The sequence below is a fragment of the Robertmurraya dakarensis genome (genome assembly GCF_900156875.1).
In the GTDB taxonomy this organism is placed as follows: domain Bacteria; phylum Bacillota; class Bacilli; order Bacillales; family Cytobacillaceae; genus Robertmurraya; species Robertmurraya dakarensis.
On the sequence record NZ_LT707409.1, the window covers coordinates 10,923 to 68,593 of the forward strand.

Annotated in this window: 62 protein-coding genes and 1 pseudogene (1 of these 63 only partly in view); 45 read left to right on the forward strand and 18 right to left on the reverse strand. The window is 39.8% G+C overall.

The genetic code is table 11. The features are described 5' to 3' along the window. Positions 1-1,036: IS110 family RNA-guided transposase (locus CZ487_RS09285; RefSeq protein WP_077211923.1), on the forward strand; the 1,036-nt coding region annotated here is incomplete at its 5' end. 387 nt (positions 1,037-1,423) lie between these two features. Then, positions 1,424-2,209: an arylamine N-acetyltransferase family protein gene (locus tag CZ487_RS09290; RefSeq protein WP_077211924.1), complete on the forward strand. Its 786-nt coding sequence runs from the start codon at positions 1,424-1,426 to the stop codon at positions 2,207-2,209. 69 nt (positions 2,210-2,278) lie between these two features. Here the strand turns inward: CZ487_RS09290 and CZ487_RS09295 are convergent, their stop codons facing one another. After that, positions 2,279-3,151 (reverse strand): YitT family protein, encoded by an 873-nt coding sequence (locus tag CZ487_RS09295; protein ID WP_077211925.1) that lies wholly within the window; start codon positions 3,149-3,151, stop codon positions 2,279-2,281. Between the two features lie 242 nt (positions 3,152-3,393). Between CZ487_RS09295 and CZ487_RS09300 the strand changes: the two genes are divergently transcribed. After that, entirely contained in the window at positions 3,394-4,392 is a 999-nt protein-coding gene (locus CZ487_RS09300; RefSeq protein ID WP_077211926.1) for an LLM class flavin-dependent oxidoreductase, read from the forward strand. Positions 4,393-4,473: 81 nt separating this feature from the next. Next, positions 4,474-4,779, forward strand: a complete 306-nt coding sequence (locus tag CZ487_RS09305; protein WP_077211927.1) for a YciI family protein — start codon at positions 4,474-4,476, stop codon at positions 4,777-4,779. A gap of 375 nt (positions 4,780-5,154) precedes the next feature. On the opposite strand, the gene CZ487_RS09315 is transcribed toward CZ487_RS09305, so the two are convergent. After that, the gene (locus CZ487_RS09315) at positions 5,155-6,135 is read right to left on the reverse strand and encodes a 3'-5' exoribonuclease YhaM family protein (RefSeq protein ID WP_077211929.1); all 981 of its coding nucleotides are present in this window, start codon (positions 6,133-6,135) and stop codon (positions 5,155-5,157) included. Between the two features lie 166 nt (positions 6,136-6,301). Continuing rightward, positions 6,302-6,802 carry a hypothetical protein gene (locus CZ487_RS09320; protein WP_077211930.1) on the reverse strand — a complete coding sequence of 167 codons (501 nt, stop codon included), beginning with the start codon at positions 6,800-6,802 and terminating at the stop codon, positions 6,302-6,304. Positions 6,803-7,008: 206 nt separating this feature from the next. Between CZ487_RS09320 and CZ487_RS09325 the strand changes: the two genes are divergently transcribed. From CZ487_RS09325 to CZ487_RS09390, 14 genes are all read left to right on the forward strand, one after another. Further along, a complete protein-coding gene (locus tag CZ487_RS09325) occupies positions 7,009-8,064 on the forward strand; it encodes a hypothetical protein (protein WP_077211931.1) in 1,056 nt (351 codons plus the stop codon). A gap of 241 nt (positions 8,065-8,305) precedes the next feature. Beyond that, positions 8,306-9,496: a M24 family metallopeptidase gene (locus CZ487_RS09330; protein WP_077211932.1), complete on the forward strand. Its 1,191-nt coding sequence runs from the start codon at positions 8,306-8,308 to the stop codon at positions 9,494-9,496. A gap of 16 nt (positions 9,497-9,512) precedes the next feature. Then, complete coding sequence (locus CZ487_RS09335) at positions 9,513-10,496, forward strand: cyclodeaminase (protein WP_077211933.1); 984 nt, start codon at positions 9,513-9,515, stop codon at positions 10,494-10,496. 18 nt (positions 10,497-10,514) lie between these two features. Further along, positions 10,515-11,717, forward strand: coding sequence for a cystathionine gamma-synthase family protein (locus CZ487_RS09340; protein WP_077211934.1), 1,203 nt, complete (start codon positions 10,515-10,517; stop codon positions 11,715-11,717). Positions 11,718-11,823: 106 nt separating this feature from the next. Further along, on the forward strand, positions 11,824-13,032 hold the full coding sequence (locus CZ487_RS09345; RefSeq protein WP_077211935.1) for a M20 metallopeptidase family protein: 1,209 nt from the start codon (positions 11,824-11,826) through the stop codon (positions 13,030-13,032). 27 nt (positions 13,033-13,059) lie between these two features. After that, the gene (locus CZ487_RS09350; RefSeq protein WP_077211936.1) at positions 13,060-14,115 is read left to right on the forward strand and encodes a homoserine dehydrogenase; all 1,056 of its coding nucleotides are present in this window, start codon (positions 13,060-13,062) and stop codon (positions 14,113-14,115) included. A gap of 22 nt (positions 14,116-14,137) precedes the next feature. After that, positions 14,138-15,574 carry an aldehyde dehydrogenase family protein gene (locus tag CZ487_RS09355; protein ID WP_077211937.1) on the forward strand — a complete coding sequence of 479 codons (1,437 nt, stop codon included), beginning with the start codon at positions 14,138-14,140 and terminating at the stop codon, positions 15,572-15,574. Between the two features lie 197 nt (positions 15,575-15,771). Next, positions 15,772-17,310, forward strand: a complete 1,539-nt coding sequence (gene hutH / locus CZ487_RS09360) for a histidine ammonia-lyase (protein WP_077211938.1) — start codon at positions 15,772-15,774, stop codon at positions 17,308-17,310. Next, positions 17,311-18,978 carry a urocanate hydratase gene (hutU, locus tag CZ487_RS09365; RefSeq protein WP_077211939.1) on the forward strand — a complete coding sequence of 556 codons (1,668 nt, stop codon included), beginning with the start codon at positions 17,311-17,313 and terminating at the stop codon, positions 18,976-18,978. After that, on the forward strand, positions 18,979-20,274 hold the full coding sequence (gene hutI, locus CZ487_RS09370; RefSeq protein ID WP_077211940.1) for an imidazolonepropionase: 1,296 nt from the start codon (positions 18,979-18,981) through the stop codon (positions 20,272-20,274). Continuing rightward, entirely contained in the window at positions 20,246-21,508 is a 1,263-nt protein-coding gene (locus CZ487_RS09375) for a Zn-dependent hydrolase (protein ID WP_077211941.1), read from the forward strand. Before hutI ends, CZ487_RS09375 begins: the two co-directional genes overlap by 29 nt. Beyond that, positions 21,509-22,837, forward strand: a complete 1,329-nt coding sequence (locus CZ487_RS09380) for an amidohydrolase family protein (RefSeq protein ID WP_077211942.1) — start codon at positions 21,509-21,511, stop codon at positions 22,835-22,837. It abuts the gene before it with no gap. A 244-nt stretch (positions 22,838-23,081) separates the two neighbouring features. Then, positions 23,082-23,753, forward strand: a complete 672-nt coding sequence (locus CZ487_RS09385; RefSeq protein ID WP_077211943.1) for an oxidoreductase — start codon at positions 23,082-23,084, stop codon at positions 23,751-23,753. 84 nt (positions 23,754-23,837) lie between these two features. After that, complete coding sequence (locus CZ487_RS09390) at positions 23,838-24,224, forward strand: hypothetical protein (RefSeq protein WP_084783183.1); 387 nt, start codon at positions 23,838-23,840, stop codon at positions 24,222-24,224. A gap of 70 nt (positions 24,225-24,294) precedes the next feature. Here CZ487_RS09390 and CZ487_RS09395 read toward each other — a convergent pair whose 3' ends face one another. The 3 genes from CZ487_RS09395 to CZ487_RS09405 all read right to left on the reverse strand — a co-directional run bounded on the left by CZ487_RS09395 (position 24,295) and on the right by CZ487_RS09405 (position 26,589). After that, positions 24,295-24,645 (reverse strand): GIY-YIG nuclease family protein, encoded by a 351-nt coding sequence (locus CZ487_RS09395; RefSeq protein WP_077211945.1) that lies wholly within the window; start codon positions 24,643-24,645, stop codon positions 24,295-24,297. Between the two features lie 22 nt (positions 24,646-24,667). Beyond that, entirely contained in the window at positions 24,668-25,414 is a 747-nt protein-coding gene (locus CZ487_RS09400) for a DUF2087 domain-containing protein (protein ID WP_077211946.1), read from the reverse strand. 161 nt (positions 25,415-25,575) lie between these two features. Continuing rightward, a complete protein-coding gene (locus CZ487_RS09405; RefSeq protein WP_077211947.1) occupies positions 25,576-26,589 on the reverse strand; it encodes a DUF3231 family protein in 1,014 nt (337 codons plus the stop codon). A gap of 318 nt (positions 26,590-26,907) precedes the next feature. On the opposite strand from CZ487_RS09405, the gene CZ487_RS09410 reads away from it, so the two are divergent. Then, positions 26,908-27,639 (forward strand): metallophosphoesterase, encoded by a 732-nt coding sequence (locus CZ487_RS09410; RefSeq protein ID WP_077211948.1) that lies wholly within the window; start codon positions 26,908-26,910, stop codon positions 27,637-27,639. A gap of 90 nt (positions 27,640-27,729) precedes the next feature. Continuing rightward, a complete protein-coding gene (locus CZ487_RS09415) occupies positions 27,730-28,062 on the forward strand; it encodes an MGMT family protein (RefSeq protein ID WP_077211949.1) in 333 nt (110 codons plus the stop codon). A gap of 7 nt (positions 28,063-28,069) precedes the next feature. Here CZ487_RS09415 and CZ487_RS09420 read toward each other — a convergent pair whose 3' ends face one another. Further along, complete coding sequence (locus CZ487_RS09420; RefSeq protein WP_077211950.1) at positions 28,070-28,699, reverse strand: TetR/AcrR family transcriptional regulator; 630 nt, start codon at positions 28,697-28,699, stop codon at positions 28,070-28,072. 237 nt (positions 28,700-28,936) lie between these two features. On the opposite strand from CZ487_RS09420, the gene CZ487_RS09425 reads away from it, so the two are divergent. From CZ487_RS09425 to CZ487_RS09450, 6 genes are all read left to right on the forward strand, one after another. Then, complete coding sequence (locus CZ487_RS09425) at positions 28,937-30,274, forward strand: short-chain fatty acid transporter (RefSeq protein ID WP_077211951.1); 1,338 nt, start codon at positions 28,937-28,939, stop codon at positions 30,272-30,274. A 17-nt stretch (positions 30,275-30,291) separates the two neighbouring features. Beyond that, positions 30,292-30,708 (forward strand): hypothetical protein, encoded by a 417-nt coding sequence (locus CZ487_RS09430; protein ID WP_077211952.1) that lies wholly within the window; start codon positions 30,292-30,294, stop codon positions 30,706-30,708. Between the two features lie 31 nt (positions 30,709-30,739). Then, complete coding sequence (locus CZ487_RS09435) at positions 30,740-31,114, forward strand: hypothetical protein (protein ID WP_077211953.1); 375 nt, start codon at positions 30,740-30,742, stop codon at positions 31,112-31,114. A 21-nt stretch (positions 31,115-31,135) separates the two neighbouring features. Further along, positions 31,136-31,939, forward strand: coding sequence for an alpha/beta fold hydrolase (locus tag CZ487_RS09440; RefSeq protein WP_077211954.1), 804 nt, complete (start codon positions 31,136-31,138; stop codon positions 31,937-31,939). A 257-nt stretch (positions 31,940-32,196) separates the two neighbouring features. Then, positions 32,197-32,748 carry an HXXEE domain-containing protein gene (locus CZ487_RS09445; protein WP_077211955.1) on the forward strand — a complete coding sequence of 184 codons (552 nt, stop codon included), beginning with the start codon at positions 32,197-32,199 and terminating at the stop codon, positions 32,746-32,748. Further along, positions 32,749-33,153 (forward strand): thiol-disulfide oxidoreductase DCC family protein, encoded by a 405-nt coding sequence (locus CZ487_RS09450; protein WP_077211956.1) that lies wholly within the window; start codon positions 32,749-32,751, stop codon positions 33,151-33,153. Positions 33,154-33,197: 44 nt separating this feature from the next. Here the strand turns inward: CZ487_RS09450 and CZ487_RS09455 are convergent, their stop codons facing one another. Both CZ487_RS09455 and CZ487_RS09460 read right to left on the reverse strand, forming a co-directional pair. Continuing rightward, positions 33,198-34,289 (reverse strand): DUF1648 domain-containing protein, encoded by a 1,092-nt coding sequence (locus tag CZ487_RS09455; RefSeq protein WP_077211957.1) that lies wholly within the window; start codon positions 34,287-34,289, stop codon positions 33,198-33,200. Between the two features lie 25 nt (positions 34,290-34,314). Next, positions 34,315-34,695: a GntR family transcriptional regulator gene (locus CZ487_RS09460; RefSeq protein WP_077211958.1), complete on the reverse strand. Its 381-nt coding sequence runs from the start codon at positions 34,693-34,695 to the stop codon at positions 34,315-34,317. A gap of 165 nt (positions 34,696-34,860) precedes the next feature. Here CZ487_RS09460 and CZ487_RS09465 point away from each other — a divergent pair, with 165 nt between their 5' ends. Further along, positions 34,861-35,625 (forward strand): MerR family transcriptional regulator, encoded by a 765-nt coding sequence (locus tag CZ487_RS09465; RefSeq protein WP_077211959.1) that lies wholly within the window; start codon positions 34,861-34,863, stop codon positions 35,623-35,625. A 47-nt stretch (positions 35,626-35,672) separates the two neighbouring features. On the opposite strand, the gene CZ487_RS09470 is transcribed toward CZ487_RS09465, so the two are convergent. Both CZ487_RS09470 and CZ487_RS27090 read right to left on the reverse strand, forming a co-directional pair. Beyond that, positions 35,673-36,182, reverse strand: coding sequence for a hypothetical protein (locus CZ487_RS09470; protein WP_077211960.1), 510 nt, complete (start codon positions 36,180-36,182; stop codon positions 35,673-35,675). A gap of 13 nt (positions 36,183-36,195) precedes the next feature. Then, positions 36,196-36,366 carry a hypothetical protein gene (locus CZ487_RS27090; protein ID WP_154676018.1) on the reverse strand — a complete coding sequence of 57 codons (171 nt, stop codon included), beginning with the start codon at positions 36,364-36,366 and terminating at the stop codon, positions 36,196-36,198. A gap of 289 nt (positions 36,367-36,655) precedes the next feature. On the opposite strand from CZ487_RS27090, the gene CZ487_RS09475 reads away from it, so the two are divergent. Together CZ487_RS09475 and CZ487_RS26300 are read left to right on the forward strand one after the other, a co-directional pair. Next, positions 36,656-37,234: a CBO0543 family protein gene (locus CZ487_RS09475; RefSeq protein WP_077211961.1), complete on the forward strand. Its 579-nt coding sequence runs from the start codon at positions 36,656-36,658 to the stop codon at positions 37,232-37,234. Continuing rightward, positions 37,231-37,443, forward strand: a complete 213-nt coding sequence (locus CZ487_RS26300; protein ID WP_139339549.1) for a hypothetical protein — start codon at positions 37,231-37,233, stop codon at positions 37,441-37,443. The genes CZ487_RS09475 and CZ487_RS26300 overlap by 4 nt, the downstream gene beginning before the upstream one ends. Positions 37,444-37,705: 262 nt before the next feature. On the opposite strand, the gene CZ487_RS27685 is transcribed toward CZ487_RS26300, so the two are convergent. The 3 genes from CZ487_RS27685 to CZ487_RS09490 are packed head-to-tail and all read right to left on the reverse strand — an operon-like array spanning position 37,706 to position 39,424. Continuing rightward, positions 37,706-37,831, reverse strand: a complete 126-nt coding sequence (locus tag CZ487_RS27685) for a hypothetical protein (RefSeq protein ID WP_272914196.1) — start codon at positions 37,829-37,831, stop codon at positions 37,706-37,708. Position 37,832: 1 nt separating this feature from the next. Then, entirely contained in the window at positions 37,833-38,774 is a 942-nt protein-coding gene (locus CZ487_RS09485; RefSeq protein WP_077211962.1) for a hypothetical protein, read from the reverse strand. Positions 38,775-38,794: 20 nt separating this feature from the next. Continuing rightward, positions 38,795-39,424 (reverse strand): LysE family translocator, encoded by a 630-nt coding sequence (locus CZ487_RS09490; RefSeq protein ID WP_077211963.1) that lies wholly within the window; start codon positions 39,422-39,424, stop codon positions 38,795-38,797. Between the two features lie 165 nt (positions 39,425-39,589). Here CZ487_RS09490 and CZ487_RS09495 point away from each other — a divergent pair, with 165 nt between their 5' ends. Both CZ487_RS09495 and CZ487_RS09500 read left to right on the forward strand, forming a co-directional pair. Beyond that, the gene (locus CZ487_RS09495; RefSeq protein ID WP_077211964.1) at positions 39,590-41,323 is read left to right on the forward strand and encodes an ABC transporter ATP-binding protein; all 1,734 of its coding nucleotides are present in this window, start codon (positions 39,590-39,592) and stop codon (positions 41,321-41,323) included. Positions 41,324-42,135: 812 nt separating this feature from the next. Beyond that, positions 42,136-42,777: a DUF421 domain-containing protein gene (locus CZ487_RS09500; RefSeq protein ID WP_077211965.1), complete on the forward strand. Its 642-nt coding sequence runs from the start codon at positions 42,136-42,138 to the stop codon at positions 42,775-42,777. A 175-nt stretch (positions 42,778-42,952) separates the two neighbouring features. Here the strand turns inward: CZ487_RS09500 and CZ487_RS09505 are convergent. Further along, positions 42,953-43,240, reverse strand: a pseudogene (locus CZ487_RS09505) (YhcN/YlaJ family sporulation lipoprotein); the annotation flags it as partial. Positions 43,241-43,380: 140 nt separating this feature from the next. Between CZ487_RS09505 and CZ487_RS09510 the strand changes: the two are divergent. The 3 genes from CZ487_RS09510 (at position 43,381) to CZ487_RS09520 (ending at position 44,508) form a co-directional block, all read left to right on the forward strand. Beyond that, on the forward strand, positions 43,381-43,812 hold the full coding sequence (locus CZ487_RS09510) for a flavodoxin (RefSeq protein ID WP_077211967.1): 432 nt from the start codon (positions 43,381-43,383) through the stop codon (positions 43,810-43,812). Between the two features lie 269 nt (positions 43,813-44,081). Beyond that, positions 44,082-44,249 carry an aspartyl-phosphate phosphatase Spo0E family protein gene (locus tag CZ487_RS09515; protein ID WP_077211968.1) on the forward strand — a complete coding sequence of 56 codons (168 nt, stop codon included), beginning with the start codon at positions 44,082-44,084 and terminating at the stop codon, positions 44,247-44,249. Between the two features lie 13 nt (positions 44,250-44,262). Beyond that, positions 44,263-44,508 carry a heavy-metal-associated domain-containing protein gene (locus tag CZ487_RS09520; RefSeq protein WP_077211969.1) on the forward strand — a complete coding sequence of 82 codons (246 nt, stop codon included), beginning with the start codon at positions 44,263-44,265 and terminating at the stop codon, positions 44,506-44,508. A gap of 243 nt (positions 44,509-44,751) precedes the next feature. Here CZ487_RS09520 and CZ487_RS26565 read toward each other — a convergent pair whose 3' ends face one another. Beyond that, positions 44,752-44,901 carry a hypothetical protein gene (locus CZ487_RS26565; protein WP_154676019.1) on the reverse strand — a complete coding sequence of 50 codons (150 nt, stop codon included), beginning with the start codon at positions 44,899-44,901 and terminating at the stop codon, positions 44,752-44,754. 175 nt (positions 44,902-45,076) lie between these two features. Here CZ487_RS26565 and CZ487_RS27690 point away from each other — a divergent pair, with 175 nt between their 5' ends. The 4 genes from CZ487_RS27690 (at position 45,077) to CZ487_RS09545 (ending at position 48,137) form a co-directional block, all read left to right on the forward strand. Next, on the forward strand, positions 45,077-45,613 hold the full coding sequence (locus CZ487_RS27690) for a CueP family metal-binding protein (protein WP_202617820.1): 537 nt from the start codon (positions 45,077-45,079) through the stop codon (positions 45,611-45,613). A 286-nt stretch (positions 45,614-45,899) separates the two neighbouring features. Further along, positions 45,900-46,976 (forward strand): TRAP transporter substrate-binding protein DctP, encoded by a 1,077-nt coding sequence (gene dctP, locus CZ487_RS09535; RefSeq protein WP_161949615.1) that lies wholly within the window; start codon positions 45,900-45,902, stop codon positions 46,974-46,976. 157 nt (positions 46,977-47,133) lie between these two features. Beyond that, the gene (locus CZ487_RS09540; protein ID WP_077211973.1) at positions 47,134-47,769 is read left to right on the forward strand and encodes a hypothetical protein; all 636 of its coding nucleotides are present in this window, start codon (positions 47,134-47,136) and stop codon (positions 47,767-47,769) included. Positions 47,770-47,891: 122 nt separating this feature from the next. Continuing rightward, on the forward strand, positions 47,892-48,137 hold the full coding sequence (locus CZ487_RS09545; RefSeq protein WP_077211974.1) for a DUF2164 domain-containing protein: 246 nt from the start codon (positions 47,892-47,894) through the stop codon (positions 48,135-48,137). 72 nt (positions 48,138-48,209) lie between these two features. Here the strand turns inward: CZ487_RS09545 and CZ487_RS09550 are convergent, their stop codons facing one another. Next, complete coding sequence (locus CZ487_RS09550; protein WP_077211975.1) at positions 48,210-49,484, reverse strand: vWA domain-containing protein; 1,275 nt, start codon at positions 49,482-49,484, stop codon at positions 48,210-48,212. A 195-nt stretch (positions 49,485-49,679) separates the two neighbouring features. On the opposite strand from CZ487_RS09550, the gene CZ487_RS09555 reads away from it, so the two are divergent. From CZ487_RS09555 to CZ487_RS09565, 3 genes are all read left to right on the forward strand, one after another. Next, the gene (locus CZ487_RS09555) at positions 49,680-50,153 is read left to right on the forward strand and encodes a hypothetical protein (protein ID WP_077211976.1); all 474 of its coding nucleotides are present in this window, start codon (positions 49,680-49,682) and stop codon (positions 50,151-50,153) included. Positions 50,154-50,312: 159 nt separating this feature from the next. After that, positions 50,313-51,005 carry an AIM24 family protein gene (locus tag CZ487_RS09560; protein ID WP_077211977.1) on the forward strand — a complete coding sequence of 231 codons (693 nt, stop codon included), beginning with the start codon at positions 50,313-50,315 and terminating at the stop codon, positions 51,003-51,005. 38 nt (positions 51,006-51,043) lie between these two features. Continuing rightward, on the forward strand, positions 51,044-52,846 hold the full coding sequence (locus CZ487_RS09565) for a M3 family oligoendopeptidase (protein WP_077211978.1): 1,803 nt from the start codon (positions 51,044-51,046) through the stop codon (positions 52,844-52,846). 84 nt (positions 52,847-52,930) lie between these two features. On the opposite strand, the gene CZ487_RS09570 is transcribed toward CZ487_RS09565, so the two are convergent. After that, positions 52,931-53,491, reverse strand: a complete 561-nt coding sequence (locus CZ487_RS09570; protein ID WP_077211979.1) for a CBO0543 family protein — start codon at positions 53,489-53,491, stop codon at positions 52,931-52,933. Positions 53,492-53,716: 225 nt separating this feature from the next. Here CZ487_RS09570 and CZ487_RS09575 point away from each other — a divergent pair, with 225 nt between their 5' ends. From CZ487_RS09575 to CZ487_RS09585, 4 genes are all read left to right on the forward strand, one after another. Continuing rightward, entirely contained in the window at positions 53,717-54,667 is a 951-nt protein-coding gene (locus CZ487_RS09575) for a C40 family peptidase (protein WP_077211980.1), read from the forward strand. 216 nt (positions 54,668-54,883) lie between these two features. Next, positions 54,884-57,109 (forward strand): YcdB/YcdC domain-containing protein, encoded by a 2,226-nt coding sequence (locus CZ487_RS09580; RefSeq protein WP_084783186.1) that lies wholly within the window; start codon positions 54,884-54,886, stop codon positions 57,107-57,109. Positions 57,110-57,287: 178 nt separating this feature from the next. Continuing rightward, entirely contained in the window at positions 57,288-57,455 is a 168-nt protein-coding gene (locus CZ487_RS27100; protein WP_154676020.1) for a hypothetical protein, read from the forward strand. Positions 57,456-57,572: 117 nt separating this feature from the next. Continuing rightward, positions 57,573-57,671 carry the beginning of a TetR/AcrR family transcriptional regulator gene (locus tag CZ487_RS09585; RefSeq protein ID WP_077211981.1) on the forward strand. It continues 474 nt past the right edge of the window, so only the first 99 of its 573 coding nucleotides appear in the window; it begins with the start codon at positions 57,573-57,575; the stop codon falls past the right edge of the window.

The window sequence follows — 57,671 nt, forward strand, 5'->3', positions numbered from 1 at the left end:
TTACTGGCTTAATTTAGCCTATTTCCTGGAGGATCGGGGGATTCCCTTGGCTATGACCAACCCTATGCACGTCAAACGGTCAAAGGAATTGGATGACAATCTACCAACCAAACATGACCGTAAAGATGCTTTAGTAATTGCTCGTCTTATTAAAGACGGACGCTTCAGTTATCCAAGAATCTTGAAAGACGTGGAGGCTGAACTTCGTGTTGGGTCAACGTTTAGAAGTAAGTTGACAGAGGAACTTGGAGCTGTCAAAAACATGATGATTAGGTGGTTAGATCGCTATTTTCCTGAGTTTCCCCAGGTCTTTCCGTCATTCGGAAAGTTGGCAATGGCAGTACTTGAATGTACCCCATTTCCTAGTGATCTTCACCAGAAACAACCCGATGAATTATTATCACTTTACCGCCAGGTTGAGGGGCTCAAATCTCCCCAACGACCGAAAGCAATGCTTCTTATTGAAGTCGCTGCTAATTCGATCGGAGTAACAGAGGGACGTGAGATGGCCCGTATCGAAATCGCCACACTCGTTCGTCGTTACAACCAATTAGAACAAGATATCGAAAGTATTACTCAACACTTAGTTGAGCTCGTTAAAACATCTGTAGAATACGAATGGCTATCAACGGTTCAAGGACTTGGAGATACCACCATTGTCGAACTATTAGCTGAGATCGGAAGCTTCTCACATTACGAAGATCCACGCCAACTAATCAAACTCGCGGGATTAACGTTACGTGAAAATTCGTCCGGTCAGCACAAAGGACAAAAACGCATCTCCAAACGGGGCAGAAGAAAGCTGCGCGCCATCCTTTTCCGAGTGATGATGCCAATGGTTCGCCATAATGAAGCCTTTCAAAAGCTACATGAGTATTACACAAACCGTAAGGTTAATCCATTACGTAAGAAGCAATCTATCGTGGTTCTATGCGGAAAACTATTAAAAGTGTTACATGGAATCAGTACCAAGCACAAGGCATTTGACGCACAGCGAATGATGAAGGATATTCCTAGTCTCGCAGAGGCTATGTAAAGTTCTACATCCCTTTACAGACCTAGACAACAGGATGACACGGAGAAGTTGGCATTATTTTATCCATTCGACTTCGAGTCCCTAAAGGAGCTTCGCTAACCTCTGCCTTATGACTAGACCGAACGAAGGAATGTAGGCACACAGATGCCCAGAGACATGGGAGGGTACGTCATCATAAGCTACGCAGAGATCCATTGTGCATCACATAATTCCTTATAACAACTTTCCATCATTATCCAGTAGTGACCGCGTAGCGACCAATGTAATGGAATTTATTCACATAATACCAAAAGATTGTTAGGAATCGTGTCGAAAAATATTTTTTAAACACCCCATCAACGGGTCAAACCGTTGATAAATCAACATTTATAGAGGGAGGCATGTTAATTGAGTAACATCAATTCGTTATTTCGAGAAAGAGTGGGAATTCCACAAAATGAAATGATCACGTTGGAAAACTTAGATGCTGTTCTCGAAAAGACAGCAAAAGAGATTCCATTTGAAAATCTATGTATTTTGGATGATAGGACAGCAGATATTACGGAAGAGAATTTAGTAAACAAAATTATGAAGCGAAATGAAGGCGGACTTTGCTATGAACTCAATTCGGTTCTCTACTTATTCTTGGTTGAAAATGGTTTCGACACATCCTTAATACGAGGTGTGACATATGACCAAAAAAATCAAAATTGGAATTCTATTGGAAAAACTCATGTGGCGAATGTGGTAAACCATAATGAAAAACTATTTATTGTAGATACAGGTTTTGGAGGGAACCTTCCTTTAAAACCTGTGCCATTAACAGGGGAGGTTGTCACGTCTGCTAATGGGGAATTTCGGGTGGTACATACAGATAGTAAACATGGAGATTACATCTTTTATATGAAGCTGAAACATAAAGATGAGAATTGGAAAAAGGGCTATGCTTTTCATTCTAAAGAAATTGTTGGAGATATTAAGGAGTTAAATGAAGTCCAAAAGATCATTGTGGAACATCCAGAATCTCCTTTTAATAAAAAACCGTTGGTGACGAAATTGACGGATCGTGGAAATATGATACTCACCGAAGATTCTTTCATACAATGGGTGGATGGAAAAATGGAGAGAAAAGCACTTCATGGAGATCAATTTAAAAAATTAGCGGGGAAATATTTTCGTATTCCGTTGGACTGAGGCTATAGGAATTGCTTGGTTATTTCAGAAAATGAACAAAATGCTTGGAGTTTTTTCCAAGCATTTTGTCTAGTGTATATCATGCTTTTTGAAGCTGCCGCCCCTTACTTCTGCCACGTCGTATACAGTAACAAAGGCATTTTCATCGATTTCCCGGATGATTTCTTTTATTTTGCTTTCTTCAAGACGATTGATTACACAGGTAATCTCTTTAAATTGTTCGTTAGAATATCCGCCTTGAACGAGTTTATAGGTTGCTCCGCGGCCCAAACGGTCACGAATGGTTTCTACCATTACTTCTGGCTGATTTGTGATGATTTTAAAGGTTTTCGACCCACTTAAACCTTCTTCTACGATGTGGATGACCTTAGAAGCGATAAAATAGGCAATTGCTGAAAGAATGGCTCCTTGAAGTCCAAAGACGGTTGAAACAACAATAAACACGAACATGTTTAAGAATAGAATAAGATCGCTTGTTCCAAAAGGTAATTTCCGAGATAGGAGTACTGCCAACATATCAATTCCGTCTAATGCACCGCCATTTCTAAGTGCCAGCCCCATTCCGAAACCGATGATAATACCACCTACAACTGTTACTAACAAGGTATCCGCTTTAATTATGGTTGGGATATGGTGCATGATGGTCGTCCCGAAAGATAGGGAAGCAATACCGATGACTGAAAATATGGCAAAGGATCTTCCGATTTGTTTATATCCTAAAAACACGAAAGGGATATTTAGGATAGCGATTAGAATCCCTAAAGGGAGCCCGAATAATTGTGAACCAACGATACTTAATCCTGTCACGCCTCCATCAGATACATTATTTGGGATTAACACTGCTTCAAGTCCATATGCCGTAATAAAACCCCCGATGATAACTAATAGGGCTCGTCCTGCCTGTTTAAGTTTATTGGATTTTTGATGTATTTTGACACTCATAATAATTTCCTCGTTTCAGAATAATTTCTTTATATAGAGTTGTATAAGAAGTCTAGGTAAATTTTAACTGCGCTGGCACTTTATTATATTATGTTCTTTTTCACTAGCCAACCCAAAAGTATCTATTAAATGGAAAAAATGATTATTGTACTATTGATATCCCTCACCCTTTTTTAATAACACTGTTAATATAATGCATTTTAAGCAGTGTGATATACTACATAGAAAAAAGGAGTACAAAAATGATATCACTGAGCATACTGGACTATTCTCCTATTGATGAGGGGGTTTCCGGACATGAAGCACTTTGGCAGACAACGGAGTTGGCACAATTCGCAGAATCCCTAGGATACAAACGGTTTTGGGTATCTGAACATCACTTCGTTGATTCAGTTGCAAATAGTAGTCCGGAGTTGCTCATGATGCATTTAGCAACATCAACAAAAAGAATTAGAATTGGTTCTGGCGGTGTTATGCTGCCGCATTATAGCAGCTATAAAGTTGCTGAAAACTTTCGGATGATGGAGGCGCTCCATCCAGATCGAATTGATATTGGAATTGGCAGGTCTCCAAGTTATCGTATAGTCAATCAAGCTTTAAATGAGGGAATAAGTAAGAAGCAATCTTATGAACAGCAAGTGAGTGATTTACAAAAGTATTTTACTGACGATACTTTGAACCCTCATCGCTTTCAATCATTAATTGCTACCCCAAGAATACCGACTAAACCAGAGATGTGGATGCTCGGTACGGGGGAAAGAGGGGCAGGAGTTGCAGCAGATTTAGGGATAGGCTATGTATTTGCTCATTTCGCCAAGCCAGGAATGGCAGGGGTAGATGTTATAAATAATTATAGAAAAAATTTTGAGCCATCTGCTTTCCTTCGATATCCTAAAGAGATTATTGCTGTATTTGCAATTACTGCGGAAACGGAGGAGGAAGCTGAGGATTTAGCTAAGGCATTTGATTTGTGGCTCTACTTTGTTGAATCCGATAACCAGCCGCCCTATTATCCGTCGGTTTCAACAGCAAAAAGCCGCGGATTCAGTTCAATAGAAATGCAAAAGGTTAGGGAAAACCGTAAGCGGATGATCATTGGAACACCTGATAAAGTAAAAAAGGAAATTGAGCAAATTGCTGAACTTTTTGAAACGGACGAAATCATGATTATACCTAATGTGTCTGGAGTTCAGAATCGTAAGAATGTTATCAGGTTAATTGCGGAAGAATTCGGGTTATAGCAATAATTAGATTTAAGAGAGAGAATGTATACCAGATGGTATACAGAGAGAGCAATTACAAACGGAAGGAGCAATGATTAAATGCAGTACATAGTGACAGCCTATGATGGCACCGATGAAAAAGCTCTTGATAGGAGACTAGCGGCAAGAGAAGAACATTTAGAATCTGTTAAAAAAAGATATAAAGATGGTCAGCATTTATATGGTGCCGCAATTCTTGATGATGATGGAAAAATGATCGGTTCCATGATGGTGGTGGATTATCCATCAAGAGAAGAACTCGATGAATGGTTGAAAGTTGAACCATATATAGTTGGTAATGTATGGAAGGAAATAGAGATTCAGCCTTGCAGTGTGGCGCCAATTTTTATGAAACCTTCTCAATAATGGAGGCCGGTTAACGCAGGAAAGATCGAATAGGAGGGGAGTGTTTTTTTGTACATTGCGATTATATTATTTTCATTCTTTGTGTCTTTGTTTGCTTCGGTAAGAGTAATGGACAAGGGAATTAACAAATGGTTAGCTATGTTGTTTGCTCTTTGTATGAATGCACTTATCCTAATAACAGCCACTTGGATACTTTATATAAACAATGAGGAAGCCAGGTTGTTTGGCTTTGGTCATACAAATCTTTATCTATTGATATTCGCAATTCCTTTTATAACGTGGCTCAACTTTCTATTCCTTGAAGTAATACGAAAAGTTAAAATATCATCTTAAAACAAGGATAGTTAAGAAGTACTTAGCTATCCTTGTTTTATACTAGTTACTAGGCTTATAGATTTTTCCGAGACCCCAGACTTTTTGTACGTCGCCTTCTTTCATGTCTGCTGTTGCTTTTGAGATCATGTTAATCTTTGCATCGATGTTGTCTATCATATGGCAAAGATGGGCTTCAAGTGTAATCGGTTCTGCAGTGCTTCCCCAGCCGTTGCTAAGCGGGCCATGGTGACTGGAGATAATATTCATAAGCTCATAAACAACCGTCACTTCTTCTAAGGAAACGGACCGTTCATTGCGTATTGCTACGAGCTTTCGGTCAATCATTTGGTTGACAATTTGAATATGCCCTAAAAACTGGCCAAAGAGTGTATATTCTGGTGCGGTAAAATCCTTTGTCATTTCTACAATTTTCCCCATATCATGCAAAGTGAGAGCAGCGTACATTTTACTTCGATTAACTGCTTCTCCGTATTGATCACAAATATTTTTTGCGATTCTTAAAAGTGATAAGGTATGATAAGCGAGGCCGCTTTTAAAATTATGATGCATTTTTACCGCTGCTACATGGTTCATAAAATATTTCTTGTTTTCTTCAAATAACTCTGAGGTGATTTGATGCAGGATGGGGATTTGGATCTCATCAATGAATGAACGTATTTCCGCTTCCATGCTTTCAATGGATTCTGGAGCCATTTCAATATATTCACTAAAATCGACCTCTCCACTTTGAGCTAAACGGAAATCGCTGATCGTCATCTGAACTTGTCCATTAAACTCAGATGCATCTCCTGCAAGATATAGCATAGCTCCATTTGTGAAAATGGTTAATAATTCTTCAACACTTCTGCCTCCGAATCCATTATTCCATAGCTTGCAAGAAACCATTTTATGTTTTTTTGCTACCGTAATGTTTAAGTAGGGATCCCCTTTTTTCGTTTTCTCCTGTTTCACTTCTTTGACAAGGCAATAGCCTTCAAAGGAGCTGCCTGGTTCTAGTTCCAATAAACAACTTACCGCCATGGTTTAAACCTCCAAGTGTCCTGAAAGAACGTATGTTCCTTTTATTATATCATGAAAATAAGAAGAAACAACTCGGAAATTTGGAAAAAGCCCGGTAGTGGCTTATTGGAGAAGTCGAGAAAAGGAGCCGTCGAATTGACGGCTTCTGTTAACTTATTGATAATCCCTAAGCTTGCTGCTCGAAGTAACTAGTGAGGAGCTTTATATTTTCTATATTCTTTCCGTAATCAACAACCGTTGTGGGGTAAGCGGGCTTACTTTGTAAGTGAATCTTGCATACTTCATCGCTAATTTCTTGAACACTCAGTATGATTTGTTCGCCTAATGTACGGAAGTTAGCTGCTGTTCTAACGTGAATGATTCCTTCTCTATAGTCAATATTCATGATTTTTGCATTCCTAAGAGCAGAAATGGAGCTTTTACATACTTCAAATGCGTGATTGTAGTTCAAGTGCACTTCTATTTCCTTTTCTCTGTTGACACTGCTGTCCAAACCTTCCCCCGCTGATTTAGTAAAAAGGTAATTAATTGTCACTAATCCTATTGCTATACATGCGCCAAAAAGTAACCCTGCAATGACCCCGAGTGCCAATTGTTTATAAGCAATATATATTGTCCATCCAAAAGGAATCGAAGTAGCAAGAAGGATCGTAAGCATTTTTTTCATAGTTATTACATCATCACCTTATTTTTATCGTTATCTTCAATATATTTAAAAATGCTGTAGTTTAAACATGAAGTTGGTATCTATTTTCAATAATCAGGAGATGAGATAAAGGCAAGATTCTTTAACATTTTTCCTAGAAGACTTCCATCCCTCCATTTTTGGTGTCACACTGAATATACATGATATTGGGAGAGGAGAGTGTAAGCTTGAAAAAGATCATTGCAGGTATTTTGTTTGTGGGAGTATTAGCTGGAGTTTTTTTGTTCTTTGGTATAGGCAGGGATGAACCAAAAGAGGAACAACAAGAAGAAGTGGAAGTAGATCCTGAACAAAGCGAGAAAAAGGATCCTGTCCTTGAAGAGCCCCCTGAATTTAATCAAGAAATAGCTAAGAATGTGATGGAGCAATACAAGCAACTCTTTACAACGATTATGGATTCAGCTGAAGATGATGGTGTAATTACTGGTTTTAATTCGAGAACTGAAGTTCAGGCACATCTTATGAAAGGTATGTCTGAGTCATTAGCTTCTTCGTTAATGGAAAGATATATTGGGGAAAAGGAAGGTAGGCCTTATTTAATTCCGACATCAGCTCCGGTTTGGTTAGAAAACGACTTACCTTTTCAAATTGAAAGAATTAGTGACGAACATTACAAAATTGTTCAAGAAAAAGAAAATGAGCTAATCGGCCATGCGGTTGTGACCTACCATGTTAAACCAAGGGATGCAAAGTGGATCGTTAGTCAAGTTGATACAAAAATGCTTGGTTTATCCATTGAGCAGCTAGCATTAATGATTGTTGATGGTTTGAAAAACCAGGATATGAACAGAATAGCAGACTATGTTTATCCGCAAAAAGGACTTCTTTTTTCACCGTATGTCTATATCGAAGATGAAGCAATTGTTTTTCAAAAAGAAGAAGTGTCCTCATTGTTAGAAAATAACAGCCAATATCTATGGGGCTATTATGATGGCAGCGGGGATCCAATCGAACTAACACCAAAGCAGTATCTGGAAGAAATCTTATATGCTAAACCCTATGAAAATGCAGATGAAATCCTCGTGGATGATATACAACAGCGAGGGAACACCATCAACAATGTAAAAGAAGTGTTTCCGCAATCAAAAGTGGTTGAATATTATCTTTCTGGTTCTGAAAAGTATGGAGGGATGGATTGGGCCAGTTTACTGCTAGTTTTTGAGCAAGATGAGAGCGGGGAATGGCTGTTAGTTGCGATGGTGAATGACAAGTGGACGATTTAATATGATATGGACAATCGCGAAAAAGGGCCTGTTATGTACTGCACCCCAAAAGTTAAAGCATAAAACCTAACTTTTGGGGTGCAGTACCGTGGTCCTTTTTCTTTTTCCTTTATAAAAATTGACTATAAAACTGTTTGAAATTTCTTACATTATGGCGAATAAGGAAAAGCAACTAGTTTTCATATAATGATCGTAAATCAAATCTAAAATTTAAAACGGCAAAATCAGGAGGAATGAACACATGTCGTTTGGCACATTAGAGTATCAAGAAAGGCTCCGCAAGACGTTTCAGAGCATGGCCGCAAAAGGAATTGAGGTGCTGCTGATAACAGATCCGGCCAACATGAATTATTTAACAGGTTATGATGCTTGGTCATTTTATATGCACCAAATGCTGATCATTATCGGAGGGGAGGACCAGCCGATTTGGATTGGGAGAAATCAGGATGCTAATGCTGCAAGGCTTACGACCTGGCTTTATCAAGAGAACATTATTCCCTACCCAGAAGACTATGTAAATTCCGAAAGTAAGCATCCTATGGAGTTTGTGGCGGATATTTTAAGGCAGATTGGTCAGGAACGGCGTTCGATCGGTGTTGAAATGGATAACTATTATTTTACCGCAAAATGTTATGACGTGTTAAAAAAGGGATTGCCAGATGCAAGCTTTCAGGATGCTACTCTTCTCGTCAATTGGATCCGCTTAATTAAATCGGATAAAGAAATAGAGTATATGAGGCGCGCTGGAAAAATTGCTGAAAAGGCAATGATGTCTGGAATTGATTTCATTGATGAAGGGGTACGTGAATGTGATGTCGCTGCGCAGATTTTCCACTCGCAGATCAGGGGAACAAAAGAATATGGCGGGGATTATCCTGCCATTGTGCCGCTGCTTCCTTCAGGAGAGAAGACATCAACACCGCACTTAACATGGAGTGATAATGTTTATAAATACAGTGAAGCCGTGATTATCGAGTTGGCGGGATGTTTTAAACGCTACCATTCTCCGCTAGCACGCACCGTTTACATTGGGAAGCCTGATGATGAATACAAAGCGCTGTCTGAAGTTGTCGTCGAAGGACTTAATGCTTGTCTTGATATGATAAAGCCCGGCATTGTTTGTGAAGAGATAGAAGAGACGTGGAGAAAAATCATTTCAAAAAGCGGCATCACAAAGGATTCGCGTCTTGGTTATTCGATGGGTCTGAACTATCCTCCTGATTGGGGTGAGCATACTGTCAGCATTAGAAAAGGGGACAGAACGATTCTGCAGCCCAATATGACTTTTCATCTTATTCCTGGGGTTTGGCTCGATGAATACGGATTTGAAACAAGTGAAGCTGTGAGAGTAACAGACAGCGGCTGTGAAACATTTGCAAACTTGCCTAGACATTTGTTTATTAAGGATGGTTTATTCGAAAACATCAGTTGAGGTGGTGAGAAATCTATTGATCATTTTTACTGAAAAAGAACTAAGAAGGTTCGTCCCGTTAACTGAGAAAGCCATCTCTGTTGTAGAAGAAGGTTTTACGAAGTTTGCAAGCAATGAAGTGATGATGCCGCCAATCCTCCGTGTTGATATTCCAGAACATAATGGTGAAGTGGATGTGAAAAGTGCATACGTCAAGGGCAAGGATATGTTTGCTATTAAAGTGTCCTCTGGTTTTTTTAACAACCATTTGCTTGGAATGCCCAGCGGGAATGGGCTGATGATGTTGATCAGTGCGAAGACTGGGGTTGTGCAGGCCATTCTTTTAGATAATGGTTATTTAACAGAGGTACGCACAGCGGCGGCGGGGGCGATTGCGGCAAAATACCTTGCTAGGGAAAATATAGAAAATGTCGGTGTGATTGGAGCCGGGAGCCAAGCGCGATATCAGGTGAGAGCCTTGAAGTTCGTCCGTGATTTTTCCAATGTCATTGTATATTCACGTTCGAGGGATCGAGCTGAAAAGTATAGAAGGGAAATGAATGAAGAGCTTAGGATAAACGTAGAAGTGGCAGAGAGTGCTGAAGAAGTTGTAAAGAATTGTGACCTGGTTGTGACGACAACACCTGCAACAGAACCTGTCATAAAACATGAGTGGCTCCATCCGGGTATGCATATTACAGCCATGGGTTCCGATGCTGAACATAAACAAGAATTAGAGGCTGAAGTTCTTGTAAAAGCAAATAAGCTTGTGTGTGATTCAAAGTCACAATGCGCAAGGCTTGGGGAATACCATCATGCACTGGAAAAAGGCATCTTAACAAATAAATCTTCTGTTATTGAATTGGGTCAGTTGACTTCAGCGGGCTTGCTGTACAGGGAGAATGATGATGAAATTACAGTCTGTGATTTGACTGGCACAGGGGTGCAGGATACAGCGATCGCGTTGTTTGCCTATGGCGAAATGATGAAGCATGACACTTGCTTAAAGGTGAACGAATAACGATAGAGGAGTGATCTTGTGGCTAAAGAAAACATCAAAAAGGGAACACAAGCAGTATGGGCAGGAGAAAAGGATTATTTGGTTCACGGTGCGACACAAGTTCCGGTTGTTCTCAGTGTTGCTTATGGTTATAACGATATGGATGAATGGTATGACGTGGCTACTGGAAGGAAAAAAGGTCATATTTATGGACGCAACACCAATCCTACGGTTCAAGCGTTCGAGGAAAAAATGAAAGTGCTGGAAGGAGCAGAAGCAGCTACTAGTTTCTCAACGGGGATGGCGGCAATCAGTAATACATTTTCGACTTTTTTGGTGCCAGGTGATCGAATTGTTTCAATTAAAGATACGTACGGCGGCACGAATAAAATTTTTACAGAATTCTTGCCTCGTCAGGAAATAGAAGTGGTTCTTTGTGATACGGGCGACCATGAACAAATCGAAAAAGAAGTAGCAAAAGGATGTAAAATACTATATTTGGAAACGCCAACGAACCCAACGGTGAAAATAACGGATATTGAACGGATGGCGAAGGCAGGAAAAGAAGCGGGAGCACTTGTGATCGTAGATAATACATTTGCTACACCGCTTAACCAAACACCGCTTTCACTAGGCGTCGACTTGGTGCTCCATAGTGCAACGAAGTTCTTAGGCGGGCACGCTGATGCATTAGGCGGAGTGGTATGCGGACCTGAAGATCTTATTGAAAAAATCTATCATTATCGTGAAATTAATGGGGCAACGATGGATCCAATGGCTGCTTACTTGATATTACGCGGAATGAAAACGCTTCATTTGCGTGTGCGCCAACAATGTGAAAATGCGATGACACTAGCAAACTATCTGCAAAAGGAAGAATTAGTGGAAGGAGTCTACTATCCGGGTCTAAAAACGCATCCGAACCACGAAATTGCTAAAGCACAAATGACGGACTTTGGCGGAATGCTCAGCTTTGCAGTAAAAGGCGGTATGGACACAGTCAAACATCTACTGCCGCAGCTGCAATTTGCTAACCGGGCCGCCAATCTCGGTGCAGTAGAGACGACTGTCGGTCCAGCGCGGACGACAAGCCATATTGAATGTACCCCGGAGGAACGGGCAGCAATGGGAATTCCAGAAGGACTTATTCGTGTGTCATGCGGAATTGAAGATATTGAGGATATTATCGCTGATTTCGAGGGTGCCTTCCGCCATGCCGAAAAGATGTTTACAGATAGATAGAGAATCTATGTATTTGCTAGATTGAAGACCATAGAGGTGATGTTCCACTGGTTCATCACCTTGCTGAGTTTTGCACATGAATGGAAAAGAAAGAAGGGAAGAGTTGATGCCTAACGAACATCCGATCATTGAAAAAGTTCACTCATTATCAGGTCAGATTGTAGATTGGCGCCGGCAGCTGCATCAGTATCCCGAGCTTAGTTTTGAAGAGATTGGAACAGCTAAAATGATAGCAGGAACGTTAAAGCAGATACAAGGAATGAAGGTAGAAGAAGGTCTGGGGGTGAAGACGAGTGTGGTCGGTACATTGACCTCGGGTGACGGGCCCACGATTGCACTGCGTGCTGACATTGATGCCCTTCCAATCAAAGAGGAAAATATTATCGGCTACGCTTCAAAGATTGATGGGGTAATGCATGCCTGCGGTCATGATGCCCACACAGCCATTTTGCTAGGGACTGCCCATATTCTTGCGGATATGTTTAATAAAGGAGAAATCAAGGGCACGGTGAAATTTGTTTTTCAGCCAGCGGAGGAAAGTACGGATGAATATGGTCTTTCTGGATCACCTTATATGGTTCAGGCCGGTGTTTATAATGGTGTCGATGCGGCAGTTGCACTGCATATGTGTCCGTGGCTGCATGTTGGAGAGATGCAGATGAATGACGGGTACAGCATGGCAAATGTAGATGTGTTTCAAGGGCAGATTGCAGGGTCCGGCGGTCATGGAGCTTATCCCGAGCTTGGTACAGACCCGATTTGGATGCTCGGTCCACTCATGCAGGCGCTGCACGGAGTGGTTGCTAGAAAGGTTTCTGCCCTAGATTCAGCGGTAGTCAGCATCGGACAAATTCACGCCGGAACTGCCAGCAATATTATTCCAACAGAAGTTTCGATAGAAGGAACCATTCGCAGCTATACACCTGAGGTGCGTGATTTATTAGCAGATGAACTGCGAAAAGCCTTTTCGATTGTGGAAAATTTAGGAGGAAGTTACTCCTTCAACGTTCAAAGAGGGGAGCCTGCTTTAAAGAACTCTCCGGTTGTGAATGAATGGGTCTTGGCGGCAACTAAGGAACTTTACCCGGAGCTAGCGATCGTCAAAGGTCCGTTTGGAATGGGAGGCGATGACTTTGGCTATGTCACGCAAATTCTACCAGGTTCGATGTTCTTCCTTGGCTGCGGTCGCAAAGGAGATATACAAAGAGATTTGCATACCCCAATATTTGATATTGATGAAAGCTGTTTATCGATAGGGGCAGCAATTTTAGTACAGACAGCCATAAAGTTTTTGAAGGGTGAAGCCTCTTTGTAAGGATGGATTAAGTAGGGAGGTTCGGAAGTGGAACAAAAATTGGCTTTTATTGGCTTTGGAGTGGTTGGGCAAGGATTAGCGGAAATACTGCGGGACAAAAAGGAAGAGCTGCGAAAAAATGAGGGTTTTCAAGCTAGTATCGTCGCGATTTCTGACTTAATGAAAGGTTCCATCTATCATCCAAACGGTCTCGATATCGATACCGTTTTACGAGTTTTAAAGGATACAGGAAATCTTGAAAACTATCCTTATGTGCCAGGACTGAAGACTGGGATGGACAGCTTTAAGACAATACGCGACACGAATGCAGACACGATTGTCGAGGTAAGTTTTACAGATGTTAAAACAGGGCAGCCGGCGATTGATCACTGCAAAACGGCATTTAAATGCGGTAAAAATGTTGTGATGACCAACAAGGGACCTGTAGCACTCGCCTATAGAGAATTAGCAAAAATGGCTGAGGAAAACGGTGTTTTCTGGGGGTTTGAGGGGACGGTCATGAGCGGAACACCTGCATTAAGGCTGCCGTCAGCGGCACTGGCTGGAAATGACATCACAGAAATCCGCGGTATTTTAAATGGAACAACCAATTATATATTAACCAAAATGGAGGAAGAAGGAGTTTCGTACGAGGATGCATTACAGCAGGCACAAAGATTAGGTTATGCGGAAAATGATCCGACAAGCGATGTTGAAGGTTATGATGCAAGATATAAAATTGCAATACTGGCAAACTATGTGATGAAGACCACCTTATCCGTACAAGATGTTTCCTGTAAAGGCATATCAGAGATCACGTTAAAGGATATTGAAGACGCAAAGGCAGAAGGGAAGCGCTGGAAGCTTCTTGCAAAAGCCGGGAAGAAGGATGGAAAAGTGGAGGCATCCATCTCTCCAGTCAAAGTAGATTTAACAGATCCCCTTGCTTCGATCAGCGGTGCCACTAATGCAATTACGTACGAATGCGATCTGTTAGGGACTGTAACTTTAAGCGGACCGGGAGCTGGCAAAGTAGAAACAGGATATGCTCTATTAATTGATTTACTTTCAATACACCGGGAAAAAGGACTTTTTAAAACATAAATGAAGAAAGGTGGGGGTCTATATGCCAATCAGAATTGCCAGTCGGAAGATGTTTTTGGCAGGTAACTGGGTAAACCGGGAACGAAGCATTGAAGTGCGAGATCCGCAGGATAATAGTTTGATAGATACCGTCCCGGCAGCCTCAAAAGAGGATATGCTTCATTGTATTGAAGAGGCAAAAGAGGGCGCAAAACTAGCTGCTTCCATGCCTGTTCATGAACGAATGGCAGTTATTCAAAAGGCAGCAGATTATATTGAAAAAAATAAAGAAACCTATGCGATGACGATTGCCCGGGAAGGAAGTAAAACAATAAGGGAAGCGGCAAAAGAGGTGAACCGCTGTCTGGAGACACTGAGAATCAGTGCGGAAGAAGCAAGGAGGATAGCAGGTGAGACCATTCCTTTTGATCAAAGTCCCGGGAGTGAGAAGCGTGTGGGCTATTATCTGCGTGTACCCATTGGGATTATTGGAGCAATCACTCCTTTTAATGATCCCATCAATCTCGTTGCACATAAGGTTGGACCTGCAATTGCAGCGGGGAATGCGATTATTGTAAAGCCCGCGACTGTTACGCCATTAAGTGCCCTGTTATTAGCGGAAGCATTTGACAAGGCGGGTCTTCCACCGAAGATCCTTTCCGTTATCACAGGTTATGGAAGTGAGATAGGTGATGTTCTAGTTACCCACCCCGCTGTTCGGATGATTTCCTTTACGGGCGGTTTGGAAGCTGGCGAAGAAATCAGCCGCAAAGCTGGCTTGAAAAAATTAAGCATGGAGCTTGGGGCGAATTCTCCTGTTATTGTGCTGGAGGATGCTGATCTAGATGAAGCGGTTCAAGTAACCGTTTCAGGGGCTTTTTGGGCTGCTGGTCAGAACTGTCTTGGTGTACAAAGGATTTATATTCAAGAGAGCATCAGGGAAAAGTTCCAACGTAAGTTCGTCGAGCGTACTCGTCAATATAGTATTGGTGACAAACAATCATTAGTAACCGATATGGGTCCTTTAATTACGGAAAAAGAAGCCATTCGCGTACAGCAGATCGTTAATGAAGCAATCGAAAAAGGTTCTAAACTTTTAACGGGTGGAGAACGAAGGGGCGCTTTTTACCTGCCTACCGTCTTAACGGATGTTCCGGATGACTGCATCATTGCAAAAGAAGAAATTTTTGGCCCTGTCGTCCTTTTATATGGAGTGAAAAATCTCGCCGAAGGGATCGAGAAAGCAAATGATAATGATTATGGACTTCAAGCTGGAATTTTTACAAATGATATTAAAAAAGCCCACGAAGCAATTGCAAAGGTAGAAGCCGGTGGAATTATGATTAATGATAGCAGCGATTATCGTATCGATGCGATGCCATTCGGAGGTGTGAAAAACTCTGGTCTGGGCAGAGAAGGAATTAAATTTGCTATTCAAGAAATGACGGAACTTAAAGTGGTTTGTTATAAGTTATCTTAATGTCTCTATTTTTCATATAAAAAGCCAATTGTGCAGACCACAGTCATTTATTGTTGTCTATCCTGCATATAATGTAGAAATTACATTCCATATCCACAACTTCATTATAACCAATAATATCATCATTCTTTAATAGAAGTCATGTTCCTAGAAAATGGGCATGGCTTCTTTTTGTCTAAAGAGAGGGGGGATTGCGAATGAAGGTAGTCGTGACAGGGCGGTCCTTAAGCATGAAGGATGTTATTGATGTGGCAAAAAATCGTGCATCAGTTGTTATTTCTGCTGAAAGTAAGGCAAATATCAAAAAGAGCCGTGATTATGTCTTGAGGCTCTTAAGGGAAGGGAAAATTGTTTACGGTTTAACGACAGGCTTCGGAAAGTTCAGTGATACCTTAATTTCTGCCGAAGATGCCAAAGAGCTGCAGCTGAACTTGATTAGAAGTCATGCATGTGGAGTGGGACAACATCTTTCTGAAAATATCGTTAGAGCTACTCTCCTTTTAAGAATCAATTCTTTAGCACTGGGCTATTCAGGAATAAGGTTGGAAAGTGTTGAAACCATGATTGAAATGTTAAACAAAGATGTTATTCCGGTTATTCCTGAAAAAGGATCCTTGGGTGCAAGTGGTGACCTCGCGCCGCTTGCTCATTTAGCACTTGTCTTGATTGGAGAAGGGGAGGCTTTTTATAAAGGAAAGAAAATGAACGGAAAACAAGCGATGAAAAAGGCGGGAATTACCCCGATTACATTAGAAGCAAAGGAAGGTTTGGCTTTAATCAATGGCACACAGGTAATGACAGCGATTGGAGTTCTTGCCTGCTGGGAAGCTATGAAGCTGCTAAAATGGGCAGATTGCATTGCTGCTTTAACCATGGAAGCATTAGCAGGCATTCGGGATGCTTTTGACCCGATAACTCATCTAGTACGTCCGCACAAAGGTCAGCTCGAAACGGTTGCTGTTATTAGAAGAATGATTAAGAATAGCCAGCTTACCACAAAACAGGGAGAAGTCAGGGTACAGGATGCTTATTCAATCCGATGTATCCCTCAAGTACACGGAGCAAGTAAGGATGCAGTTTCTTATATTATAAAAGGTCTGGATATTGAAATGAATTCTGCCACGGATAATCCGCTTATTTTTGCTGACGATGACCTAGTGATATCAGGCGGAAATTTCCATGGTCAGCCGATCGCTTTAAGTATGGATTTCCTTTCCATTAGTATGGCGGAGCTGGCCAATATTTCAGAAAGGAGAACAGAGAGGTTAGTGAATCCCCAGCTAAATCATAATCTTCCTCCATTTTTAACATTAAAGGGAGGGAAGAATTCAGGTTTCATGATTGCCCAGTATGCAGCCGCCGCCCTTGTTTCTGAAAATAAATCATTAAGTCATCCCGCAAGTGTAGACTCTATTCCTTCATCAGCTAACCAAGAAGATCATGTAAGTATGGGTACCATTGCAGCCAGAAAGGCGTATCAAATCATTGAAAATGCTTATTATGTGTTAGCGATTGAATGGATCTGTGCCTCTCAAGCGATAGACTTTTTGGACAGTGAGAAATTGGGCGATGGTTCGCGCTGGATGTATCAGAAAATGAGAGAGAAAGTGAAATTCTTCCAGGAGGACAGAGTACTTTCAAAGGAGTTTGTGAAAGTGGTAGAGATGATGAAAGATGAAACGTTGTTTTCGGAGTTGGAACAGACTTGGTTTGTAAACAATGAGGAGGAGATATAAATGGGCCCCAAAAAAGTGATTAAGGCTCACAGAGGCACAGCGCTACACACTAAAGGCTGGATTCAGGAAGCTGCCCTCCGAATGTTAATGAATAATCTGGATCCGGAGGTAGCTGAACATCCAGAGAAGCTTGTGGTATATGGAGGAATCGGAAAAGCGGCCAGAAATTGGGAATGTTATGAGGCGATTGTTACTTCTCTCAAAAATTTGGAAAATGACGAGACGCTGCTGATTCAATCAGGAAAGCCTGTTGCTGTTTTTAAAACCCATAGTGATGCTCCAAGGGTGCTTCTAGCCAATTCGAACCTAGTGCCTGCTTGGGCAAATTGGGATCATTTTCATGAGTTAGATCAAAAAGGTCTGATCATGTTCGGTCAAATGACGGCAGGAAGCTGGATTTACATCGGCAGTCAAGGGATTGTTCAAGGGACCTATGAAACGTTCGCCGAAGCGGCACGGCAGCATTTTGGCGGTAGCTTGAAGGGGACTATTACAGTTTCAGCCGGACTTGGCGGGATGGGCGGGGCGCAGCCTTTAGCTGTCACTATGAACGATGGTGTTTTTATTGGAATTGAAGTTGACGCTTCGAGGATTGAAAAACGAAAACGTACTCGTTATTGCGATTTGTTAGTGGATTCCGTTCCGGACGCACTAAATCTCGCACTAGAAGCAAAAAAACAGGGGCGCCGTCTTTCAATCGGGCTGGTTGGCAATGCGGCAGAGGTGCTGCCGGAAATGCTGAGGCTAGGATTCATACCTGACATCATCACCGATCAAACATCTGCGCATGACCCGTTAAATGGATATTTGCCGATTGGAATGAATTTAGATCAAGGCGAGCAGATGCGAAATTCGGATCCGGCAGCGTATATCAAAAAAGCAAAAGAAAGCATTGCGCTTCATGTGAAGGCGATTTTAGAAATGAAAGAAAAGGGCGCGATTGCCTTTGATTACGGAAACAATATCCGCCAAGTAGCTTTTGACGAAGGAGTGAAAAATGCTTTTGACTATCCAGGTTTTGTACCAGCCTATATTCGGCCGCAATTTTGCGAAGGAAAAGGTCCCTTCCGCTGGGCTGCTTTATCAGGAGATCCTAAAGATATTCATAAGCTGGATGAAGTGCTTTTAAGAGAATTTGCCGACAATGAGGGTCTGTGCAAATGGATTATGATGGCGCGGGATAAGATTGAGTTTCAAGGACTGCCTGCGAGAATTTGCTGGCTCGGTTATGGGGAAAGAGCCAGATTCGGAGCGATGATTAACAAACTGGTTGCCTCCGGAGAAATTTCAGCACCGATTGTAATTGGCCGTGACCATTTGGATGCCGGGTCTGTTGCCTCTCCGAATCGTGAGACAGAAGGGATGAAGGATGGCAGTGATGCGATTGCTGATTGGCCGCTATTAAATGCGATGCTGAATACAGCTGCTGGTGCGAGCTGGGTATCACTTCACCATGGCGGGGGTGTCGGCATGGGATATTCGATGCATGCCGGGATGGTGGTGGTAGCGGATGGAACGAAAGAAGCAGAAAGGCGGTTGGAACGAGTGTTGACAACAGACCCAGGGCTGGGTGTCGTTCGCCATGCTGATGCAGGCTATGACAAAGCAATCAAAACAGCGAGGACTAAAGGGATTTCTATGCCGATGCTGGATGGAGGGGGAGACTAAATGGCTCTTTATGTGAAAAATGCTTCGCAAGTAATTACAGTTGCTGGAGCAAGTGACAAACCGAAAAAAGGGGCCGAGATGGAGGAGATTGGCGTCATCGAAAACGGTTCTGTTATTTGCAAGGAAGGTGGTATCGTTTTTGTTGGCAGTGACAAAGACGCACAGAAATTTTTGAAGGCATTGGACGAAGAAATTGAAACGATTGATGCTGCTGGAAAAATTGTCACTCCTGGTCTCATTGATCCTCATACTCATATTGTTTTTGCAGGTTCGAGGGAGCATGAACTGGAAATGCGTCTGCAAGGGGCGACATATATGGAGATTTATCAGAAAGGAGGGGGCATTCATTTTACAACGAAGAAGACACAAGAAGCCTCCGAAGAAAGGTTATTACTGGAAACCAGGCAGCGTCTTAATCGTTTTTTGCAATATGGGGTGACAACCGTTGAAGCGAAGAGCGGTTATGGGTTGGATCTTAGGCATGAGTTAAAGCAGCTTGAGGTTGCTAAAAAACTGCAAGAGACTCATCCTGTCGACCTCGTTTCCACCTTTATGGGCGCACACGCTATCCCTAGCAAATATCAAGAAAACTCCGATGAGTATGTTCGATTGGTAATCGAGGAAATGATCCCGGTTGTTGCTGAAAGAGGGCTTGCAGATTTTTGTGATGTGTTTTGTGAAGAGGGAGTATTCACGATAGAACAATCGAGACGAATTTTAGAAGCAGGGATAAAAGCGGGTTTGAAGCCGAAGATTCATGCTGATGAAATTGTGTCGTTAGGAGGAGCTGAGCTTGCTGCAGAGGTTGGAGCAATTTCAGCAGATCATTTATTGAAAGCTTCACAGCGGGGAATTGAAGAGTTAGCCAAGAAAGGCGTAATCGCCGTCTTACTGCCCGGTACGGCCTTTTTTCTTATGGAAAAACCAGCAGATGCCCGAAAGATGATTGAAAGCGGGGTTCCCGTTGCTCTGTCCACAGACCGGAATCCGGGTTCATCACCTACTGAATCTTTGCCTTTTATTATGAACCTAGCATGTTTGACGATGAAAATGACTCCTGCAGAAGTGCTGTCTGCATGTACGATTAATGCTGCGCATGCGATTGATAAAGCTAGCGAAATCGGCAGTCTTGAAAAAGGGAAAAAAGCCGATTTGGTCATCTTTGATGCTCCTAATTATCAATTCCTTCAATACAACTATGCTGTTAATCTCGTTAATACGGTTATTAAGAATGGAAAAGTTGTCGTGAAAGAAGGGATGGTACTAGATGAAGTTATTGCCCCGGGTGGATCCTAAGAGAATTCAACAGAGGTTAGAAGAACTTGGAAGATATGGACGGAATGAACAAGGCGGAATAGATCGAACGACCTTTACGAAGGCGGAGCTTGCGGCGAGATACTGGCTTAGGCATGAGCTGGTGGCACTCCATTTAGATGTCCGTATCGACGAAGCAGCGAATATATGGGCTCGAAGGAAAGGAAGGGACGAAAGCTTGCCTGTGATTGCGTTTGGATCGCATCTTGATTCTGTTCCAAACGGAGGAATGTATGATGGAGCCCTAGGTGTGGTACTTGCGCTTGAAGTGATGACCGTTTTGCAGGAGAGAGGTATTCAGACGGTTCATCCTTTGGAGCTGGTTTCGTTCAGTGCAGAAGAACCGAATCCGTTTGGGTTATCCACCTTTGGCAGCAGAGCTGTTTCTGGAAAGCTAAAAAAGAAAGATATTTTGAGTGTAACAGATTCCTCGGGAAGAAGATTAATGGATGCTTTGAAGGAAGCGGGAGGAGATCCGCAGAGGTTTGAAGATGCTGTAAGAAAGCACGATGATTTTTCTGCTTTTCTCGAAGTTCATATTGAGCAGGGTAAACGGTTATTAGAATACGAGATTCCTGTGGGCGTTGTGACGGGGATAGCGGGGATTTACCGAGAGGAAGTAAGAATCAGCGGGGAAGCAAACCATGCTGGGACTACTGCCATGCATGACCGTCGGGATGCGTTGTTGACTGCAGCAGAATGCATTTTGGCATTTGAACATGTGATTAAGAATTATTTGGATCAAGACGTTGCAGGCACGGTCGGACAGTTCGCTGTTAAACCGAATGCGACCAATATTATTCCTGGTGAAGTAATATTTTCAGTGGATTTAAGGTCGCAGAATAGGAAGGTCATCGATGAGATATTGTTAGTTTGGGAGATCCGAATGAAAGAGATTTTACGATCCCGGTCAGCGGTTGTTCATAGGCGTGTTATTCTGGATCAATTCCCTGTTGGGATGTGTAAAGAATTGATTGAGATTTGTGAAGAAACCTCAGGAATTCTAGGTTACCCATCTCTTTTATTAGGGAGCATGGCAGGCCATGATGCTGCGCATATGGCAACACTTACCCGTACATGCATGATTTTTGTACCGAGTATAGATGGGAAAAGCCACTGCCCGGAAGAAAAGAGCAGAATAGAAGATATTGAGAAGACAGGCAATGTGTTGTTGAATAGTATTTTAGCAATTGATGAAAGAGGCGGAGGTGTTTAAGTGGGAACCGTAGTGGTTACTGATCAGATCTACACGAAAGGTGTTCTTCAGAAAGATTGCGCTTTTTATATGGAGAATGGAAAGATTATCGAGATTGGTACTTCTCGTGACGTTTTGCGGAAATATAGCGGTAAGCGAGTGGAAGAACTGAAAGGCAAGGCAGTAGTTCCTGGGACCGTAAATGCACATAATCATTCTTTTCAAAGTTTACTCCGAGGAATGGCAGTTGATAGACCTTTTTTGGAGTGGCGTGATCTAGCATTATATAAATACACACCGCATTTGGATGAAGAAGCGATTTACACAGGAGCACTATTTGCATTTGGGGAGATGCTTAAATACGGTGTCACGACAGTGTGTGACTTTTTCTATGTTCATAATGGCAGTAATGCTTTTGATGAGGCTGTTATTCGTGCAGCGAAGGATTTGGGTATTCGGCTGGTTCTTGCGAGGACCATGTATGACTGGGAAGGGGCTCCAAAGGCTTATATTGAAAAAGTGGATGAAGCGGTAGAAAGGACGAGGGCTCTAGCTATTAAATATCAGGGAGATGATATGGTTGATATTCACCCAGCGCCGCATAGTCCTCATGCTGCCTCACCTGTAATGATTAAAGCGGGACATAAGCTGGCATGTGAATTGGATACGCCTTTCCATATCCATGTGGCTGAAGAAATGTTTGAGGTGGAAGAAACGTTAGAAAAGTTCGGACTGCATCCAGGAGATTATTTAGATTCCTTGGGGGTAGTAGATGATAGAATGATTGCGATTCACCTTGTTTGGCTGCAGCAATCTGAAATAAGCATGCTTGGCCGAAAGGGGGCAACACTTGCCTATTGTCCATCAAGCAATATGTTTCTTGCTGATGGGATTACGAGAATTCCAGAATTGCTAAAGGCTGGAGTTCGGGTTGCGTTAGGCTCTGATGGTGCGTGCAGCAATAATCGGATCAGCGTATTTGAAGAAATGCGGATGTGTGCGTTATTACAGAAGGTGAGGACGTTGGATGGCACTAGTATTAACGCACAGAAAGTGTATGAAATGGGGACAAAAATGGGCGGAGAAATCCTTCGACTTCCTGTTGGGGAGCTAAAAGCAGGGATGGCAGCTGATTTTGTGACGTTGGATCTAGATGATCTCTCGCTGCTTCCAAAACCAGAACTGTTTGCGAATATCGTTTATTCCATGCAGCCGACGGCGATTCGGGATGTTTATGTGGCCGGTAAGCAGGTTGTAGTAAACGGAAAGCTGAAGAGTGTAAAGGAAGAGAAAATTGTTCAACTGGTGGATTCAGTTTCTAGGAAATGGGAAAATGTAGGAGAGTCATAAGGGCTGAACACCAGATCTTTTCTTTTTTTGGAAAAGAAGAAGATTATCGGGTAAGATTTTGAGGGGGACCTTAGGATTAGAGTTACCTCATAAAAGGTAGGTTTCATGAGACGCTCAAACCAAGAAAAGATTGGAACAAGAGCCCTTTAAAGGAAACTAGAGGCTGTCAAAATACCGAAACTTTCCAAATGGCATATCAACAAAAAATCACACCACCGTACTTAACAAGGGGGCACCATTTAATATGAAAACAGCACTTATCGCAGGAGCAAGTGGACTGGTAGGGAGCGAATTACTTCAGATCCTTTTGCAGGCAGAGGAATATGAAAAGGTATATGCACTCGTTAGACGTCCGCTTGGATTACAGCATTCAAAATTGACTGAGGTGCTTTGTGACTTTGAACAGCTTGAAGGTGTTCAAGATTATTTTCAAGTACACGATGTATTTTGCTGTTTAGGAACGACCATCAAGAAAGCAAAGACGAAAGAGGCCATGTATAAGGTGGACGTGGAATATCCTTTGGCTATCGCAAAGTTAGCCCAAGAAAAGGGAGCCCATCATTTTCTCTTAATCAGTTCAATGAATGCCAACCCACGTTCGAAAATTTGGTATCCCAAAATGAAAGGAGATCTCGAGGAAAAAATAAAGGAAATTCCTTATCAAGCCATCTCCATCTTCCGGCCTTCTCTCTTACTAGGGAACCGCGAAGAGTTCAGATTGGGTGAAAACGCAGCAGCTAAAATATTTCAAGGAATGTCGTTTATTTTAAAAGACTCTTGGAAAAGCAAACTGGCTATTGAAGCAAAAAGTGTTGCCAAAGCAATGTGCCGGGTTGCCCAAATGGACAATAAAGGAGTTGCTGTTTATTCAGCAGCCTCAATAGAGGAGATAGCCCGCGCACCTCATCATAAATAGCTTCCAAAGCGTGGAGCATCTCCCTTTTATTTCACAATTGCAGGTTAATAGATTACGATAAAACCTCTCATGGTGGTGTTGAAATTGACGAAGGTACTTCTAACAATATCTAGGTTGTTTTTGGGATTAGTGTTCCTTGGGGCAGGGGTGAACGGTTATTTCGTTATATTTCAGCTTGACCCATTCATTGCCACTAGTCCTGAAGCGATGGCATTATTTCAATTTTCCTATCTACTAGTTATTGAAAAAACACTAGAGATCCTTTGCGGTCTTTTGTTATTGAGTAATCGTTATGTTCCGTTGAGTTTGGCGGTATTGTCACCAATTATTGTTAATATTTTGTTACTTCATTTATTTTTAGATCATTCTTTGCTTCTTTTGGCTTTATTACTTTTTGTCTCATACTGTTATTTGTTCTATCACTATAGAAATAATTTTAAAAGGATATTTGAGAAAAATCCCATCGAATAATCGATGGGATGCTGTTTGAGAAAGGCAGTCTGAGTTCGTGACGTCATAAACGAAAGCACGCCGAATCCCTTTATTTTACGTGATAACCTCTTTCGCCATAAGGATGAAGCTCATCCAACCACTTTTCTTCGAGCTGCACTAATGCTTCTTTTTCGTTAAAATACGGATCATCACTCTTTTTCAATTTTTCTAGTATCTCAAACGTGAAAGCATCCTTGCCAAATTGCTTCCATTCTTTTTGTAATTCTTTATTAGTCGTATATCCGCCATTTTCCAGCATGAACTTAATTCCGTTTAAAGTCTTAAAGTTTTTGGTGCTTCCGATTAATATTTTATTATTCTTATTGTTTTTTATTTGATAGATCCCGGCATCAACAGCAGTCTCTTTATACTGTTGTTTTAATTCTTTCTTCCGATCCATTTTATTCACCTTCTGCTTCTTCTTATTTTTTAACCCAGTATTTGCTGCCATCTGGTTTGCGGTCTAGAAATCCATAATCAATTAAATATCTTCGAAGGATGACATAATCCTCATAAAAGCCCTTCAACACTTTATTTAATTCCTTTTCATCATACATATGGTCAGGTTTAAGTTTTTGGGAAATTTTCCGAATGACAATAAGCCTCTGTTTTTCCTTTGATGGAAAGTTACTTAAGGTGCCTTCCGGGAAGTATTTCTTCAGTATTTTTTCCTGCTCATCTTGAGTAATATTGTATCGGTCGTCAACCATTGTCGCTGTTTGATGGACAGGCATAAAGGCAGGGGCAAATTCGTCTTTTTCTTTTAAAAGTTCCATCAGGGTCAAAAAGATCCTCGCCTGCCGTTCCTTTTCTTTTAAAACAAAACGATGATGGCGGATGGTAGAGGTACTGCCAATATCTAGTTCTACTTGAATGTCTTTGTCGCTTTTGCCCTGATAGAAAAGCTGTAATAAACTTTTTTGGTGAGAGGTAAGGCCTGTAAGTTTCTTGTCCATTGCCAATAAATAATCGAAAACAGATTCGTGTGTACTTTCAATATGAACACGAATAAATCTTTCTGCTTCGTAAAGTCTGTTTTCAAAAGGGTAAACAATTCCCTTTTCAGCCTTCTCTCCGCATAGCAGGCAAGTATAGGCATCTTTTTCCTCGGTGTATCCCCGCTTCATATCTTCGAGGGAAGCTTGCCAATAAACATTTGAATTTTCCATTTGAGACTGCTCACTTTCTTAGTTTATTAATTTGTTTATCATATAACAAACATTTTATTATATTGTTTGGTTATTATCAAACATTTTTTAATGATGTTTAGTTTTGAGAGATATAAAAAATACCACTCTCTGTAAGAGAAATGGTATCTTTAAAAGAAAAATTAATTGTTCTTAGCTAGATTTTCTCGATCATCAGCTAATGGAGGCTGTTCTAACCAACCGTGTTTGATTAACAGCTGAGCACCATCCTCTACGTATAAGCCAACTTCTGCCATCATACTTGTGTATTTCAAAGCGAGGTCTCTCCTTTGGGAGACAGACACAGCTGCTCCGTAATATCCTATTGCTGCAGAAATCAGTATCACAATATGATTTAACATTAATCTTTCGGAAAAAGGGGGGATGGTAGAGCTCGTTACTTCTGATACCCATGACGCTGGGGATGCCAATTCATCCTTTGTTAGAACGGAACTTAGAGCACCAAAATGGTTTTCACAAATTTTTTTTCCTCTTTGAAAATATTTTTGAATTTCTTTTGTTTGAGAGACTTGCGCAAATCCAATTTCTAACACAACTTTTACGATCACCTTGACCATATTGAAACTCAGGCCGCTGATTTCGATAGCGTTCAATGGTCGTTTTTTTCCAAACCAGCCAGTTAAGTAGTTTTGATTATCTACAAATTGAACTCCCGTTGGGGTATTTATCCTAGGGGGCTTGCTGAAAATGCCTTTGTTTAGCATGACACGGGCAGTTCGTTTGTATAGTTCCATTGTTTCTTTATTACATTGGCTAAAGTAGTCTATTTGGTCTTCCCGGCTTGATGTAGCGACAGCTCCAGCGTAACCTGTTAATCCGAGTAAGGTCATCACATGCATATAAATGATCATGAATGTATCTGTGAATAATGGCGGGGCATTAAGGTTAACGTCTTCTTCGAGTGAGAACCCTTTAGGAATAGGAAAATTCTCTTTATTGAATAAGTCTGTAATTTTTTCAATATGTGACTTTGCAGTTGTGTTTGCAAACATTAAGACTTCCTTAATGTCTTCATCCTTTGTGTGTTCAATCGTGTGGGAAAGGATACAAATCGATATTGAATCATTCATATACTGACTCCAAAGATTTGCTATCTCCGACGAAGTAAGTTCAACGTTATGACTAAATTCTGGCATGACACATCCTCCAAGAAAAATATTAACCAATAGGTGTAACTCAGAATGTAAACAAATTCCAACTTTTTATAGTGTTATTATTTAAAGGATGAGTGATAATTATGCCTGTTAATTGGAAGAGTTTAGAATTGGATAGGGGATGAAGCATGTTATTTTTTATGAAAAATTTTTTGTTACCGTGCTTTCTTAGGTTATATTTTCTGAAATATTCGAGAACTTTAAAGTGGATGATCTGCTAAGTTAGGTGATAACATGGAAGCAATATATTACGGTGCATTAAATCTATTAATATATGAATCTATAGGGGGAGGATATGTTATGAGGAAAGTCGTCATTTCAGATATACATGGCTGTGCAGAAGAACTAAAGCACCTATTACAGAAGATAAATGCTCAGCCTAAGGAAGTTTTATTTTTAGGAGATTATGTGGATAAAGGTCCTGATAGTATTGATGTTCTGGAAATGGTTAGAGAATGGTGCAGTCAAGGAGCAGAGGCGCTTTTAGGAAATCATGACGAACTCTTAATACAATGGCTCGAGGATAAAGAAGATATTTTTTATTATGGCAGGATTGGGGGAGTATGGACGATCAATAGCTTCTTAAAGAGGCTTGGGATGGATAAGGTGTGGTACGATGATCTGCTGAAAAACAAAGATAAGGAAAATGAAATCAGAAAGATAATTAAAGATCATTATCAGGAACAGATTGATTTTATTAAATCACGTCCTTTATTTAAAAGGGAGTCAGGGTTCATTTTTGTGCATGCTGGTATTGATCCAATTAAGGGACTCGAGCAGACGACTAGAGAGCAGTTTTTACATATTCGTAATGAATTTATTTATCATTATGAAGGAAGTGAGACCGTTATTTTTGGTCATACGCAAACATCAAGAATTCGCGATCATCACAGTACGGAGGTTTATTTTGGCGATAACAATGTCATTGGCATTGATGGAGGTTGTGCCTTTGGCGGCCAGCTAAATGCACTCATGATTGAGGACGGGAAATTTACGACCGCATCAGTAGCAAATATGGCAGAAGCTAGATGATAGGCAGGGAACTTTGCTAAAATGGTTAGCAAGGTTCTTTTATTGGATGAATAACCATGTAATCAAGATAAGGATAGGAGAAAAGCGAAAGTGACACCATTTACAGAAAAAGCGATTGAGATTATTCGAAACATTCCGGAGGGAAGCGTCATGACATATGGGCAAATTGCCGCTCTTGCCGGCAGTCCAAGAGCTGCCCGTCAGATCGTTCGGATACTTCACTCCATGAGCAAAAAGCACCGACTCCCATGGCATCGAATCGTCAATGCCAAAGGAGAAGTGGCCATCAAGGACGACGAGCTACATCACGAACAAATCATGTCCTTAAGGGACGAAGGTGTTAAAGTAGACCACAATGGAAAAGTAGACCTAGAAAAATACCAATGGCGAGGCAGCCTCCACACCCGTGAAACAACGCTGTGAAACAAGATTATTCGGGTCGTCGCTGTGACGACGAAATGGCTGCCTCAATAAATAGTTGTAGAAATTTGATGCCTTCTTCTGTCAGGCCTTTTGATTCTTCCATTAGGGTCCATTCGAAATAGGATCCGGTGTAGCATCTGAAGATCATGGATACGATCGTGTCTTGGTCGAGGTCTGTTCTAAATTCTCCGTTTCCTTGACCTTCTTGAACAATATTGCGGACTATTCGATTAATCCTCCTTTGATTGCTCATGACGTAATGAATGTCTCCTTTTAGGCCGAACTGGTTTGAAAATAATACACCTAGAAATTCTTTTCCAAGGTCTTCTGAAAATTTGAATCCTGCTTTCAATACTTGTACAAGTTTTTCAGTTGAGCTTACATTAGGGTCTAGATTTTCGTATGCCTCTAGATAGACACCATCGATTTTTTTATAATGTTCCACAACGACTTCATCTTTGGACTTGAAATACTTATAAAATAACCCCACTGATGTTCCTGCTTTTTTAGCGATATCTTCTATGTGAACACTGTTAAAACCTTTTTCTAAAATTAATGAAAGTGCTGTTTCGAATATTAGTTTTCTAGTCTCTAACGCTCTCTTTTGCCGTGTAGTTAATTCTCCCTTTTGCCCCATTTTATCACCATTTCCAATTATTCTGAAAATTTTGTTGACTTATCTTTATGACACCTATTATACTAACAAATATAAAATGAATCAATTCACTGAGTCAATTCATTTGATGATGGAGGTGAGGAGATACTTATTTTGATCAGGAGATATTGCTTTTTTAAGAGTTACTTGTAAGCGTTATCAAATAGTCATTATTCGTTCGTATTAGACGGTCAAGAATAATTAACAGGGAGTGATAAGATGGAAAGAATAACGGGATTTTTTACAAAGTTAATGTATCGATATTTACCTGAACCGCTTACGATTGCAATATTATTAACGGTAGTCACGATTTTTTTAGCAATGGCCGTACAGGGGACCGGATTTATTGAGACAACAACTTATTGGGGGAACGGATTCTGGAATTTGCTTGAATTTACGATGCAAATGTGTGTCATTCTACTGACAGGTTACGTCCTTGCGAAAACACCGATTGTTGATAGATTGCTAGACAAGATTATTTCAAAAATCAAAACTCCTTCAATGGCCATCATAATGGCGACGTTAATCAGTGGAATTGGGACATTGATTAACTGGGGATTTGGGTTAATTATCGGTGCGATCGTTGCTAGAAAAATTGCTTTGAAAGTAAAAGGGGTCCACTATCCACTCATCATTGCATCTGCCTACAGCGGTTTTGTCCTCTATGGTTCTGGTATTTCAGGAAGTGTTCCCATTATTATTTCCACTCCTGGTCATTTTCTTGAAGAACAAATGGGTATTATACCGCTATCAGAATCGATCTTTTCACTTCCAATGATGTTAACAACATTAGCCATCTTAGTTACGCTTCCACTAGTCAATGTACTTCTGCATCCAAAAAAGAAAGAGAACATTATTGAAATAAGCGAGGAAAATTCTAGTGAGAGTTCTGCTAAAACTGAAATTGCCGCAACAGCAGAAGCTTTACCTCCCTCAGAAAGACTCAACAATAGTAAATTATTATGCTGGGCAATAGGTTTAATTGGTCTTGTATATACAGTGACATACTTCGTTCAAGGAAACTCGTTAAATATTAATTCATTAAACTTATTTATGTTATTTTTCGGAATGTTACTAGTCGGTACGATCTCACGTTACTTCGAGATATTTTTAGATGGAGTCCATAGCATTGCCGGCATGATTATCCAATTTCCTTTTTATGCAGGAATTATTGGGATTCTAGCCGGGTCTGGCCTAGTCACAACGATTGCACAATTGTTTGTAGCGATTTCTACCCCAGAAAGCTTGCCGTTTTGGAGTTTAATAAGCGCTTACTTCGTCAACTTCCTTGCACCGTCTGGCGGTGGGCAATGGGCAATTCAAGGACCCGTTATGATTGAGGCGGCGAGAGAATTAGGAGCTTCTTATGTAAAAACAGCTATGAGTGTCCAGTTAGGAGATGCTTGGAACAATATGGTGCAGCCATTTCTTCTATTGCCGGTACTTGCCATTTCTGGGTTAAAGTTAAGAGATATTATGGGTTATCTCGTCGTGATCATGCTTTGGATTGGAATTGTGTTTAGTACGTCTGTTTTATTATGGGGTTATTTTGGATAAAAATGGAGGGACGAAAAATGAGTCAAAAAAAGCAATATTCGATGTTAGTTTTTAGTAATCCAGCAGAAGGTCTGGAGGAAGAATATTTAGATTGGTATGCAGGTCAGCATATTCATGATTTATTACGAATTCCTGGGTATGTTGGTTGTAAGTTTTATAAACTGTCTGATATTCAATTATCTGATGCAGAACAAAGCTATAAATATATGATTATTTGGGATTTTGAAACTGATGATTTTCCATCTGTAGTGAAAGAGATTAAAGAGAGGATGCAGGATGGCAGAACCGTTTTTATTCCTGCATTCGATACAGCCTATTTTGATAATACATGGGAGCCTATCACAAAGTATGTGACTTCTAAAGAAATTGAAGGAAAATCAGTAGAAGAAGTTCTAGAAATCTCGGAGCTAAACAAGAATATCAGCACTAAGTGATTTTCAAGATCATGTTCGAGGAGGAATCAGGATGAATCTGTATGAAAAAATACTAGAATTGAAAGAAAAGATTAATGGTGAAGAAGCAGAATTGTTTAAAGAATTTTATTATGGAAAGTTTTTTAGCGGCGATATTACTTTGAGTGAAGAACAAGAAACGGTTACTTTAACCTTTCATAAAGGAACTTGCATCGATGTGGTAAAAGGGATTCCGAACACCGGTGTTGATATCGGGGTCTCTGGCTCGAAAGATGATTGGGATAAGTTCGTGACCCATAAAAGTTTAAGTGTAGCGACTAACAAGGGAAACAGCAATAATTTGACAACACTTGGTGGAGCGATTCGTTTCCGGCAGAACTTCAATGTTGTTGCCCAATTAATTAGAGTTTACGCATCTATTCGATAAAAGTAGTGGAGGGGAAAAAGCATGGCTATTCACGGTTTTTATATTAAGGTAAATGGGATCAAAATTTATTGCGAGACGAATAACGGTCCAGATGATGGGAATGTGATTATTTGTTTACATACAGCAGGGAGAGAGAATAGACAATACCATGATATGATGGAAATACTTCAGGATAAGTATAAAATGATTTCCTTTGATATGCCTGCTCATGGAAAAAGCTGGCCGCTCCCGGGTAACAAGGTCATCAACAATTACGTTGATTATGGAAAATTTGTTTGGAGCGTGATCGAGGAGTTAGGTGTTAAAGACCCGATTGTCATCGGCTGTTCGATGGGGGGGAATATCGTCTATCACATCGCACAGGAATATCCGGTTAAAGCGATTTGTTCGATGCAGGGCGCCGATTATACGCCAACGATTAATGAAGATATTTTAGAATTGCTCAATCATCCATACGTAAATCCGCAGCACTCACATTTAGAGTTCTCGGAATGTTTAATAGGAAAAGCTACAACGCAGGAAAGAAAAGACTTCATTCTTTGGGGAGTTTTATCGGAAATTGGCATCACAAAGCAAGGCGATTTAACACAATATAATGGTTTTGACGTCCGGGATAAAATGGACCAAATCAAGTGTCCTGTTCTCGTCGTTCATGGCTTGGACGATAAAATTGCCACAGGCGAAATGGCTGAACAAACCATTAGCCGTTTAACAAATTGTGAAAATCTAGTCTATAAACCTATTCCAGATTATGGCCACTTCATCCTAGTAGAAAACCCAGAATTAGTGAGTGAGTATTTGGATGAATTTATTCGGACTTTATAAGGAAAATCTGATGAGTTTCTAGAATTCATATAACAATCCAGCTGTATAACGCAGTTGGATTGTTTTTTGTACCCAAAAAAATCTGTGAAACATTTATATGAAACAAGAATTTTCGGGCGGACGCTGTGACGAATTCTTTAATTTTTGTTAAAGTAAGCGTATAGGATTTCGAGAGAAAAGGGGGTTGTGAAACAATCCTGTGAAACAAGAATTTTCGGGTCGTCCCTGTGACGGTTCATTAAGGAGTGATTCACGTTGTGATTGAGTTTCTGGATTCATCCATTAGCATACATTCCCTCATTTGGTTATTTCTTGTTGCTTTTATGCTTCACGATTTTGAAGAAATCATTAGGATTGAACCTTGGTATCGAAGGCATTATGATAAAATTATCAGCAGGGTCCCGAAGAATTTACAGGGTAGGATTCAGTCGTTTTCAAAAATAACTTCATCACAATTTGCTGTAGCGGTTTGTATTGAATTTATCGTGTTTGTACCATTCACTTTTTTAGCAGCTGAAAGGGGAAACTATTTATTTTTCTTGGGCTTTAATGCGGTTCTTTTCCTCCATGTGTTCATGCATATCGGGCAGGCATTGTACGTGAAAATGGTTGTTCCTGGGGTAGTCACGGCGGTTATGATCACGCTGCCATACTCCATTTATCTGTTCTATAGGTTACTGAACGAAAACCTAGTTACAATGATGGATGTTCTAAAAAGTCTCCCGGTCGGCTTATTATTGATACCAATCATTCTTTTAGGACATAAAATGGGAGAGAAACTTGTTCCCAGTGAAGAAGGTGTGCAATAAATGTCTAATGAAAAAGCAATTATTCTTTTTGACGGGGTTTGTAATTTTTGTAACTCTTCCGTCCAATTCATCATAAAACGTGACAGGGCTGGATACTTTCAATTCGCCTCCTTGCAGTCTGAGGTTGGAAAAAGCTTGTTAGCACAGCGGCCCGAACTTCAAAACTTGGACTCTATTGTTCTAATAGAAAATGGCCAATTTTTCACAGAATCCTCTGCCGCACTAAGAATAGCGAGGAAGTTAGACGGCTTCTGGAAATTAGCTTTTCTTCTCAATGCGCTTCCGAAAGTTTGCAGGGATCCTTTTTATCGTTTCTTTGCCAAGAATCGTTACCGCTGGTTCGGTAAACAGGAGGCTTGTATGATGCCAACAAAGGATATGCGGGCGCGATTTTTATCAGAATAAGAGCAAAAAGAGTCCTTCAATCATGGAATGAAGGACTTAATGCGTTATAAAAATGAAAGCAGTAGAATAACCAGTAAGGGAACGACCACAATTAGATAGCCCATTGGGTTGGCAAAGTTAATGGACCAGCCTACTCCAAATCGTTTTTCCACAAAGATGGAAGGATCATTTTTATTAAAATAAAAAAGCCCACCCTTCCAATATGAGTCCTCGTCGATATCCGTGATATCACTTTTCGGATCCTCAGCAGTTTGTTTATCTGCGCGCCCGACTTTTACAGCAAAAATCAGTGTTCCTAATAGAACGATAATAAGGAATGTAAAAGGTATTGCGACCATTGCTTTATCAATGAATAAACCAGGATGAATCGTTGTTAAGTGAAAAAAACTGAGCATCATCGTTAAAAAAACACTGACTATAAATAAAAACCAGCTTGAATATTTTCTTAAAGTCAGTTGTCGAATGCGGGAGGCATTTGTGCTTGCAGCGCTTAATTTAATTCCTGACTTTTTTGTTCCAATATTGATACCCATGAACATTAGTTGCATGACTAGCAGTGTTAATGGAAGCGTAACCGCTGAAAATGGATTTTTAACTGTAAAGGCATCAGGTTTTCCGTTTGGTCCCCAATGTGTGGGGATTTTTTCTGGAAGTACGTCATATTTAAGAATGGTGTAACCTAACAAACCGACCGTAATGAGAACTGGCAATAGATAGACATACCAAGGAAGCATCTCATCTTGAGACCGTACCGATAAATCGGTTATTTGTACATGCTTTACATTATCAGAGATGTTGTGTTTTTTCTTAAAAACAATTGTTTTTCCATGGAAATAAAAATATAAGGACATGCTGAAAAAAATAATCCCAAATTGGATGATGGCTCCTGCCATTACAATAAGTTCCTCAGATGGGTTTTTCCGAAGTGTCCAAAATACAAAGAGTCCGAGAACGATGATAGATATAAAGGAAACAAGGATGGTGTAGGTTCTTTTATAAGATGACAGTGTTCGGTCTTTAAGATATTGTTCTGGAATCGTCACACCGAATATAACAGTCCGTTTTACTAAATAAGGAATCGCTGTTTGAATCCCAGCCATAAATACAATAATAATGAGAAAAATCGTTAAAGACATAAAAAACTCCTCCTTTGTCTTTTTGTCATTCTTTCTTATTAAGATCATTCATAATCGAGGAAACGAGTTCTTGAATCTGTTCTCTTTCCAGACCTGATACTAGTGCCTCCGCGATGATTGAACGTAATGCTCCTGACATCCTTTGAGAAACAGTATCTATGGATTGGGTGGGTGAGGAAATAACAGCACCTGATTTTGGAATGATCTTGATAATGCCCTTTGCTTCTAATTGGTGATAACTTTTATTGACGGTATGCATGTTCACACCAAGGTCTGCGGCAAAGGACCGTACAGATGGAAGAGATTCTCCTGCTTGAATCTCACCTTTTGCAATGCCTTCAATGATTTGATTAGTCAATTGTGTATAGATTGGGATATCAGATTGTGGCTCAATTTTTATTATCATTTATTTCACTCCAATCTGTTCTATCTTTATTATAACAAAACTGTTCTATATACTCTATAACAATTAAGAGGAAGATATTTACATTCCTTTTTTAAAAAAAGCATCTGCCTCTTGACCTTAACGTTGCGTCAAGGTTTAAGATGAACATTGTCAGGAGGGTGGCGAATGGAGTATACCGTTAACAAATTAGCGAAAATGTCGGGAGTGAGCAGCCGGACATTGCGTTATTATGATGAAATTGGATTGCTTAAACCAGCAAGAATAAATTCGTCTGGTTACCGAATTTATGGGGAAAAAGAGGTAGATTTGCTGCAGCAGATTTTATTTTACCGAGAATTGGAAGTAAGTTTGGAAGACATTATGAAAATCATTCATCAGCCGGCCTTTGATTCAATGGAGGCCTTAAAAAATCATTATAATCATCTGCTAATAAAGCGGGTTCGTCTTGATAAAATTATCGAAATCGTTGAGAAGACCATACAAAGCAAACAAGGAGGAATTGTCATGAAGGATCAAGATAAGTTTGAAGGGTTGAAGGAAAGGCTGATTGAGAAAAATGAACAAAAATATGGCAAAGAAATAAGAGAGAAATATGGAGATAAGACGGTTGAAGAAAGCAATGCGAAACTAAAGGGAATGAGTCAGGAAGATTATGAGGGGATGACAGCATTAGGAGAGGAAATTCTTGCTTTGCTAAAGGAAGCTTTCGCAACAGGAGATCCAGGGTCAGATCTAGCGCAAAAGCTTGCACATAAGCATAAGCAGTGGCTGACCTATTCTTGGCCGTCTTATTCGAAAGAAGCACATGCAGGTCTTGCCGATATGTATGTAGCAGACGAACGCTTCACAGTCTATTATGATAAGGCGGTTAAAGGAGGAACACAGTTTTTACGTGATGCGATCTACATTTATCTAGGTATGAAGGGGTAAACAGGTGGATTTTTGAGTGTCAAACGAACGTCGTTTTACAAACCCTATCATAACTTCAGTTTATTATAATGTTCATACATGACTTTAAAGAGCCTTTCATCCCCTCCGCGGTCGGGATGAAGGGCTTTTAATATTTTTTTCAGCTCTTTTTTTAACTCTTGTTTGTCAGTGGCTGCATCTAAGCCTATGAAGGAGTGTATGGAAGCAGGTTTATAATCAGTAAGAGCAAATTCTGCTTTCAACATTTTTTTAAGAGAACGAACTTTTGCTTGTTCAATCGAAATTGCACTCCGCAGTCGATCAACTTCTTCTTTTAGTCTTTCGTTTTCTAGCATCGTTTTTTTAAACTGCGTCTGTTGGTCCTCACTAGATTTTTCTGTCTTTAATTTAGAGATAAAAGCAGTTAGATCATCCTGGTTAACAGAGTAGATGATTTTGATATGTGCTGAACGGTCAGCTTTCAGCTTTCCTTCACGCAGCCACCGCGTTACGGTCTTTTCATTAACTGAAATGCCTGCATCTATTAATTGTTGAGTTACCTCTTTAACAGTTAACATTTCCTTCAATCCTTTAATCGTAAATCTCATCCATTTCACGATGAATTTTTACAAGACTTTTCAATAGTTTTAAGAACTCTTTTTTATTTTCAAATGGAGTGTGATCCAGTGCTTTTTTGACATCATTACTTTTTTTCATAAGCTCTTCTAGGTTTTCTTTCACATGATTTGCTTTGCTTATCATCTGGAATCTCCTTTTTTATTAATTTCCTTTTAAATTTAACATAAATCTCATTTTAGGCGATTACGAAAGGATTTCAATTCTATTAAAAATTAATTGCCTATGTTACTTAATGATTAAATTATTAGTTGACACGTTACATTGGGAATTTATGGATTTTTTGTGAAAAGACATAGTTAAACCAAGGCAGGGGAGAATATAGGCGAGAAAAATAAGAAAAAAATTTTTGGCTTGAATAGCGGGTAATGCTTATTGTAATAAAACTTAACCGAGCTATTTGGTAGGGGGAAGAATGAAATATAAGCATTTGATTTTAATAATAGGTATATTATTGTTAAATATTGGGATGAAAACATGGAGGCATGTTCCAAAGTGTCTTAAAAGTTTAGTTTTTGTTAGTTCCGTAAACACATTGTATTATGGTATTTGCAGGAGGCATTTGGTTTGGGAGTTCACTCCCGGCGGGATCCATTGGAAACTATTGAGAGTGATACATGTAATTTTAGTCACGCCCTCAATCGTTCTATTGTTTTTATCAAAACTGCCAAAATCACTTTATAAACAAATTGTGTACCTGATAAGCTGGGTGATCGTGGCCAGTACGATTGAGCTGATGATCCATAAGCAAAAGTTAATTCAATATAAGCATGGTTGGAATATACTTTGGTCAGCTTTTATTTATGTGAAGATGTTTATTTACAGTTATCTGTTCCCAAAGAAACCTTACTTAACAATCCTGCTTTCGATTCTTTCAAGCTTGTTTTTAGTGAAGAAATTTAAAGTTCCAGTAGGGAAAAAGCACAGATTTTCAAGGCGTTTTGGATTCTTGGTAGATCTCTTTTATCATACAAAGCTAGAGGATTGGTTTTGAATACGAAACCAACTGACAAGCGGTCGCTATGTCAATTAGTTTCGAGATGTATGTTGCGCAAGGTACGCAATAGCACAAGAAAAGTAATTTCAACGATAAGACTGCTGATCACGGTGATGATTGTTAATGCGATTAATATATCTCCTGAAAAATTGATCATGAACGAGTTTAAAAGGGAGGCTGTCAGCATGACTGTAAGGCAGCTGTAACATGTCTTAGAGACCCTTTTCATTAACGCATTATTACCTCTATTAACGACAATCTCCATCATCAGCCTAAAGAGATAAAAAACGAGAATGATTTTTAACCAGCCAAGTACGATGTTATATATTGACCAACCTGATAAAACAGCCGTTGTTCCAAGCCCATCCATACCTGTATTTTGCTGAATAAAGACTGTAGGAATGGATAAAAAAAGGAGGGCAAGTGAGAAGTTTTTGGCTTTATGTCCAATTGGAAATTCTTTTAAGATTAACGAGATTCTGACAAAATAAGCCAGTATCCGATTGGGTCGGGCAGGAGATCAACTACAAATAGATGGATCTCAATCCAAACAAATAAATAACCCCAAAATATTCTGTTAAAAGCTTGGTCCATCTTACGTGCCTCCTTGCTTTTCCGTGATGATGCCACTAACAATCTGGTCGGTCAGGTAGGGGTGATCAATGATGGGAGCTTTCCTTAGAAATGGGTCTCCGCCATCAGTAGTTCCTGAGATTGACACACCGAACTCAAAAAAGCTTTTCCGGTCTGGATTGAATTGCATGGAAAGCTGTATCCAATCATTTTGATCCAAGGTAATCGGAAAGATTTCTTCTTTTATCGAGACACCTTTAATTTCACTCCACTCTAAGTTCCGTTCTTCTTCAAACCATATAGGAGGGTTAGCGCCATCTTTTAGTGCCTCCAGTTCTTTTAATTTTTCCTGATCGAGCATTACTTTAACGTCTACATCATGATCGATTTGCTCCGCAAAGGGGACTGTAATGGATTCAATTGTTACAGGTTTTGCAGCAACGAGAGTCTTATCACTGCGATGATGATTGCTGCTTGAACTGACGCGTGTTTCAAAAATATCAGACCCCGGGAGAGTTCCGTACACATTGACTTTACCGATATCGGCATTTACTTCTTCTCCATTTGAAAAAATAAAGCTGATTTCCTCAAAAGACCATACATCCTCTGAATCTTGTTCAATGGGGAGGAATGGAGTTGGCAGTTTAAGCCTTACCGATTTTAAGTGTTGATGTGAAAACTCTTGTTCAAATTTAGGAACATTAGATGTCCGCATTGAGAACCCATCGGAGGCTGGATACAGCTCAACATCCACTCCATCTACGACTGCATAACTGACTTTTGATTGATCATGCTTGTTGGTTAAATAATGGAATGTTAAATAGTTATCATCTTGGAGGTATGTTTCGTAATAATGGTCTAGGAAAATGGGCTGATCTATTTGTTTTGATTGCCAAAATAAGTAGTTGCCTGCCCAACTAACTACGACAATCAAAAGACCGATCCATAGGTACTTTTCTTTCATGGTGCATCAGCCACCCCTTTCTATTTATTACTTTGCATTGCGGTGAACATCCCTAACACTATGTAAACTGTACCGATAAAACGCTTTTGTTTTAATAGAATAAGAGGATGTTTTTTTAACCAGCCTCTAACTCTGCTAGATAGTAGTGCATAAAAACTATCACTGCAAAGACCAAGCAACATTAATATGAATCCCAGCAAAAGAATTTGAATAGCTACGGGACCATTTGAAATTTTTACAAACTGCGGTAAGAAAGCAAACATAAATAATGCTAACTTTGGGTTCAAGAGATTTACCACAGCTCCTTCAATAAAAATATGTTTAAGATTCACATGTTCTTCAAAGTTTTTTTCCTCGACTTCCGTTCTGTTTACGAGTTCTCTTATCCCTAGATAAATCAAATAGATGGCTCCGATGTATTTTACGATAGTGAAGGCTGTAACGGATGAGACTAAGATGGCTGATAAGCCGAGTGCTGCAGCGATTACGTGTATAAGGGTGCCTGCAGAGATACCTAAAGCGGATACTACCCCTGCAGCTCGTCCTTGGTCGATGCTTCTAGTAATAATATAAATGACTGCTGGTCCAGGTGTTACAAGCAGGATCAGCGCAGCTCCAACAAAAAGAATAATCGTTGGGATATCAAGCATTTTATTTTCCTCCAATAAATTGTACCTTACCCATTTAATCTTCGAGATTCCTAGGGAATATCCTTTCTTATTTTATAAGCTTATATATGCTAATAGAGAATAAGTTAACCTAAGATGAGATGAGGAAAAGCTAACTTTGCGATTTTTGCAGGAGGAGTTAGAAAAATGAAGAGTCAACAAGGCGGCATGAAATCGTTTATACATTTAGTACTGTCGACGAATATCCCTAGATGGGCATTAACAGCAGGGTTAATTGGCAGCATCGTAACAACGCTGGCTGGCCTTTCGATACCGCTATTAACGAGAGAGTTGGTGGATGGCTTCTCGGCGTCCTCAATCAGCATGTCCATCGGTGTCTTAATTGCGGTTGTCTTTATTTTACAAGGCGTCATTGATGGGGTGTCGACTTATTTGTTAGCATCAGTTGGCCAAAGAATTGTTGCGGGACTGAGAAGGAACATGTGGGTGAAGCTGATCAGGCTGCCTGTCACGTATTTTGACAAACAGCAGAGCGGAGAGTCTGTCAGCCGGGTTATCAATGATACTGGGATTGTTAAAGATTTAATTTCGCAGCATTTTCCACAGTTTATCACAGGGATCATTTCAATCATCGGTGCGATTGTCATCCTTTTGATCATGGATTGGAAAATGACCTTATTAATGTTAATTTCTGTTCCATTAACGATGGTCATTATGATGCCTTTAGGCAGAAAAATGGCGAGGATTTCTCGCGGGCTGCAAGATGAAACGGCATCTTTTTCAGGAGAAATTCAGCAAACACTCAGTGAAATCCGCTTAATGAAGTCTTCTAATGCAGAGATGTTTGAAGAAGAAAAAGGCGTACAAGGAGTGGGTAAGCTGCTTTCATACGGATTAAAGGAAGCTAGGATTTTTGCTCTAATTGGGCCGACTATGTACACAATTGTTATGATCGTCATTGTGATGATCATTGGATATGGTGGCATCCGTGTGGCTAATGGCTCGATGTCAACAGGGTCACTGGTTGCCTTCTTATTATATTTGTTTCAAATTATCTATCCGATCACGTCTTTTGCGATGTTTTTTACACAAATGCAAAAAGCAAAAGGGGCGACTGAACGGATCATTGCTATTATGGAGCTCCCTCTTGAGAATGGGCAAGATGGATTGGAAATGGATATTACCGATCAACCTCTCTATGTTTCAAATGTGTCGTTTGCTTATAGTGAAGAAGAGCAGGTTATTCAAGATGTATCGTTTGAAGCCACACCTGGTCAAATGATTGCTTTTGCTGGTCCAAGCGGCGGGGGAAAGACTACTTTGTTCGGGCTGCTTGAACGATATTATGAACCGACATCTGGTGTGATCAAAATTGGAAACACCTCGATTGGTGATCTGTCACTAGCGTCGTGGAGAAGTCAAATTGGTTATGTATCCCAAGAAAGTGCGATGATGGCCGGAACGATCCGTGAGAACTTATGCTACGGTCTGAAAAAATGGGAAGACATTTCGGACGAACGTTTGTGGGAAGTGGCGAAAATGGCTTATGCTGATGAATTTATACAATCTTTTCCGAATGGGCTGGATACAGAGGTAGGGGAACGCGGTGTGAAATTATCAGGTGGGCAGCGGCAGCGCATTGCGATTGCCCGCGCATTTTTACGAGACCCAAAAATCCTCATGATGGACGAAGCGACAGCAAGCCTGGATAGTCAATCGGAGAGCATTGTACAAGAGGCGTTAGCACGATTAATGGAAGGACGCACAACCTTTGTGATTGCACATAGATTATCGACGATTGTTGACGCCGACCAGATTGTTTTTATTGAAAAGGGACGCGTGACAGGCAAAGGAACGCACCAAGAATTAATCAAAACTCATAACTTATACCGTGCTTTTGCGGAACAACAGTTGACATAAGGGCATAAGGAGAACTGGGATGGATTTTGTCTTTTTGTTGGTATGAAGGACATTATCTTTACAGGAACCGTCTTTATGGTTCGGATGAAAGCCGGTTTTACTGAGTTTTTTGCGGGACTCGGTCTTCATGGCCAGGATGAGAACCGCTGTTGTTGATTTCCTTGAAAGAACCGGTCATCATGGCCGGAATGAGAACCTATCTTTCTGATTTCTATGCGAGAGCCGGTCTTCATGGTCGGGATGAGAACCAATATTACTGAATTTTTTTGCGGGAACGGTCTTCATTGATAGGATGAAAACCGGTTTTACTGAGTTTTTTGTGGAATTCGGTCTTCATGGCCGGAATGAGAACCGATGTTACTGAGTTTTTTTGCGGGAACGGTCTTCATTGATAGGATGAGAACCGGTTTTACTGATTTTTTTTGTGGAACTCGGTCTTCATGGCCGGAATGAGAACCGATGTTACTGAGTTTTTTTACGGGAAGGGTCTTCATTGATAGGATGAAACCCGGTTTTACTGATTTTTTTGTGGGACTCGGTCTTCATTGCCAGGATGAGAACCGCTGTTGCTGATTTCCTTGAGAGAACCGGTCATCATGGCCGGGATGAAAACCTATCTTTCTGATTTCTATGCGAGAGCCGGTCTTCATCGGCAGAATGAAAGCCGAATTACCAGAAATCTTTGTGGAAGAGATCTTCATGACCAGTGAAGGAAGTTGTAGAGTATACACCTGCTAAAACTCAATGGATAGTGAAACATAAGTTGGGAAAAATACCAGTAACTCTTTCTAAAGAAATGGTGGGTATTTAAGATGGATTGGGATGTTATATGGAAAGCAGTATTGATTGTACTAGTGGCAACGGTGTTGTTGAGGGTTGCCGGGAGGAAGACCATTTCACAAATGACCTTGGCAGAAACAGTTCTTATGGTTGCGATTGGTTCTTTATTAGTTCAGCCGGTAGCAGATAAAAATATTTGGACAACCTTTTTAGTCGGGGGAATTTTTGTTGCTACATTATTAGTGATGGAATTTTCACAACTAAAGTCGGATCGAATAGAGAAAATGATTACAGGAAAAGCAAAGGTAGTCATAGAAAATGGGACATTAAATGAAAAGAATTTGAAAAAACTTAGATTGACAGTCGATCAACTTGAGATGCAGCTTAGACAAAATAGCGTCTCCAAAATAAGTGATGTTAAATGGGCAACTTTAGAGCCAAATGGCCAGCTGGGCTATGAACTAAAAGAGGACGCCCAGCCTGTAACGAAGAAGGAGTTTGAAGACTTCAAACAAACAATAGTTAAACTAATACCAAGTAATGCCCAGCTTACACATATGACTGAGATCGTGAGTTTATTAAATAAAAAAATAAACCCAGAAAATCAAGAAGATATTTTTGAAGAAGTTCATAACAGTGCACATAAGAAAGCTCCTCCTAGACATTTACAATAGAAGGAACTTTTCGTGTTGAGGGTAAAATCTTAGGGTTTTATCCTTTTTCTTTGCGTTTTTGCAGAAGCTTAGCGATCCGTAACAGACTGTTTATTTCCGTGTTCATTTACCTTTATAATCAAAAAACTAGCCACTATTAAGTAGCTAGTATGGAGGATGAATTTTTAACCAGCCTTTAACGAGCATTTGGGAATATTCTTCTAATCATTTCATTAAATTCCCCAACTAAACCTTCAATCGGTTCACCTTGCTGTATTCGTTTACCATAGCCAGCCATTCGATCCACAAAGTCTGGGTTTGAGGATACGAAGACATTTTGAATGTCACGATCCGTGGATTTAACGGCACGGGAGATTTTTTGTTCAATTTCTCTAGTAACCTCTTCTTTTGGCTGTCCTTTTAAAATAACGGCAACATACGCATTGGCGTTGGTCACCATCACGGTTGCTTGTCTCACTTCTTCTAAATCGGTTACTTAAATCTTTTCATTTATAATCCTCCCTTTCAAGAGTTTGTCACTTGATTGAAATCAATTCATTTTTCGTAAAAAGATTGTATGATTTGTTTGTAATACGAAGTAGTGAATTATAGGGGGAAGTAAACATGAATACCATAATTGTGTACACCAGTATGACCGGAAACACAGAATTTATGGCGCAGACTATTGCAAATGAGTTAATGATGCAAGGTGATCATGTAGAAATAAAGGATGCCCTTGATGCGTATGCAGATGAACTTAAAGACTATGACCGTATTCTAATTGGAAGCTATACTTGGGGAGATGGAGATTTGCCAGATGAAATACTGGACTTCTATGATGAGTTAGAGGATACAGACCTAATAGGTAAAGCCGCAGCATCATTCGGTTCAGGCGATTCTTCCTATGATCATTTTGCCAGAGCCGTGGACATCTTCGAGCAAAAGCTGCAGGAACAAGGGTGTATCATTACAGTTAAAGGGCTAAAGGCAGATATGGATTCGGAAGAAGTAATGAAGGCAAAATGTAGAGAGTTTTGTGAGGCATTAAGTGTATAAATGATAGATTCTTAAAGGCTTATCCTCTCTAATTAAGGCAAAATCCAAGGATTTGGAATATGGGCATTTCCAATTTAGCCGGAATTTTTCCTTCTATTTTTCAAACACAGTGAAAATCAACATTGCACCTTTAAAGAGAACAGATTTGTTGCTTAATAAGGGAGCTTTTTTGGGGCTAGTTTTTTTAAAAATTGACCTAAATCAATTAGTATTGATAATCATTATCATATAATTTAATTAAGATAAAACGAAATAATAGGTGAGTTTTTATGATGATGAAAATGATTGAGAACCGCATTAATGAGTTGAAAAAGGAATTGGCAGGAACTGCGAATGCAACAGGGATCAATAGTGTTGAAACATTAAATTGCAGTCAAAAGCTAGATCAGCTAATCACCATTTACCAACTGCATTTAAAAGACCGTACTGATGAATAAGGGAGTGACATTCATGTATAAAGCGATATTATATGTACCGGGAATTTGCTGTGTTGAAAGTTTTCAAGTGATTGAAGAACTGTTAAAAAGCTTAACTGGAATCAACTCTGTTAGAGGGACATTGCCGAAAGGGAAAATTGTAGTGGAGTTTCAGCCAAGTAATGTAAGTACCATGGATCTCGTCAAGATTATCGAAAAACAAGGATATCCCGTGGTGAAGAACACACAAAAGGAAATGAACTTTGATATTTATAACTGACAACTTCCTTGCTTAAGACCCTGAAAGAGTCATTAGAGGGGGAAAGGGTCATTAGAAGATATCTATTGACCCAAAAAGGAAGAAAAGTAATAAGAAGAGGCTATTAGAAAGTGTCTATAGGCCGAAATAGGATCAAAAGAGAAGAAAAGAGGTTATTAGAATCGCATATTTACCATTAATTGGTGAAAAAAGGCTGCACTATGGCAGCCAAACCATATGAGTTGTTTACGATATCTATAGGAACTAAAGTTCTTCTTTGCGTTCGGTTTGCTGAATCTGAACATTATTCGGTTTTTTCGGATAGTCAACCTTTCCACCATCGTCGGGACCAGTAAGGTTGTTTCTTTGATCCAATACTTTTCCAGTAAACTCTACAGGATTTTCATTTGTCAATTTTTCCACCTCCACTTCTTTAGGATGGTTGAAATGGAACTGCTTCATGTAAAGTTTTTAATGTTGATAATCGCGAAATTTGTAGATATTGTGTCTATGTAGGAAAAGGGATTTTCGCAGAGAAAAGAAATGATATAATGGGATTCAGAAAGAGATAAGGAGTGAATTCTCTAAAATGAAATTTAGAATTTTTGCGGTTTCTTTGCTAACTTCCATTGTACTAGCAGCTTGCAGTGGGGAAAGTGCAAATGAAGGAAACGCGACAACAGAAAATGAAACACCAAATATTAAGGAACTGGTGAATGATTACAGTGTTGGGAATATAGAGGATCAGACTGCCTCTATCACATCACAGGAACTCATCGTGACCGACTCAGATGGAAAAGAGACAGCTTATAACCTACCTGAAGAGGAGTTCTTTGTATCGATTGCTCCTTACGTCAATGAGACCCATCCCTGAACGAATCATAGCTTGACAGGTTGTCAAGGAGAGATGGTAAAAGAAGAGTTTGACGTGTATATTAAGGATACTGATGGCAATGAAATTTTGGCTGAAAAGGTAACGACACAAGATAATGGTTTTATGGATCTGTGGCTGCCAAGGGATCAAAAATATGTCATTAAAATTCAGCAAGAAGATAAAGTGGCGGAGTCAGAGATCTCTACCTTTGAAGGCGATGCTACTTGCATTACGACCATGCAATTAATGTAGAAAAAAAGCACCTGGATAGGGTGCTTTTTTTATGTGAAACATTTATGTGAAACAAGATTTTTCGGGTGGACGCAGGGACTATATATTCTGAAAATTTAGAATTGACTTTAAATTAACCTCTTTATATAATAAAGGACATAGAAATATTATACCCTGTATAAGAATTTTGTAGGCGCTTACATTTTAAGGGTGATTTTGTTTCTAAGGGTGAGCATTCCTTAATTAAATGAGAGGAGCTATGCACTTGTTGATTACTGAATATTAAAAATAGGGGGTTGCGATGGTGATGAAGAAGTATTCTATGATCATGGGTCTTTTAATTTTTTTCCTAATGCTAGCGGGCTGCAGTTCAAGCTCAGGGAACACATCTAATTCAAACAATCAATCTGCCAATGAGCAAGAGGACGCCGAACAAGAAACAATTACCTTGAATTTGGCTTCAGCTCACTCACCGACACACTCATTTGCTGAAAAAGGGATTGAGCCGTTCATGGAGAGGGTGACAGAATTAACAGATGGTCAGGTTCAATTTGATTATTATCCTGCTGAACAATTAGGAAAAGCTGCGGATTTAATAGGATTGGCCCAGGATGGGGCGACAGATATTACTTATTATGCGAGTCCATATTATCCTAGTAAAATGCCAATTGGCAGCAACTTGCTTGGGATGCCTGGATTGTTTGAAGATACATACCAAGCCTCCATGGCCTTTCATACGGTTAGTCAGCAGAGTCCTGTTTTAGAAAATGATTTTCTGAATAATGGGGTAAGACCTGTTGCGACTTATGTAACTCCGCCATTCGACTTTTTTACAAAAGATATTGAAATTAAAGTTCCGGAAGATTTAAAAGGGTTAAAAGTCCGTTCACCAGGCGGTGTACAGAGTAAGTTGTTAGAATTTGTAGGGGCTACTCCTGTATCTGTGCCGACACCAGAGATGTACGAAGCTTTTGATAAAGGCGTAATCGATACACTTTATGCTGCTGTTATGTCGCTGGATGATGTAAAATTAAATGAAGTTATTGGCACGGGGACAAAAGGTGCCGCTTATGGTTCTGGAAGTGTTGGATTAGTGATTAGTGAAAAGAAATGGCAGGAGCTTCCAGACAATGTGAAAGAGGCGATCACACAAGCTGGCATGGAATTCACTGAGAATTATTCAACGTTTATTCTTGAAGAAAACGAAAAGGCGATTGAAAGATGGATTTCTGAAGGAATCACGATTCATGAAATTTCTGGAGCAGAGCAGGAGCAATGGCAAAAAGTTGCAGAAGAATTTAACGCAAAATGGATAGAAGAACAAAACAGTGAAGACTTCACGAAGGCTGTAGAGATGCTGCAAACTGAGGCGCAAAAATATTAAACTATCCACATAGTGGCAAGGTTGAAAAGCGACCATATTTTTTAATGGGATTCCCATTTAAGAAATATGGTCGCTTTTTTGTGTTTGAGTTACTTTTTGCAACGTTTTCAAATGAACTACGTCAATTATTATGAGAGTACTAACGGGAGGGAAGGTCATGAAAAAAATAAGTATTTTATTCTTAATCATACTTTTACTTTTAGGAGCATGTGGGACGAATGGGGAACATGATGTAATAGATGAAAAAGAAGGACAGAATGAGCAAGTAAATAAAGAAGAGGATGGTGCTGGGGATGAAGTTGCAGAAGAAGACGCCGAGCAGCCAACATCCATGCCGGAGTTAGAGGAAACAAAAACAGTGGAGATGTTAATCGAAGGAACAACGGAAGAGAAGGTTGTGAAGCTTCATCATCATGAACAACTAGGCTTTTCCACATATGTGCCAGAAGATATGGTAGTAGAGTCAGATGTTCAAGTGTTTAACGTTTACACCAATTTTGAGGGAGTCAAAAACGAAGATGCTCGTTTATTTGTGGTGAAATTAACAGAAAAAAAGGGTACTGACTATCTTGAGGAAGCTGGCTTTACTTTAACGGAGGTAAACAACAAAGCTTATGAGTTTTCGGAAAAAGAATACAGCATAAAAAAGAAAGTGTTGATTGGCAGAGTTTCTACTTTTACGCAAAATGATGAAAGTTATATGTTAGGGTATTACTATCCAAGTGAGTATGGGGATGGCTTCAGCGCACGCTCAAATATTATCGTGGATGAAATGGTATGGCATAATGAGTAACAATTGCTGAGAGAAACCTGATAAAGTTGGAATCTGTTTTAGTTATCTCTTTCATTATCGACGGGCAAATCTTAAAATGAAGATATTGTTAACCCTACAATTAATTGAAGGAGTGTTTCTACTTGTTTTATAAACTTACGAAAGAGCAGCAGCAAATCATGATTTCGGATATCCAGCGCTTCTTTTCACAAGAAAGAGATGAGGAAATCTCAGAGTTTGCGGCTGAGAGAGTACTGGATTTTGTGAAGGAGTCACTTGCTCCTCATTTTTATAATGCTGCTGTGATGGATGCGAAACGGGTTGTTGAACAGCAATTTGCGTCTTTGGATGATGAGATCTTGACACTGGAGAGGCCGATAGGAAAATAATTTGGTTCATTCTTGAAAACACCTCACAAACGGTAAGCTTACAACGTTTATGAGGTGTTTTTTGAATGCAGTTTATTTTGTGATTCCTAACATTCGCGCTTCTTTCAGCCAAGTCGGAAATTCATTAAACAGCCGCTGATAAAGTTCTTCGTCACTGACTTTGTCAATATCATCTAAGGCAAAGAAATCTGCGTTATCTACGGTTCTTCCTGATAAATCATCTAGATTGCGCAAAACTCCATAGTTCGCGTTTCCAAGCCCGACAAACTGCCAAAATATATTTTCTTTGGAACTGTCTATCAGTAGCTGCGAGATTTTTTTCTCTTCATAGATACCGCCATCGCTAAAAAAGATGATATAAGTTGGAATGTCTTTATTAGGTTCTTCGATAGTAAACTTTTTAATAATATCTGCCATGACAAGAGGTTCGTTGTTTCCAATTCCGACGCCGCCAATGAACCTCGGTTTGGGATACGTTCTTTTTACATAATCTTCATAGTCTCTTTCAGAGACACTCGGTGCCCGCATGAATTTGCTTCCAAAGAACCAAACATCTAATATTCCATCGTCATCCATACAGGCTGCAATGGCTAAAACTCGTTCAAAGGCACGCTGTACCGTATCTTTAGCGTACAAATTTGCCATTGAACCAGAGGCATCAAACACAACGGCAACACGCGCTTTTTCGGAAGTTAGATTTTTCTTTTCAAGAGATATTTTCACTTTCTTCTTTAATAAGTCAATCTTAGTTAAATTGACAGCCGGGGGAGGACTGGGAATAGAATCTGAGATTACGTTTGCAGGAGGTGCTTCTTCAACCTCTTCCTCCTCGACGACAACTCCATGAGCTTCGGCTAGCGGTTTCAGTCCACCGTTAAATCCCTTCCCGATTCCTCTAAGCTTAAACCAATCTTTATATCGGTACACTTCTGCCAGCACTAAAGAGGTCTCGTCACTCACTTGGTCTATTTCGAATAGGATTTCCCCGCTTGCTGATTTAACCGTAATTCTACAATCCTTTACATCCTTAAAAGTACCGGGTCCATCTAAAGTAGCCGCGAACACACATTTGTGGATGCTTGTAGTAAGAAGGGAATGTAGATTTACAGAGAATGTGGCGGCATTCGGTTCAGAACGAACTAAATTAATGACCTTTTCAGGATCTGTAGGTTGATTATAGAAAATCATATAATCATCTGATGGTACCTTTCCATTTTCTCCTACCATAAAGCAGCTGACATCAACAACTGCAGGGGAATAGCTCCATTCAATCGCAACTTCAATTATTCCGTCCATTGCTAATGGTATATTTCCGCCTTTTACTAGCGATATAACTTGGTTCGACACTATCTAACCTCCTCATCAATGATCATTAAGTCTAGTCTACTGGAGGATTTATTGACTGTCTACTAAACAGAAGTTGCAGTAATGCTTTAAATATTTTTAGTTTAATCGAAATTTTTAGCCGTGATATTAATGGTGATTTTGGACATTTTAAAAATAGTAATGGAATGAAAATGAAAGTGTGGGTGATATAGGAAGATGTCTAAGAGGCATAAGGTGTTTAATTTAGCAATCATATTAATTCCTTGGTGTTCCTTGATGTTTATGGGGAAGCGTGATTTTAAACGATACTCGCTGGCGGGTCTAGTTATTGTTCTCCTGGAGATTGTAAATCATATGTATGGTCAAAAACGAGACTGGTGGTATTTTTTCGATAAACGAAAATCATTCCTGACCAATGAACTACCATTTAGCATTGGGCCGTATATGCCCGTTTCTATGTGGCTTCTTAAATTATCTTACGGTAATTTTAAGAAGTTCTTAACGCTTAATGCATTATCAGATGGCTTTTTTGCTTTTTTCTTAATGAAATGGCTAAAAAAAATAAAAATTATTAAGCTGAAAAGATTAAATCCTTTTCAATTTTTTCTGTACTTATACTATAAAGTATTTATCTTATACGGAACGCAATATTTGGTTGAAAATAGAAACAGGTTGAAATTGTACATATAACACGGACACTTCAACTAAATGATTTTTTACATAATGGGGAAGATAGACTAATTTACATTCACAAGTTGATTACCAACTTTTGTGAGTGTTTTTTATTTTTTCTGCCTCCTTAGTGTTAAAATATGGGAAGATGACATGATTAAAAGGATGTGTATAACTGTGAATAGATATTCCATCTCTGAATTTATAAAAAAAACCGAGCAGGAAGATAAGGGTGAAGGATTGTTTGAATTAGAAACTCCGCGTATGCTGGAGGTGAACTTAGAGGGACTTGTCTGGGCAAAGGCAGGGTCAATGGTTGCATATAATGGAAGCATTAAGTTTGAAAGAGAAGGAATTTTGGAACATGGATTAGGGAATATGTTCAAGAAGGCTTTTACAGGTGAAGGGGCTTCTCTCATGAAAGCGAATGGACAGGGAAAATTGTATCTGGCTGATCAAGGTAAAAAAATTATTATTCTTCACCTGCAAAATGAAGTAATTTATGTGAATGGAAATGATCTTCTAGCTTTTGAACCGTCGATTAAACATAATATTAAACTCATGAAGCGCGTTGCAGGGATGATGGCTGGAGGATTGTTTAATGTCCGGTGTGAGGGGACTGGCATGATTGCGATTACCACTCATTATGAACCGTTAACTTTAAGAGTGACTCCGGGCAAGCCTGTCATTACTGATCCGAATGCAACGGTTGCGTGGTCAGGAAATCTACAGCCTGAATTTCAAACAGACATTTCTTTCAAGACTTTTGTGGGAAGAGGCAGCGGTGAATCAATCCAAATGCGATTTGAAGGTGATGGTTTTGTCATTGTACAGCCGTATGAAGAAGTCTATATGCAGTCGAATAGTTGATAGTGAGTAATCGGAAGTTATTAATAGGAGTGAGGATATTGAAATATAAAGATACTTGGGATTTAGAAGCAATTTTTCCAGGAGGTACAAGATCTACGCAGTTGCAAACTAAGTTACATTCTATTAAGGAAGAAATCAGAGAATATAAGACATTGATTTTAGGCTTAAGTGAAGATCAATATGGAGATGTATTAAAAGCAATTTTAAAGAAACAGGAAAGTCTTGAAAAAGGGATTGGTCAATGCCGCACTTTTGTGCAAATGTGGCATGATGCTTACACAAATGATGAATACGCAAATGTCGTGATGGGACAGGTGATGGACTTATCGAGTGAAGAAGAGAATCTTTCAACGATATTGACAAAGAAAATTGTGGCTATCCCTGATGGTGACTGGCAAAGTCTGATGAAGGATGAGGAACTAAAAGAGGTATCATTTGCTTTAAACGAGATCCGTGATCAAGGGAAGCGCCTATTATCGGAAGCGGAAGAAAAACTCATTACAGATTTAAATAAAGATGGATTAGCCGGATGGAGCAATTTATATGATACCGCTGTTTCGATCATGACGATCCCTTTTACGGACCAGGAGGGGAACACAACGGAGTATTCTGTAGGCCAGGCGATGAATCGTATGTATGCAGACCCGGATCCTAACGTGCGTAAACAGCTTTTTGAGAATTGGGAAGAAGCTTGGACGAAATTTGCGCCCATCTTTGCCGAAACGTTAAATCATTTAGACGGATACAGAATTACGCTGCAAAAAGCACATAATCGAGAACATTACTTGGATGAACCATTGGAATATAACCGGATGTCCAAGGAAACCCTTGATGCGATGTGGAATGCAGTCAGTAAGCATAAACAGCCTTTTATTAATTTCTTAAACCAAAAGGCAAAAATATTAGGCATGGAAAAATTAGGATGGCAGGATGTGGATGCACCGATTGCATTAGGGGATGCAAAGCCGCCAAGTTTTACCTATGATGATGCATGTGATTTTGTTATCGAAAACTTTGCTGCGTTTGGACCAAAGCTTTCATCCTTTGCAAAGCATGCTTTGGAAAATCGCTGGGTAGAAGCAGAGGATCGAACCAATAAGCGGCCGGGAGGTTATTGCGAAGAACTGCCTGAATTTGAAGAATCGCGCATTTTTATGACATTTACCGGTTCCACAAGTGATGTAAGTACGTTAGCGCATGAATTAGGGCATGCGTATCACAGCTACGTGATGAGGGATCTGCCTAATCTAAACCGCAGCTATGCCATGAACGTGGCGGAAACAGCTAGTACTTTTGCTGAAACAATTATTAGTAATGCCACGGTAACTAAAGCAAAATCGAATAGTGAGAAAATCACTCTATTAAATAGCAAAATTGAAAATGCAACGGCGATGTTCATGAACATTCACGCCCGGTTCTTGTTTGAGAAATCCTTTTATGAGGAACGTTCAGAAGGAATTGTGTCCGAGCAGAGAATCAATGAACTAATGCTGAAAGCGCAGAAGGAAGCATATGGGGACTCTTTGTCAACTTACCATCCGCACTTTTGGTGCAGCAAACTGCATTTCTTTATTGATGATGTGCCGTTCTACAATTTTCCGTATACATTTGGGTACTTATTCAGCCTAGGGATTTACTCTGAATATTTAAAGAATCCAGATGACTTCGAGGGAAAATATATTGCGCTGCTTCGTGACACGGGTTCCATGAAGGTTGAAGACTTAGCGATGAAACATTTGGGAGTCGATATGACGAAATCATCATTTTGGGAAGCTGGCATAAAGCTGATGGCAAAAGACGTCGAGGAATTTATCAATTTAACGAATGAAGCTATGAAATAGTTCCACATGAAAGGCTGCTTATAAAAGCGGCCTTTTCAAGTTTTTGAAGCAGCGCTAAATTAAGTCGCGGATTAGTATATCACTCTACTTGCAGCAAGCATCTGAGAATGCTTCTCTTTTTGTTAACCAATCAGCAAATATGTAAATAAGAGCATAAATCGGAAGGGAACAAATATAATGCCAGCCAGTTAACACATAGTAGCCTGCCCATACAAAAATTGGCTCCCCTGCAAATGATGTTAATGTACCGAAAAATAATCCTTTTTTCCAAGGTGCGATATGTGGTTTCGTTTGAATTAGAAACATGATTGCGACGGGTAACATACAAAAATTGAACGGAAGCCATGCGGGAAAGGTGGGGGTCATTTTCCCTGTATAATACCAGAGCCCCATCGCAACACCGATGTAATCCAAACAAACCGATATTAGGATCACGGTGATTCCAGCATACAAAAGGCGGTGAGTACTTTCTTTTTTGCGATAAAATATCCAAAATCCCCATGCCCCGATTGATAGTAAAACAGATAACCACCAATCCCAGTGAAAGAATGTGTATTCTAGCCAGAGTTCTCCATAATTTGTATGTAGTTCGCGAAAATTATGAAATAACTGTTCCACATTCTCCATTTTCTGTTCTTTATCCAAGCAGTTCACCTCTTATTTTAGAAGTTTCTACTAGTATCTCCTCCATCACATTGATACAGTCACAGTTCACTTATGTTATTGAGGGGGATACTGGTAAAATGAAGAAGATAAACCAATAAAAAGAGGGTATAACACTTCTTCTTATCAAGGTATGATGAATCTCGTTGGGACACCAACAAACAAAGGTTACGAGACAAAATCTACCAATGAAGAGAGTGTTGTTATTTGAAAAAAAAGTCCATCGCGTCAATTGCCGCAATCGGCATTATGTCCTTCAGTTTTTCGTACCAGGCAAGTGCACATGAATTAACATATACTGTTAAATCTGGTGATACCCTTTGGAAAGTTGCCTCTGTTCATCAACTTTCTGTTTCAGAGTTAATGAGATTTAATAGTTTAACATCTTCCATGATTCATGTCGGTCAAGAACTATCATTAATTGCGCCGCACACACATTCAACTCCAATTTCTACTTATACCGTTAAATCAGGAGACAGTCTTTATACAATTGCTAGAAACCATAATTTATCGGTTTCTGAATTAAAATCCATCAACCAATTGTCATCCGATATGATTTTTGTCGGACAAGTATTAAAAGTTTCAAATACAAATTCTGCTGCACCAGTTCAACCGACAAATGAAAATGTTTACCATGTCAAATCAGGTGATTCTCTTTGGAAAATTGCTAATGACAACGGATTAACGGTTGCACAAATTAAGGAATATAATCAGTTAACATCTGATTCTATTTATGTTGGACAAGTGCTGAAATTAACTTCACAAGTAACAGTCCCCCCAGCACCGTTGATAACGCCCTATAATGCAGACGCTTTAATTGCAGAAGGGAAGAAATACATCGGTGTTCCTTACGTATGGGCTGGTTCCTCACCGTCTGGCTTTGATTGCTCAGGATTTCTAAATTATGTTTTTAATCAGGTTGGAGTCTCAATCCCGCGTACTGTTGAAACCATTTGGGCTGCAGGTACACCAGTTTCAAGTCCGCAAAAGGGGGACTTAGTGTTTTTTGAAACCTATAAACCGGGTCCTAGCCATGCGGGGATATACTTAGGAAACAATGAATTCTTGCATGCAGGAACAAGTACAGGTGTAACCATATCAGATATGAATAATTCTTATTGGAAACCTCGCTATTTAGGGGCAAAGGCGGTTAGGTAGATTAATAGAAGTGGAAATTTTCAAACGCTTGGAATGTCGCTGCAGTGCAGCATTATTCCAAGCGTTTTTTAAAAAAATTTTATAAAGTATACCTTGTTACTTGTTATTGGTTGGTCGCTTGCGATTTGTATGTTTAAATTTCTGAATGTTATAACTATTATTTTTCGAAATTTTGATATATAATTTAATAGATTGTAAATTATTGGGAGTGATACTGTGAGAAACTTTAAAAAAACTAGTATGTTAGCGTTGTCTACCGTCATGTCATTTGGAATTCTTGCGCCAGCCGTTAGTGCAGCACCTTTTAATGCGCAGCAGCAGGAGGTTCAATTTCGGATCGCCAAGGCTGACACAGTAGTGACAAAAAGTGAACTTATTGAGAGGTTTAGGGGAATTTTCCCTGATTTTGACTTCTTAAATGAAGGCGATTTTCATATGAGCAGTGGACATACATATCCAGATGATGATTCGATACGCTATGAATTGGATTTCCATAAGAATCTGAACGGACATCAAGTATATGGTGGTGTAGGGTTTGTAGGCGAAAATTTAGAGCTGGAACGGTTTTACTACGAACCAATAAGAACTGCCGATTCGCTTTTCCCGCCAAAAGTAACGAGAGAAGAAGCGGAGAAAGCGGCACGTGCTTTTTTAGAGCAATTTGCTGAGGGAGAAGACTATAAGCTGAATGCTGATACCTATTACTATTCAGGCAACCAAACACTCACGGATCCGATTCGTTATTCTTTTTCTTTTGTTTCTACAAAAAATCAAATACCGTTATCAGATCAATTTGTCCAAATATCTGTGCTTGGAAATGGTGAGATAGTTGAATACTACCGTAATTTAAATAATCATGGACCGCAAACATATGACGACATAAAGAAAGTTCAATCTGAGCAGGAAATACTAGCAAAGGTGAAAGATAATTTAGCAATTCAGTTACGATACAGATTGAATTATGATTATCGAAGCGATGAACGTTCTGTCGATTTGGTTTACCAGCCAACTGGTCAATTCTATGGTGTTCATGCCCTTTCAGGTGAATGGCAAAATGCCAGCGGCTTTACAGCTGACTTGCCTGTAGCAAAAGAAATCATTAGGGTAGCTAATAAGCCTCTGCAGCCGAAGGAGAAGAATTTTACATTAGAAAAAGTAAAAGCTCAGGCTGAAGAATTACTTGCAATAGATCATGATAACATTAATTTGTCGATTCAATCCATCGATGAAAGACAGAATTATAATGGACAAGAAGTCATTAATATTCAGTACATGTATGAATATCAAAATGGCGGATATGGATCAGATCTTGAGTTTGATAAAGAAACAGGTGAGATTATCCAATACCATGACCTAAAGCATGAGGTCCTTAAAGAAATTGGTGAGGAAAGTGCAAGCGGCAAACCACTTTCACGTGAAAAGGCACTTGAAAGAGCAGTTGATTATTTAAAAGCGTACGCACCTTCCTATCTTCATCATTATTCCATGCCGTTAGAGGACTCTTATTTTGAGAGTGATCGTGGAATCTATTATTTCACCTTTCCAAGAGTGGTGAATGATATTGTCGTGAATGGTGACCAAATATCAGTGACGGTTGCTGAAGATGGCTCATTATTAGGATTGAATGTGGGTTATCAGGATGTTGAAAATTGGCCATCAAGCGAAGATATTATTTCTGAGGAAAAGGCAATGGAACTATATTCAAAAGCCTTAGGGCTAGAGCTGCAATACGTAAAAGAAGGGAATGGTAAAAAAGATCATCACTATCATCTTGTGTATCAGCTAGTATTTAATGAAAATTCGTTCAGCTTCTTAGATGCAATTACAGGTGATTGGAAATCCATCGAACAGGATGCTGCTGACAGCCCGGTTGTTTCACACCCTTGGGCAGAAGAGGAGCTAAATTTCCTTATTCAAGCTGGTATTCTAGAAGTAGACGATGCCGGGGAGTTTAAAGGAGATGCACCTGTCACGAAAGGTGAAGGAATAGAAGTCATTATGAAGTCACTTACTCGTTTCTATGAGGGGTATTATCCAGAACGTGAGAACGACAGTCAAACCTTCGACAATATTGGCCCTGATCACCCATTATATCAAGTGGTTGAACGTGCGGCCACAATGGAAATTCTCGACACGGGAAATAAAAGTTTCAATTTTGAGGCACCTTTGACAAGGGAGGAATTAGCAGTATGGTATATCCGTGCATTAGGATTAGAATCTGCCGCGGAACATCATAAAATCTATAAGCTGGAGTTCGCTGATGCAAGGGATGTAGACTATCGAAATGTTGGTTATGTGGCGATCGCGAACGCAATTGGAGTATTAACAGCTGATGAAAATAAATTCAGACCAGACGATAAAGTAACGTATGCGGATCTTGCCGTGTCAACATTCCGCCTCGCACGGGAAGTGTATGAAAGAGGGTCTGAATTTAGATATTAAGGACCTTCCTCATTTAATAGAGGGAGATAAGCATAATACAATGGAGTTTTAAGAAAGACCTGTAAGGTTTACCTAACTTCCAGGTCTTTTGTTATTTTTAGAATTAATAAAAAAATGTTTAAACATAAACAATACTGGGAAAAGAGAGGTAAGAGATTTTTTTGAGGGAGAGAGAAAAATGGAGCAGAAAGAGAGTTTGTTCACCGATTTTGTGCAAAAAGATCGCTTTGAATTGAAATCGTATTTAAGTTATCTATTTAATCATTATAAAAAACACCTTCATGATGACAGAACATTAGATGAGAAAAGCAAAGAATACTCGGAAAGGCCTTATTATCCTGTTTAGGATATAGGGTCTTTTATTATATATCTTTAAGTTGACACGAAATCTGAAAAGAGTATAATAATTTTTGTACTATATGACCGAAATCGTATTTTAGTCAGTTTATCTTGAGGTGAGAATATGAGCATTGATAGAAGGCAACTCATCATCGAAGCAGCGACAAAGTCTTTTTCTCAATTTGGCTATAAGGCAACGACGATGGACCAGGTGGCCAAGATT

Coding starts and splice junctions, on each gene's coding strand:
- CZ487_RS09345 (WP_077211935.1), top strand. CDS start 11,824: ATGCCTAACGAACATCCGATCATTGAAAAAGTTCACTCATTATCAGGT.
- CZ487_RS09375 (WP_077211941.1), top strand. CDS start 20,246: ATGAAGTTATTGCCCCGGGTGGATCCTAAGAGAATTCAACAGAGGTTA.
- CZ487_RS09495 (WP_077211964.1), top strand. CDS start 39,590: ATGAAGAGTCAACAAGGCGGCATGAAATCGTTTATACATTTAGTACTG.
- CZ487_RS09520 (WP_077211969.1), top strand. CDS start 44,263: ATGTATAAAGCGATATTATATGTACCGGGAATTTGCTGTGTTGAAAGT.
- CZ487_RS09355 (WP_077211937.1), top strand. CDS start 14,138: ATGCCAATCAGAATTGCCAGTCGGAAGATGTTTTTGGCAGGTAACTGG.
- CZ487_RS09330 (WP_077211932.1), top strand. CDS start 8,306: ATGTCGTTTGGCACATTAGAGTATCAAGAAAGGCTCCGCAAGACGTTT.
- CZ487_RS27090 (WP_154676018.1), bottom strand. CDS start 36,366: ATGATAAGCAAAGCAAATCATGTGAAAGAAAACCTAGAAGAGCTTATG.
- CZ487_RS09305 (WP_077211927.1), top strand. CDS start 4,474: ATGCAGTACATAGTGACAGCCTATGATGGCACCGATGAAAAAGCTCTT.
- dctP (WP_161949615.1), top strand. CDS start 45,900: ATGAAGAAGTATTCTATGATCATGGGTCTTTTAATTTTTTTCCTAATG.
- CZ487_RS27100 (WP_154676020.1), top strand. CDS start 57,288: ATGGAGCAGAAAGAGAGTTTGTTCACCGATTTTGTGCAAAAAGATCGC.
- CZ487_RS09430 (WP_077211952.1), top strand. CDS start 30,292: ATGAGTCAAAAAAAGCAATATTCGATGTTAGTTTTTAGTAATCCAGCA.
- CZ487_RS09420 (WP_077211950.1), bottom strand. CDS start 28,699: ATGGGGCAAAAGGGAGAATTAACTACACGGCAAAAGAGAGCGTTAGAG.
- CZ487_RS09510 (WP_077211967.1), top strand. CDS start 43,381: ATGAATACCATAATTGTGTACACCAGTATGACCGGAAACACAGAATTT.
- CZ487_RS09400 (WP_077211946.1), bottom strand. CDS start 25,414: ATGGAAAATTCAAATGTTTATTGGCAAGCTTCCCTCGAAGATATGAAG.
- CZ487_RS09465 (WP_077211959.1), top strand. CDS start 34,861: ATGGAGTATACCGTTAACAAATTAGCGAAAATGTCGGGAGTGAGCAGC.
- CZ487_RS09425 (WP_077211951.1), top strand. CDS start 28,937: ATGGAAAGAATAACGGGATTTTTTACAAAGTTAATGTATCGATATTTA.
- CZ487_RS09315 (WP_077211929.1), bottom strand. CDS start 6,135: ATGGCGGTAAGTTGTTTATTGGAACTAGAACCAGGCAGCTCCTTTGAA.
- hutU (WP_077211939.1), top strand. CDS start 17,311: ATGGGCCCCAAAAAAGTGATTAAGGCTCACAGAGGCACAGCGCTACAC.
- CZ487_RS09405 (WP_077211947.1), bottom strand. CDS start 26,589: ATGCCAGAATTTAGTCATAACGTTGAACTTACTTCGTCGGAGATAGCA.
- CZ487_RS09450 (WP_077211956.1), top strand. CDS start 32,749: ATGTCTAATGAAAAAGCAATTATTCTTTTTGACGGGGTTTGTAATTTT.
- CZ487_RS27685 (WP_272914196.1), bottom strand. CDS start 37,831: ATGGACCAAGCTTTTAACAGAATATTTTGGGGTTATTTATTTGTTTGG.
- CZ487_RS09435 (WP_077211953.1), top strand. CDS start 30,740: ATGAATCTGTATGAAAAAATACTAGAATTGAAAGAAAAGATTAATGGT.
- hutI (WP_077211940.1), top strand. CDS start 18,979: ATGGCTCTTTATGTGAAAAATGCTTCGCAAGTAATTACAGTTGCTGGA.
- CZ487_RS09470 (WP_077211960.1), bottom strand. CDS start 36,182: ATGTTAACTGTTAAAGAGGTAACTCAACAATTAATAGATGCAGGCATT.
- CZ487_RS09395 (WP_077211945.1), bottom strand. CDS start 24,645: ATGGATCGGAAGAAAGAATTAAAACAACAGTATAAAGAGACTGCTGTT.
- CZ487_RS09490 (WP_077211963.1), bottom strand. CDS start 39,424: ATGCTTGATATCCCAACGATTATTCTTTTTGTTGGAGCTGCGCTGATC.
- CZ487_RS09385 (WP_077211943.1), top strand. CDS start 23,082: ATGAAAACAGCACTTATCGCAGGAGCAAGTGGACTGGTAGGGAGCGAA.
- hutH (WP_077211938.1), top strand. CDS start 15,772: ATGAAGGTAGTCGTGACAGGGCGGTCCTTAAGCATGAAGGATGTTATT.
- CZ487_RS09500 (WP_077211965.1), top strand. CDS start 42,136: ATGGATTGGGATGTTATATGGAAAGCAGTATTGATTGTACTAGTGGCA.
- CZ487_RS09295 (WP_077211925.1), bottom strand. CDS start 3,151: ATGAGTGTCAAAATACATCAAAAATCCAATAAACTTAAACAGGCAGGA.
- CZ487_RS09320 (WP_077211930.1), bottom strand. CDS start 6,802: ATGAAAAAAATGCTTACGATCCTTCTTGCTACTTCGATTCCTTTTGGA.
- CZ487_RS09440 (WP_077211954.1), top strand. CDS start 31,136: ATGGCTATTCACGGTTTTTATATTAAGGTAAATGGGATCAAAATTTAT.
- CZ487_RS09515 (WP_077211968.1), top strand. CDS start 44,082: ATGATGATGAAAATGATTGAGAACCGCATTAATGAGTTGAAAAAGGAA.
- CZ487_RS09475 (WP_077211961.1), top strand. CDS start 36,656: ATGAAATATAAGCATTTGATTTTAATAATAGGTATATTATTGTTAAAT.
- CZ487_RS09540 (WP_077211973.1), top strand. CDS start 47,134: ATGAAAAAAATAAGTATTTTATTCTTAATCATACTTTTACTTTTAGGA.
- CZ487_RS09460 (WP_077211958.1), bottom strand. CDS start 34,695: ATGATAATAAAAATTGAGCCACAATCTGATATCCCAATCTATACACAA.
- CZ487_RS09300 (WP_077211926.1), top strand. CDS start 3,394: ATGATATCACTGAGCATACTGGACTATTCTCCTATTGATGAGGGGGTT.
- CZ487_RS09410 (WP_077211948.1), top strand. CDS start 26,908: ATGAGGAAAGTCGTCATTTCAGATATACATGGCTGTGCAGAAGAACTA.
- CZ487_RS09455 (WP_077211957.1), bottom strand. CDS start 34,289: ATGTCTTTAACGATTTTTCTCATTATTATTGTATTTATGGCTGGGATT.
- CZ487_RS09555 (WP_077211976.1), top strand. CDS start 49,680: ATGTCTAAGAGGCATAAGGTGTTTAATTTAGCAATCATATTAATTCCT.
- CZ487_RS09485 (WP_077211962.1), bottom strand. CDS start 38,774: ATGAAAGAAAAGTACCTATGGATCGGTCTTTTGATTGTCGTAGTTAGT.